Annotated in this window: 57 protein-coding genes and 1 pseudogene (1 of these 58 only partly in view); 31 read left to right on the forward strand and 27 right to left on the reverse strand. The window is 58.9% G+C overall.

Going from position 1 to position 55,968, the window contains the following annotated elements:
* The first annotated feature begins 100 nt into the window (after positions 1–100).
* The 4 genes from B5M07_RS18915 (at position 101) to B5M07_RS18930 (ending at position 4,342) form a co-directional block, all read left to right on the forward strand.
* On the forward strand, positions 101–1,504 hold the full coding sequence (locus B5M07_RS18915) for an AAA family ATPase (protein ID WP_120352624.1): 1,404 nt from the start codon (positions 101–103) through the stop codon (positions 1,502–1,504).
* Entirely contained in the window at positions 1,482–2,564 is a 1,083-nt protein-coding gene (locus tag B5M07_RS18920) for a ParB/RepB/Spo0J family partition protein (RefSeq protein ID WP_120352625.1), read from the forward strand. The genes B5M07_RS18915 and B5M07_RS18920 overlap by 23 nt, the downstream gene beginning before the upstream one ends.
* Positions 2,565–2,729: 165 nt before the next feature.
* The gene (locus tag B5M07_RS18925) at positions 2,730–2,999 is read left to right on the forward strand and encodes a spike base protein, RCAP_Rcc01079 family (protein ID WP_120352626.1); all 270 of its coding nucleotides are present in this window, start codon (positions 2,730–2,732) and stop codon (positions 2,997–2,999) included.
* 83 nt (positions 3,000–3,082) lie between these two features.
* Positions 3,083–4,342, forward strand: a complete 1,260-nt coding sequence (locus B5M07_RS18930) for a hypothetical protein (RefSeq protein WP_162931925.1) — start codon at positions 3,083–3,085, stop codon at positions 4,340–4,342.
* Here B5M07_RS18930 and B5M07_RS19540 read toward each other — a convergent pair.
* From B5M07_RS19540 to B5M07_RS18970, 7 genes are all read right to left on the reverse strand, one after another.
* Positions 4,240–5,412, reverse strand: a complete 1,173-nt coding sequence (locus B5M07_RS19540) for a glycosyltransferase family 4 protein (RefSeq protein ID WP_162931926.1) — start codon at positions 5,410–5,412, stop codon at positions 4,240–4,242. The two genes, B5M07_RS18930 and B5M07_RS19540, sit on opposite strands and share 103 nt — an antisense overlap.
* Positions 5,409–6,731, reverse strand: coding sequence for an oligosaccharide flippase family protein (locus tag B5M07_RS18945; RefSeq protein ID WP_162931927.1), 1,323 nt, complete (start codon positions 6,729–6,731; stop codon positions 5,409–5,411). The genes B5M07_RS19540 and B5M07_RS18945 overlap by 4 nt, the downstream gene beginning before the upstream one ends.
* The gene (locus B5M07_RS18950) at positions 6,728–7,741 is read right to left on the reverse strand and encodes an acyltransferase family protein (RefSeq protein WP_120352631.1); all 1,014 of its coding nucleotides are present in this window, start codon (positions 7,739–7,741) and stop codon (positions 6,728–6,730) included. The genes B5M07_RS18945 and B5M07_RS18950 overlap by 4 nt, the downstream gene beginning before the upstream one ends.
* Entirely contained in the window at positions 7,728–8,222 is a 495-nt protein-coding gene (locus B5M07_RS18955; RefSeq protein ID WP_162931928.1) for a hypothetical protein, read from the reverse strand. The genes B5M07_RS18950 and B5M07_RS18955 overlap by 14 nt, the downstream gene beginning before the upstream one ends.
* A 114-nt stretch (positions 8,223–8,336) precedes the next feature.
* Positions 8,337–9,608, reverse strand: coding sequence for an IS256 family transposase (locus B5M07_RS18960; protein ID WP_120350436.1), 1,272 nt, complete (start codon positions 9,606–9,608; stop codon positions 8,337–8,339).
* 73 nt (positions 9,609–9,681) lie between these two features.
* Positions 9,682–10,500, reverse strand: a complete 819-nt coding sequence (locus B5M07_RS18965; protein WP_120352633.1) for a hypothetical protein — start codon at positions 10,498–10,500, stop codon at positions 9,682–9,684.
* Positions 10,497–11,195 carry a sulfotransferase family 2 domain-containing protein gene (locus tag B5M07_RS18970; RefSeq protein ID WP_120352634.1) on the reverse strand — a complete coding sequence of 233 codons (699 nt, stop codon included), beginning with the start codon at positions 11,193–11,195 and terminating at the stop codon, positions 10,497–10,499. The genes B5M07_RS18965 and B5M07_RS18970 overlap by 4 nt, the downstream gene beginning before the upstream one ends.
* Positions 11,196–11,356: 161 nt before the next feature.
* Here B5M07_RS18970 and B5M07_RS18975 point away from each other — a divergent pair, with 161 nt between their 5' ends.
* The 4 genes from B5M07_RS18975 (at position 11,357) to B5M07_RS18990 (ending at position 14,442) form a co-directional block, all read left to right on the forward strand.
* Positions 11,357–11,605 (forward strand): AbrB/MazE/SpoVT family DNA-binding domain-containing protein, encoded by a 249-nt coding sequence (locus B5M07_RS18975; RefSeq protein WP_120352635.1) that lies wholly within the window; start codon positions 11,357–11,359, stop codon positions 11,603–11,605.
* On the forward strand, positions 11,602–12,015 hold the full coding sequence (locus B5M07_RS18980) for a type II toxin-antitoxin system VapC family toxin (RefSeq protein WP_120352636.1): 414 nt from the start codon (positions 11,602–11,604) through the stop codon (positions 12,013–12,015). Before B5M07_RS18975 ends, B5M07_RS18980 begins: the two co-directional genes overlap by 4 nt.
* Before the next feature lie 91 nt (positions 12,016–12,106).
* Entirely contained in the window at positions 12,107–13,288 is a 1,182-nt protein-coding gene (locus tag B5M07_RS18985; protein ID WP_120352637.1) for a glycosyltransferase, read from the forward strand.
* A complete protein-coding gene (locus B5M07_RS18990; RefSeq protein ID WP_120352638.1) occupies positions 13,285–14,442 on the forward strand; it encodes a glycosyltransferase family 4 protein in 1,158 nt (385 codons plus the stop codon). Before B5M07_RS18985 ends, B5M07_RS18990 begins: the two co-directional genes overlap by 4 nt.
* Here B5M07_RS18990 and B5M07_RS18995 read toward each other — a convergent pair.
* The 3 genes from B5M07_RS18995 to B5M07_RS19005 all read right to left on the reverse strand — a co-directional run bounded on the left by B5M07_RS18995 (position 14,434) and on the right by B5M07_RS19005 (position 18,297).
* Positions 14,434–16,407, reverse strand: coding sequence for a hypothetical protein (locus B5M07_RS18995; RefSeq protein WP_162931929.1), 1,974 nt, complete (start codon positions 16,405–16,407; stop codon positions 14,434–14,436). The two genes, B5M07_RS18990 and B5M07_RS18995, sit on opposite strands and share 9 nt — an antisense overlap.
* 14 nt (positions 16,408–16,421) lie before the next feature.
* Positions 16,422–17,498, reverse strand: coding sequence for an MBL fold metallo-hydrolase (locus B5M07_RS19000; RefSeq protein ID WP_120352640.1), 1,077 nt, complete (start codon positions 17,496–17,498; stop codon positions 16,422–16,424).
* A gap of 73 nt (positions 17,499–17,571) precedes the next feature.
* Positions 17,572–18,297, reverse strand: coding sequence for a metallophosphoesterase (locus B5M07_RS19005; protein ID WP_120352641.1), 726 nt, complete (start codon positions 18,295–18,297; stop codon positions 17,572–17,574).
* A 133-nt stretch (positions 18,298–18,430) separates the two neighbouring features.
* Here B5M07_RS19005 and B5M07_RS19010 point away from each other — a divergent pair, with 133 nt between their 5' ends.
* From B5M07_RS19010 to B5M07_RS19020, 3 genes are read left to right on the forward strand one after another with little or no spacing between them, the layout of a single operon-like run.
* Positions 18,431–20,545 carry a YjbH domain-containing protein gene (locus B5M07_RS19010; protein WP_120352642.1) on the forward strand — a complete coding sequence of 705 codons (2,115 nt, stop codon included), beginning with the start codon at positions 18,431–18,433 and terminating at the stop codon, positions 20,543–20,545.
* A 59-nt stretch (positions 20,546–20,604) separates the two neighbouring features.
* Entirely contained in the window at positions 20,605–21,171 is a 567-nt protein-coding gene (locus tag B5M07_RS19015; RefSeq protein ID WP_162931930.1) for a YjbF family lipoprotein, read from the forward strand.
* A 28-nt stretch (positions 21,172–21,199) separates the two neighbouring features.
* Complete coding sequence (locus B5M07_RS19020) at positions 21,200–22,558, forward strand: polysaccharide biosynthesis/export family protein (protein ID WP_205570940.1); 1,359 nt, start codon at positions 21,200–21,202, stop codon at positions 22,556–22,558.
* 375 nt (positions 22,559–22,933) lie between these two features.
* Here B5M07_RS19020 and B5M07_RS19025 read toward each other — a convergent pair whose 3' ends face one another.
* The gene (locus B5M07_RS19025) at positions 22,934–23,374 is read right to left on the reverse strand and encodes a MarR family winged helix-turn-helix transcriptional regulator (protein WP_162931931.1); all 441 of its coding nucleotides are present in this window, start codon (positions 23,372–23,374) and stop codon (positions 22,934–22,936) included.
* A gap of 192 nt (positions 23,375–23,566) precedes the next feature.
* Between B5M07_RS19025 and B5M07_RS19030 the strand changes: the two genes are divergently transcribed.
* From B5M07_RS19030 to B5M07_RS19050, 5 genes and pseudogenes are all read left to right on the forward strand, one after another.
* Positions 23,567–23,809: an amidohydrolase gene (locus B5M07_RS19030; RefSeq protein WP_162931932.1), complete on the forward strand. Its 243-nt coding sequence runs from the start codon at positions 23,567–23,569 to the stop codon at positions 23,807–23,809.
* A gap of 356 nt (positions 23,810–24,165) precedes the next feature.
* Positions 24,166–25,245, forward strand: coding sequence for an ABC transporter substrate-binding protein (locus B5M07_RS19035; RefSeq protein WP_120352647.1), 1,080 nt, complete (start codon positions 24,166–24,168; stop codon positions 25,243–25,245).
* A gap of 130 nt (positions 25,246–25,375) precedes the next feature.
* Positions 25,376–25,702: pseudogene (locus B5M07_RS19040) on the forward strand (ATP-binding cassette domain-containing protein); the annotation flags it as partial.
* Between the two features lie 113 nt (positions 25,703–25,815).
* Positions 25,816–26,637, forward strand: coding sequence for a pyrroline-5-carboxylate reductase (gene proC, locus B5M07_RS19045; RefSeq protein WP_120352649.1), 822 nt, complete (start codon positions 25,816–25,818; stop codon positions 26,635–26,637).
* A gap of 73 nt (positions 26,638–26,710) precedes the next feature.
* A complete protein-coding gene (locus B5M07_RS19050; RefSeq protein ID WP_120352650.1) occupies positions 26,711–27,178 on the forward strand; it encodes an Lrp/AsnC ligand binding domain-containing protein in 468 nt (155 codons plus the stop codon).
* 555 nt (positions 27,179–27,733) lie between these two features.
* Here B5M07_RS19050 and B5M07_RS19065 read toward each other — a convergent pair.
* Both B5M07_RS19065 and B5M07_RS19070 read right to left on the reverse strand, forming a co-directional pair.
* Entirely contained in the window at positions 27,734–28,591 is an 858-nt protein-coding gene (locus B5M07_RS19065) for an alpha/beta fold hydrolase (RefSeq protein ID WP_120352653.1), read from the reverse strand.
* Positions 28,588–28,968, reverse strand: coding sequence for a hypothetical protein (locus tag B5M07_RS19070; protein ID WP_120352654.1), 381 nt, complete (start codon positions 28,966–28,968; stop codon positions 28,588–28,590). The genes B5M07_RS19065 and B5M07_RS19070 overlap by 4 nt, the downstream gene beginning before the upstream one ends.
* A gap of 247 nt (positions 28,969–29,215) precedes the next feature.
* Here B5M07_RS19070 and B5M07_RS19075 point away from each other — a divergent pair, with 247 nt between their 5' ends.
* On the forward strand, positions 29,216–30,091 hold the full coding sequence (locus tag B5M07_RS19075; RefSeq protein ID WP_120352655.1) for a dioxygenase family protein: 876 nt from the start codon (positions 29,216–29,218) through the stop codon (positions 30,089–30,091).
* Between the two features lie 96 nt (positions 30,092–30,187).
* Positions 30,188–31,087 (forward strand): LysR family transcriptional regulator, encoded by a 900-nt coding sequence (locus B5M07_RS19080; RefSeq protein WP_120352656.1) that lies wholly within the window; start codon positions 30,188–30,190, stop codon positions 31,085–31,087.
* Positions 31,088–31,129: 42 nt separating this feature from the next.
* Here B5M07_RS19080 and B5M07_RS19085 read toward each other — a convergent pair whose 3' ends face one another.
* The 12 genes from B5M07_RS19085 to B5M07_RS19140 all read right to left on the reverse strand — a co-directional run bounded on the left by B5M07_RS19085 (position 31,130) and on the right by B5M07_RS19140 (position 42,254).
* Positions 31,130–31,828 (reverse strand): ABC transporter ATP-binding protein, encoded by a 699-nt coding sequence (locus B5M07_RS19085; RefSeq protein ID WP_120352657.1) that lies wholly within the window; start codon positions 31,826–31,828, stop codon positions 31,130–31,132.
* Positions 31,821–32,564 (reverse strand): ABC transporter ATP-binding protein, encoded by a 744-nt coding sequence (locus B5M07_RS19090; protein WP_120352658.1) that lies wholly within the window; start codon positions 32,562–32,564, stop codon positions 31,821–31,823. Before B5M07_RS19090 ends, B5M07_RS19085 begins: the two co-directional genes overlap by 8 nt.
* A complete protein-coding gene (locus B5M07_RS19095; RefSeq protein ID WP_120352659.1) occupies positions 32,557–33,561 on the reverse strand; it encodes a branched-chain amino acid ABC transporter permease in 1,005 nt (334 codons plus the stop codon). Before B5M07_RS19095 ends, B5M07_RS19090 begins: the two co-directional genes overlap by 8 nt.
* Before the next feature lie 4 nt (positions 33,562–33,565).
* Entirely contained in the window at positions 33,566–34,435 is an 870-nt protein-coding gene (locus tag B5M07_RS19100; protein ID WP_120352660.1) for a branched-chain amino acid ABC transporter permease, read from the reverse strand.
* Positions 34,436–34,492: 57 nt separating this feature from the next.
* Positions 34,493–35,665 (reverse strand): ABC transporter substrate-binding protein, encoded by a 1,173-nt coding sequence (locus B5M07_RS19105; protein WP_120352661.1) that lies wholly within the window; start codon positions 35,663–35,665, stop codon positions 34,493–34,495.
* A gap of 40 nt (positions 35,666–35,705) precedes the next feature.
* A complete protein-coding gene (gene benD, locus B5M07_RS19110; protein ID WP_120352662.1) occupies positions 35,706–36,485 on the reverse strand; it encodes a benzoate diol dehydrogenase BenD in 780 nt (259 codons plus the stop codon).
* Entirely contained in the window at positions 36,482–37,504 is a 1,023-nt protein-coding gene (benC, locus tag B5M07_RS19115) for a benzoate 1,2-dioxygenase electron transfer component BenC (protein ID WP_120352663.1), read from the reverse strand. Before benC ends, benD begins: the two co-directional genes overlap by 4 nt.
* A 71-nt stretch (positions 37,505–37,575) precedes the next feature.
* Positions 37,576–38,103, reverse strand: coding sequence for a benzoate 1,2-dioxygenase small subunit (benB, locus tag B5M07_RS19120; RefSeq protein ID WP_120352664.1), 528 nt, complete (start codon positions 38,101–38,103; stop codon positions 37,576–37,578).
* 12 nt (positions 38,104–38,115) lie between these two features.
* Positions 38,116–39,504 carry a benzoate 1,2-dioxygenase large subunit gene (gene benA, locus B5M07_RS19125; RefSeq protein ID WP_120352665.1) on the reverse strand — a complete coding sequence of 463 codons (1,389 nt, stop codon included), beginning with the start codon at positions 39,502–39,504 and terminating at the stop codon, positions 38,116–38,118.
* A 73-nt stretch (positions 39,505–39,577) separates the two neighbouring features.
* The gene (locus B5M07_RS19130) at positions 39,578–40,723 is read right to left on the reverse strand and encodes a muconate/chloromuconate family cycloisomerase (RefSeq protein ID WP_120352666.1); all 1,146 of its coding nucleotides are present in this window, start codon (positions 40,721–40,723) and stop codon (positions 39,578–39,580) included.
* 226 nt (positions 40,724–40,949) lie between these two features.
* Positions 40,950–41,771: a 4,5-DOPA dioxygenase extradiol gene (ygiD, locus tag B5M07_RS19135; protein WP_120352667.1), complete on the reverse strand. Its 822-nt coding sequence runs from the start codon at positions 41,769–41,771 to the stop codon at positions 40,950–40,952.
* A gap of 60 nt (positions 41,772–41,831) precedes the next feature.
* Complete coding sequence (locus tag B5M07_RS19140) at positions 41,832–42,254, reverse strand: DoxX family protein (RefSeq protein ID WP_120352668.1); 423 nt, start codon at positions 42,252–42,254, stop codon at positions 41,832–41,834.
* 133 nt (positions 42,255–42,387) lie between these two features.
* Between B5M07_RS19140 and B5M07_RS19145 the strand changes: the two genes are divergently transcribed.
* Together B5M07_RS19145 and B5M07_RS19150 are read left to right on the forward strand one after the other, a co-directional pair.
* Entirely contained in the window at positions 42,388–43,281 is an 894-nt protein-coding gene (locus B5M07_RS19145; RefSeq protein ID WP_120352669.1) for a LysR family transcriptional regulator, read from the forward strand.
* Positions 43,282–43,569: 288 nt separating this feature from the next.
* Positions 43,570–43,716, forward strand: coding sequence for a hypothetical protein (locus tag B5M07_RS19150; RefSeq protein WP_254694028.1), 147 nt, complete (start codon positions 43,570–43,572; stop codon positions 43,714–43,716).
* Positions 43,717–43,784: 68 nt separating this feature from the next.
* Here B5M07_RS19150 and B5M07_RS19155 read toward each other — a convergent pair whose 3' ends face one another.
* Entirely contained in the window at positions 43,785–44,546 is a 762-nt protein-coding gene (locus tag B5M07_RS19155; RefSeq protein WP_120352700.1) for an IclR family transcriptional regulator domain-containing protein, read from the reverse strand.
* 105 nt (positions 44,547–44,651) lie between these two features.
* Between B5M07_RS19155 and B5M07_RS19160 the strand changes: the two genes are divergently transcribed.
* The 4 genes from B5M07_RS19160 to rarD all read left to right on the forward strand — a co-directional run bounded on the left by B5M07_RS19160 (position 44,652) and on the right by rarD (position 48,384).
* On the forward strand, positions 44,652–45,371 hold the full coding sequence (locus tag B5M07_RS19160; RefSeq protein ID WP_120352671.1) for a 3-oxoacid CoA-transferase subunit A: 720 nt from the start codon (positions 44,652–44,654) through the stop codon (positions 45,369–45,371).
* Positions 45,372–45,388: 17 nt separating this feature from the next.
* Entirely contained in the window at positions 45,389–46,066 is a 678-nt protein-coding gene (locus B5M07_RS19165) for a 3-oxoacid CoA-transferase subunit B (protein ID WP_120352701.1), read from the forward strand.
* A complete protein-coding gene (gene pcaF / locus B5M07_RS19170) occupies positions 46,063–47,262 on the forward strand; it encodes a 3-oxoadipyl-CoA thiolase (protein WP_120352672.1) in 1,200 nt (399 codons plus the stop codon). The genes B5M07_RS19165 and pcaF overlap by 4 nt, the downstream gene beginning before the upstream one ends.
* A 180-nt stretch (positions 47,263–47,442) precedes the next feature.
* Entirely contained in the window at positions 47,443–48,384 is a 942-nt protein-coding gene (gene rarD / locus B5M07_RS19175; RefSeq protein WP_120352673.1) for an EamA family transporter RarD, read from the forward strand.
* A gap of 247 nt (positions 48,385–48,631) precedes the next feature.
* Here the strand turns inward: rarD and B5M07_RS19180 are convergent, their stop codons facing one another.
* On the reverse strand, positions 48,632–49,309 hold the full coding sequence (locus B5M07_RS19180) for a TetR/AcrR family transcriptional regulator (RefSeq protein ID WP_120352674.1): 678 nt from the start codon (positions 49,307–49,309) through the stop codon (positions 48,632–48,634).
* 196 nt (positions 49,310–49,505) lie between these two features.
* On the opposite strand from B5M07_RS19180, the gene B5M07_RS19185 reads away from it, so the two are divergent.
* The 7 genes from B5M07_RS19185 to pcaH all read left to right on the forward strand — a co-directional run.
* On the forward strand, positions 49,506–50,342 hold the full coding sequence (locus B5M07_RS19185; RefSeq protein WP_162931934.1) for a shikimate dehydrogenase: 837 nt from the start codon (positions 49,506–49,508) through the stop codon (positions 50,340–50,342).
* Between the two features lie 44 nt (positions 50,343–50,386).
* Positions 50,387–51,394, forward strand: coding sequence for a DctP family TRAP transporter solute-binding subunit (locus tag B5M07_RS19190; protein ID WP_120352703.1), 1,008 nt, complete (start codon positions 50,387–50,389; stop codon positions 51,392–51,394).
* 66 nt (positions 51,395–51,460) lie between these two features.
* Positions 51,461–51,988 carry a TRAP transporter small permease gene (locus B5M07_RS19195; protein ID WP_120352675.1) on the forward strand — a complete coding sequence of 176 codons (528 nt, stop codon included), beginning with the start codon at positions 51,461–51,463 and terminating at the stop codon, positions 51,986–51,988.
* A gap of 1 nt (position 51,989) precedes the next feature.
* Positions 51,990–53,270, forward strand: a complete 1,281-nt coding sequence (locus B5M07_RS19200) for a TRAP transporter large permease (protein ID WP_120352676.1) — start codon at positions 51,990–51,992, stop codon at positions 53,268–53,270.
* A 1-nt stretch (position 53,271) separates the two neighbouring features.
* Positions 53,272–55,158, forward strand: coding sequence for a bifunctional sugar phosphate isomerase/epimerase/4-hydroxyphenylpyruvate dioxygenase family protein (locus B5M07_RS19205; protein ID WP_120352677.1), 1,887 nt, complete (start codon positions 53,272–53,274; stop codon positions 55,156–55,158).
* Positions 55,155–55,538 carry a 4-carboxymuconolactone decarboxylase gene (gene pcaC, locus B5M07_RS19210; protein WP_120352678.1) on the forward strand — a complete coding sequence of 128 codons (384 nt, stop codon included), beginning with the start codon at positions 55,155–55,157 and terminating at the stop codon, positions 55,536–55,538. The genes B5M07_RS19205 and pcaC overlap by 4 nt, the downstream gene beginning before the upstream one ends.
* Positions 55,535–55,968, forward strand: the 5' portion of a protein-coding gene (gene pcaH / locus B5M07_RS19215) for a protocatechuate 3,4-dioxygenase subunit beta (protein ID WP_120352679.1). Its footprint extends 289 nt past the window's final position; the window shows 434 of its 723 coding nt (coding positions 1–434); it begins with the start codon at positions 55,535–55,537; the stop codon falls past the right edge of the window. Before pcaC ends, pcaH begins: the two co-directional genes overlap by 4 nt.

Below are 55,968 nucleotides of genomic sequence, written 5' to 3' on the forward strand. Positions count from 1 at the left end.
AAAGTGTGCTGAGCTTTATATCAATTCACTTACTTGTGCGGATGTGCGACTATTAGGGGGATAGCATCGAATATTGACGATCTGATCAAGGTATCGCGACATGGACAAAAAGGTGGGCAGCTCCCTTCCGCCCTATTTCAACCTCGACCCACAGGCAGCAGCCGGGAAGCTGAGCGCCCCTGTAGACACCGCCCGATTCGCGAAAGCCGCCGCTTTCGCAGGCCGTGGCAGGGCGGACCTTGCCAAAAGAGGTTATGCCCCAGATGGGCAAAAAAAGCTCCGAAAATTTTCCACTTGGGAAATTTGCCGTTACCTCATCCCTGTGGCCCCAGCCCATTTGCGTAGAGTGCTAAACAAACATCCAGAGCTTCCCCAAGGGGAGGGTGCGGGGAATGCAAAACGGTTCAGCCTCGAAGAAATTTTAACCCTTCGGAACCACTTCGCGGAAGAGGGGGTCAGCAGCAAGGAATACCGCCCCTACCGCCCGAAAGGACTGCCTGCGAAGGTGGTCGCGGTCGCTAACTTCAAGGGCGGCGTGGGCAAGACCTCAACAGCGGCGCATCTGGCGATGTCGGCGGCTTTGGACGGCTACAAAGTACTTGTGGTCGACCTCGATTCCCAAGGTTCGATGACATCCATCATGGGCGGGCAGGTTCAGGACGAGTGGCAGACGATTTTCCCCCTGCTCGCGCGCGATTACGCCATGCAAGTTCAGGCCGAAAACCGCGTTCGCGCTGCGGCGGCGGAGCCTGAGATTCCCATGGATGAAACCTTGACCGAGGCGCTGACGATTTCGCTTAAGGATGTCGTTCAAAAGACCCATTGGCCCAACATCGATCTGATTGGGGCGCAGCTCAATCTGTACTGGGCTGAGTTCCAGATTCCCGTTTGGCGGATGGCCTTGCGGCATTGGGCACTGTGGGATGCGCTATCCTCGGCTTTGGATGCGGGGGGGGCGTTGGATGAATATGATATTATTTTGCTCGATACGCCCCCTGCCCTTGGCTATCTGACGATCAATGCGTTGGCGGCGGCTGATATCATCATGGTGCCCTTGGGCGCGTCCTTCTTGGAGTTCGATTCCACGGGGCGATTCTTTGACATGCTGTACTCCACCTTCGCTTCGATCGAAGAGGGTGAGAATGCGGCGCGGCGGCGCGAAGGGCTGCCGGAGATGAAGTTTGAATGGGATGTGGTGCGGGCGATCATCACGCGGTTTGATGCCAGCCAGCAGACCGATCTGGCCAATGTGATTCAGGCCTATTTCGGCGATATGACCAACACCTACCGGCAGGAGTTTACCGCGATGGTCGGACAGGCCGGAGAGAGTGTGAACGGAATTTACGAGGCGGATTACCGGGATTTCAACCGCGAGACTTACACGCGCGGTCGGGAGACGTTTGACCGGACCTATGCCGAGTTCAAAGAGATTTTGCTGGGCGCTTGGTGGCGCGATGATCAAGAACGGAAGGAGGCCGAGAATGGCGAAACGCAGACAGCTTGAAGTCCCCTCGGCAGAGGCGCTTAAGGAAATCGAGGAAGGTTTCGCGCGCGAAACCTCTCGGGTTGGGACGCGAGCGCCGATCGCCGATGTGGCCGCCGATGCGGCCCGGCATAAAGACCCCCTGCCCCAGCATCTGCGCGAAGAAAATGCGCGGGACAAGGCGGATGCAAAGGCGCTGCGCTTGGCGCGGGAAAAGGGTCTCGTCCTGACGGAAGTGCCGTTGCATGAGATCACCGCAGACGCGCTGAGCCGTGACCGTTTGAAGATGGACGAAGAGGATCTGGCCGAGCTGCGGCGGTCGATTGCAGACCACGGGCTTCGGCTTCCGATTGAGGTTTTTGAGCCGTCCAATCCCGAGGCCGCTGGCAAATACGCCCTGATTTCCGGCTTCCGGCGCTTGGCTGCCATGCGCGAATTGAACGCGCTTTCGGGGGGGGAGCGGCATCAGACTATCCCGGCCTTTGTGCGCAAACCGGATACGCTGGCCGATGCGATCGTGGCGATGATCGAAGAGAATGAGGTCAGGACCGGACTTAGTCAGTATGAGCGTGGCCGTGCAGCAGCGATCACGGTGCATGACGGGGTTTTCGCAACTGTGGATGAGGCTGTGGCAACGCTGTTTTCATCGGCCAGCAAGGCGAAGCGGTCAAAGATTCGTTCCTTTGCCTTGGTGCACGAAGAGCTCGGCGACATGCTGCGTTTTGGCCCTGAACTGAGTGAGCGTCAGTGTCTGCGCATCGCGACCGGGGTGCGCGCGGGGCAAGGTGAGGCGATGCGTAGTGCCTTGGAAACCCATGCTGTCGCGACGGCAGAAGATGAATGGGCGGTCTTGGAGCCGTTAATTGAGGCCGTCGAAGGCGTGGCCGCTGACCCCAAACGAGGCGGACGGCCGCGGAAGGTCGTGGAACGGTCTAAGCCGGTGAGCTTGGCCAATGATGTCACGATGGAGCGGGTCCGGACCGAGGATGGCTATGCCATTCGGATCCGGGGCGACCATGTGAACGAAGAGATGATCGAGCTGGTGATGGACCGGATTAAATACCTTCTCGAAGAAATCTGATATAATAGGGGAGGTTTCGCGTGCGAAACCTCCCCGTTTCCCGGCGAGCCTCATAGGTTTCGCACGCGAAACCCCCTGCCCCAACCCCCTAGCGTACGCTGCTTTAGCAGATGGTTAATCCGCGCCTTCGATGCTGAATTCCTCAGTTTTTCAAAGGAGGCCGCGATGCCCATTCTCGATATCTTCGACGATCACCACAACGGATTGACCGGGCCCATCTGCGGTGGGTTTGACGTGACGCCCGATGACGCGACCGACCTTCCGCAGATGACCCGCGGCGTCATGGTCGGCTCGGTCGGGGATGTGGCGGTGGTTCTGAAGAGCGGGGATGCGATCACCCTGCCCGCTTTGTCGCCCGGCGTGATCTATCCTGTCCGTATCACGCGGGTGCTGGCGACGGGGACGACGGCGTCGGGCATCAAGGGGTTGATTTGATGCTGGGGGTCGGATTGAGCCCATTTGCGCCGTACCGTAACCGGGTACCTATCGATTTTCCGGCGGGGTTTAGTTGGGACCGTGTGCGCTTTGATTTCGACATTGAACAGATCGGCGGTGCCTATCGTGCGGCGGTAGAGCCCCGTGATCTGGTCGATCCCGGGATTTGGACCGGCGCGGCGCTGCATGTGGATGGCGCCGCCGGCGATGATGGCAACAGTGGCGTGGGCGCGCAGGACGGTGATTTCGCCAGTGCCAAGCGGACGATTCATGCGGCTTTCACGGCAGGCAACGCGACGGGCGCGGCCTATCGGGTTCTGGTTAAGGCGGGCGACTATGCGGAGGCGGCATTCACTCGCAACGGCAATGATGAACCGAACCAGCCCGTTGCCGTGATCGGCTGGGGCGGCCCACTGCGCTATCGTGCTGGGCCGTTCAATGTGGTTTGGAACGATGCGGGCGGGACATATACGGCGACTGAAAGCTCGGTACGCCGGGTGTTTCGCTGCGATCTGCTGACCGCCGAAGGGCATTATACCGAGTTGAGCGAAGCTGCGGATGTGGCCAGCTGCGCGGCGGCGCAGAATACATGGGTGCATGACGGGACATTGCTGCATGTGAATGTCGGCGGCGCGCCGGGGGCGGGAGATATTGCGGTGATCCGGTCCTTTCACGGGGCGCGGTTCATGACGCATGACAAGGATTTCTACCTTGAAAATGTGTATTGTGAGGGTGGAATCAGCGGGGCGCTGCATTTCGATGCGGTGGCGGCGCGCAACATCGTTGGGGTGAACTGTTCGTTCCGCTATTCCGCGCCATCGAGCCCGACGGCCTTGCAGGATGCCGCACGGGTGCGGCGGACGGATGGTTTGGTGGCCTTTTTCGATTGTGATGCTTCGGGCGGGGCGAAGGACGGCTGGTCTTTCCATGAGGACGGCACGGCGGGGATGCATGTGTTGTTGCAGGACTGTTCCGGCTGGCGCAATGGGTTCAGCACGGCGACGTCCTGCAATGGGTTTACCAGCCATGACGGGGTGCGGGCGATCCTGTTGGGCGGCAACTTTGGGCTGTCGCGCAATGGGACCGAGGTGCATGTGATCCAATCGACCGAGACTTGGGCGGCGGGCTGTCGCGCCGTGGCACGGGATGTGGACGGCACATCGGTCGCGTTCAAATGCTCGAACGATGCGCTGATGTGGTTGCAAGATTGCGCGGGCGACGCGGCGGGGCAGGCGGAGAACTACGCCTTGCAGGCCAATGCGGGCACGGTTTTCACGCGGGGGTTTTCGGCGCTGGCGGGGGGCGTGGATGTGACTTCGGGCGGCTCTGTAATGCTGTTTTGAGACAGGCGGTTGGCCAATTCCTTCCAATCCGGCACCGCCTCGGGGGCGCGTTTCCAGGTTTCGCAGCGGTCCAGCGCTTGTGGGCTGTTGTAGCCGACGATCGAGGGGACGCTCGGGTGGCAGAGCCGGTCTGGCCCGAGGGTTGGCAGCCCGTGATAGCGGTAGAGCAGGATGCGGTTGGAGTTGGTCGTTTGATAGGCGACGCCCGGCTCGTTGCGATAGGGGGCGAGGCCGATATCGGCGTGGGCGATATGCGCGCGGGTGGTTTCGAAGTCCTGCTCGCCGTGCCATGTGATGTTGGGCCGGGCAGGCGGTGTTTCCCGCAGGCGGCCGAGGACGTGGATCTGCCACCGGGGCCGGGCGTCCGCAAGTCGGGTGAGGGCGGCGGTATCGAGCAGGGTAGTGCCTGCGCAGACAGCGATGGGGCCGGGGCGCGGCCGAGGGTAAGGGTCAGCAGTGCTGACCTTTAGGTTTGCATGGGGGATACCGATGGGATCAAGGGTGACATTGGGGTGATCCGCGAAACGGGCGGCGATATGGGGGCTGGCGGTGCTAATGCGGGTGAAGGGACGGTGATCCCGCTCGGCCCGAAGGAGGATATCCGGGGCGTTTAGCAATCGGATGTCGTCTGATACACGGTAAATGCGGGCGGCCTGCGGGGCTTGTTCGGCCAGCAGAGGGCCGAGCAGGACCGGCGGGCCGCTTTCGCATATGACGAGGTCCGCTTGGGCCAAGGGTGTGCGCAAGCGGCGGCGCCAGTGGTTGGTAAAGAGCCGGTAGCTTGGTTCGAGCCATCGGTTGAGCGTCGCGCTTTTGGTTTTGACCGGATGGACCGGCGGCAGGCTGTAGATCGACGTGAGATTTGGGCCATGGTGGTGGGTGCCATAGTGCGGTGGCTTGTCGAGGGCGGCCAGGCGGACATCGCCAAAAACCTTGGAAAGCCAGCTATAGCCGACGGTCACATGGGTCATATGCCAGCCCGCCCCGCGCAGGTGGTGCGAGACCCAAAGCATGCTGGGGCGGCGTTTTTGAAAAGGGAAATGCCCCGTCAGGAGAACCGCGCGTTTCATGTGGCTGTCTGCCTGTTGGGGATGAGAAGAAGCGCGCCGTAGAGGGCGCTTCCTAAGACGATCTGGGCCGGGGCGGGCAGGGGGGGCAGCAGGGCGAAAAGCGCCGCCACGGCAGCCGCAGCGCAGAGGGGCGGGGCGAGGGGTGATAGGGCGGACGCTGTGAGGCCGAGACGCGGCAGGGCACGGGTGAGATGCCACAGGGCGGTTAGGAACGCCGCGAGGCTGATGGAGGCAGCGAGGGCCGTGGGGGTCAGCGCGAAGGCGGCGAAAGTGCAGCACAGGGGCAACAAGAGCGCCGCGCGTTGAAGCATCAGGCGGGTGTGACCCGCGGCGATGAGGGCTTGGTTAATTGGCATCAGCAGAGCGGACAGGAGGCCGAAACCCGCGAGGGCGATGAGGATCGGGGTGGCGGGGCCTGCGGGGGCCTGGCCGATGAGCAGGGCGAGCGCCTGCGGAGCCGCGAGGAGGGTGGCCCCCCAGACCCATAGGCCGAGCGTGGCGATAAGGCGCAAGTGTGTCGGCAGGACGGCGGCGCGTTGCGGGGCCGATAGCTGACGAAGCTGGGGGAGAGCCAGGAAGCGCAAGGGGGAAAGGGTGAGGGCTTCGATCAGGCTCAGTATCCGGGTCGCGATTTGAAAGGCACCGGCGGCGGGAAGGCCAAAGACGAGCGCGGTGGCGAGTTGCATGAGCGGGAACAGGGCGGCGCTCAGGAAATCTCGGGCCGCGATCTCGATGACCAATTCGGCTAGGCGCCTCTGGTAGCGCCATTTCGGGAGGCTTTTGGGGCGCCATTTGGCGAGATGGCAGGACAGCGCCGCGTTCGTGGCCGCATGTGTTGTGGCGAAGGTCACCAAGGCCCAAGGGCCGCTGCCAATCGATAGCATCCAGACCGCTAGGGCCGCGGCGATGGATTGGCTGAACATGCTCCGCAGCGCGAGGGCGCGGAGATGGAGGTCGCGGCGCAGGATGCCTTCGGAAACGGCGCCGAGGGCGTTGAAAAGGGGGATCACGCTGAGAGCGATGAGCAGCGGCGCATCGAGCGCGGCGCCGAGGCCGGCGAAACCGAGCGATAGGACGATGCCGCCGCCTAGCGACATAGCAAATAGCGCGTCCCGGCGGCGTTGGCGGGGGGCGAGAATGATCACGCTTTCCCCGATGCCGGCTTTGTGCAGACCTTGGGTTAGCCGGATGGGGGCGAAGGCGGTGGCGAAAGCCCCAAGTTCGGCCAAGGAGAGAAAGCGCGCGGCGATCAGGAAGAGACCCGCGTGGATCCCGACACGGCTCCATTGCAGGGCGAAAGACCAGAAACGGGGGCTCACGCGGGGGCTGCCTTGGCGGTTTGGCGGACCTTTAGAAAAGGCCGCTCTAGGAACAGATGGCTGAGGATGCCAAGGCCGAGCGCAAGAAGGCAGGTTGTGCCGACGTAGACCCAAGCGCCGAGGGGCGTTGCAGGGAGGAGTGGCAGGAGCAGGACGGTTGCCGCGCGTAGGGCGAAGCGGTGCGAGAGGTAAAGGGCATAGGAGGCATCTCCGAGCAGTTGTCCGGGGGCCATGCGGGTAGGGCAGAAAAGCGTGCCTGCTGCGACGATCAGCGCGGCGGGCACGCCGGCGGCGAGAAAGCGGGGCAGGGGGAGCGGATCGAGTGTGATGAGAAGGGCGAAGCCGAGAGCCAAGAAAGCGGTGCAGAGGATCGGATCGGGCCGGGTCCAGCCGCTTTGCCAGAGGCGGGCGAGGGCGATGCCGAAGAGAAATTCAAGGACCAGTGGGTTTGTCCAGAAGGCAAGTGGCGGGAGGTGAAAGCCTATCGTCAGCCCGAGTGTGGCTAGGGCGATCAACAGGCCCGAAACCGCCAGCAGGGGCCGGGGGAGCGCGAGGCAGAGGGCCATGAGCGCATAGAAAAAGACTTCATAATTCAGGGTCCAGCCGAGGGACAGGACCGGCGCGATGCGTCCGTCGGGGCGGGCGTAGGGAATGAACGTGTAAGAACTGATGATCTGCGCAGGGTCGAGCGGCGTATCCTTGACGGCACCGGGCATCAGTAGCAGCGCCATGACCATCAGCGTGGTGAAAAGATAGTAAAGCGGGGCAACGCGCAGCAGACGCCGCCAGAGAAAGGCCCGCGGGCGGCCGATATAGCGCTGCGCTGAGAGGGTGATGACAAAGCCGGAAATGACGAAGAAAATATCGACGCCCCTCGTCCATGGCATGGCGTCCCCGGGCAGGGGGAGGGCGAAATAGTGCTCTGCCTCGGCCAAGACATGGCCGATGAGGACCATCAGCGCGGCGAGCCCGCGAAGGGCTTGGAGGCCGGGGAGCCTAGGCGCGTTCATGGCGGGGTCGCTTTGCGTGCGGCTGGGTTCGTTGAGAGGTGAAGAGCGTTATCTGCCGGACCAGACTGTCGGGCAGCGGTGGGCACTGTGGGAGCGGCTTGCGACGGGAGCGAAACAAAAGCGGGCCTGGCTGGGGCCGTGGGGCGTGTTGCTGGGTGACAAGTTTTAGAAGGGATGAGATAAGAACGAGTGAAAACAACAGGTTCTGATGCGTCAGGTAAACGGAATGGCTGGAAAATAGAAGTGTTGCGCCGATCTGAGCATAGGCCAAGGCGAAGCCGAGTGAATGCCGCGCTTTGATGAAAAGCCCCCGGATCACGAAGCCCACAAATGCAAGAAAAAACGCCCCGAGCACCGGGCCGAAATCGACGTAGGCCGCGGTGAGGAGGGGAAATTCACCGCCGCCCAACACCTCTTGCAACGCATTGAGGCGGGGGGCGAGGATATGGGCGAAATACCCGTCGGTGACGGTGAGAAACATCACGCCCTCAAGGCTCAAGCCGCCCCATGTATGCGGAATCTCGACCGCGAGGGGGGCGAAGCTGTTCCACATGTCATTGATTGAGCTATGCTTGAATTTGGGTGACGCGCATCATCAGGCGGCGCGGTTTTCGGTGTCGTTGGTCACTTCGACACCGTCGTTGAATTTGATTCCTTCGATAACCTTTGGCAACTGATTTCTGCCCTTGAGGCGCAGCCATTTTTTCGATGCTGCCTGAATGAGGGTGAAAACCATCAGTTTTGCGGTCTTTTGTGACAGCGCCCCTTTGGTCCTCACCGTTCGGTGCCGAACAGTGGCGAACACGCTTTCAATCGGGTTCGAGGTGCGCAGATGGCCCCAATGCTCGGCTGGGAAGTCGAAGAATGCAAGCATCGCCTCTTCGTCCTTTGTCAGGCAGGCAACACCTTTTGGGTATTTGACGCCATACTTTTCGGAGAAAACTGCCAACGCAGCATCGGCTTCTGCGCGCGTTCCGGCGTGCTGGATGTCGTCCAGATCTGACTTGACCGCCGGGGCCATCTGCTTGGGAAAACAGTTCTGGACGTTCTTTACCTTATGCACCCAACACCGTTGGTGCTTTGTGCCTGGAAACGTTTTGTCCAGTGCGTTCCAGAACCCCATGGCTCCATCCCCAACCGCAATTTCCGGTGCGACGGACAGCCCGCGGCCTTTGATGTCGGTCAGCAACTCATGCCAGCTCTGCGCGCTCTCCCGCAGGCCGACCTGAAAGCCGATCAGCTCTTTCTTGCCCTCCGGTGTCGCGCCGATGATCACCAGCATGCATTCGGCATTTTCCTCCATCCGCGCCTGAAGATAAACGCCGTCCGCCCAAATGTAGACGTAGTGGCGGGCAGACAGATCCCGCCGTGCCCAGGCATCATATTGAACCTGCCATCCGGCAGTCAGACGCGAGATGACGCTTGGCGAGAGGTTGGGCGCATCCGGCCCCATGATGGCCGACAGCGCGTCCTGGAAATCGCCCGTCGATATGCCCTTCAGATAAAGAACAGGCAGCAGCGCGTCCAAGCTGATCGAGCGGCGCGCCCATTTCGGCAGAATGTTCGAGGTAAAGCGGATCTTTTCTGCCCCATCAGAGGACGCCATCCGGTCGCGCACCTTGGGCCGCTGGACATCCAGAGCACCGATCCCCGTCTGAATCTTCCGTTCAGGGCCAAATCCATGCCGCACAATCCGCTGACGCCCGTCTTCCAACTGCTCATCGGCAAAACTGGCGACAAAGGCATCAGCCTCGGCCTTCAGCGCTTCCGCCAGCATCCGACGAGCACCTTGCCGAGCAAGCTCTGTCAGCGGATCGACGATCGTTTCCGATTGGCGAAATGGCAGGATCGTTGTATCTTCCTTCATGGCGTATCGCTCCTTGTGAGGTTCTGGCCGGCTTTGACACCCGCCACGATACGCCGCACTTCAAATCACGCCATCACCCAAATTCCCGCATAGCTCCATTGATTAGATAGAAGGCCAGTTTTTGCGTGCCTATGTCGAAGGTAGAGCGATCAAACATCGGGTTGGTAATCGCTTCTCGCGCCATCCAGAGGCCAAGGAATAGCGCCATGGCCAGCAGGCTCCAGCCCCATCCGACAAGCCGCCCTCGGATCAGGCAGGCGACGAGGTAGCATGACAGAAGCAGTTGCAGGAGCAGCAACCGCTGGCTCATGACGATGGGCAGGATGAAAAGCGCCAGCGTGTTGCCGATCAGGATGGATAAGAGCAGGCCACGGATGTGGCGGGGCAGGGGGCCGAGGCACAAAAGCGCGGTGGCCAGACAGGCGGTGCCCGGCAAGGCGGCATAGAAAAGGCGCATGCCGGTGAAGAGTTTGTTTTCCAACAGCAGGTCGCGCGTGGTCAGGCTGTCGATATATGCGGCGGCGGCGAGGTGCATCAGACCGCCCGCTTGGGCGGCGGCGGTCGCGATCCAAAGGGCGGTGACCCCAAGTAAAACAAGGTTAAGAGCAAAGGTCAGATAGGCCGCACGGGTCAGATTGATTTGCACGTTGTTCCCCTGAGGGCTTCGGTAGGAGAAACGCGCAGCCAGATCCCCCACGGCATAGGCCAAGAGGGCCAAGAACAGCCAAGCCGCCCCGGTGGTGGTGAAGGCCGAGAGGCTGAGATCCTCGCGGCGCATGAAGGTTTGCACGAGGTCGAGGCGGTCGAGGTAGGCGAGGGTGAGGGCGACGCCAGCGCCGGAGAGCCCCCAGCAGATAAGCAGCAGCGAAAGGGGGGAGAGCAGCCATCTCATGCGGCGATCCGCGTGCTTTGTAGGGCGTGGTAAACTGCGATGTCGGGTGCGCAGAGCGCCTCTATCCGGGGGCGAAGTTCGGAGGGAATTTCCGTGGGAACGGGGGCCGCGTTGCGCCGCCAAAGGGGCAGGGGGGTGCCGACATGGTGCTGCAATTGGCGTGCAAAAACATCAGGTTGATCTAGCTCTCCCACAATGTCGAAACGACCAAGGGCCGCGATGGCGCGGGCGATAAGCGGGGCAGGGTCTTGGCCCCGCTGCGGGCTTTGATCGGCGAAGTAAAAGAGGTATTGCGACGCCAGTCGCACGGCATCCGGCGTGTCGAGGAAGGCCGCCAGCGTGGCCGGGCGCGACGGGCTGGGGTGGCACCGTTGCAGGTAATTGTAATGCGACACGAAGCGCGCAACGGGGTCGCGCAGCAGGGTGACGAAGGCATAGTCTTTTGCCGCCCCGGCGTGGAGCGCGGGATCATATTGCACATGGCCAGAGATCATCCGGGTGCTCCGGGCGACCAGCCGGTGCAGCTGTGCCCGGCGGCGCGCGTAATCCGCCAGCATTCGGGGCGCGGCAGGCTGATCGGTATCGCCGGGTTCAAGGCTAATCACCGCCTGAGACAGGAAATACCGCAACCGAAGCGCCGCGCCGAAGCTGGAACCGCCGCATTTCGGGACGTGAATATATATGATCCGGCGCATGGGCGCTCCATCGGTTTTGATTCAAGACCTCTCGGAGGATTGCCGCGATTTGGTTAACGCGCGCTTAACGAAAGCCTGCGCCACCCTGCGCTGCGGCATCTTGAAAACCGGAGAGAGAGGTAATACCTTTGACTTATCATTCCTTACCAAGGGCGATTCCGATGCCGACCACCGTGACATCCAAGGGCCAAGTGACCATTCCCAAGGCCGTGCGCGACCTGTTGGGCCTCCATGCCGGGAGCAAAGTGAGTTTCCGCCGCACGCGCGACGGACGGGTGGAGCTTGTGCCGCAGGAAGAGGTGCGGGCCAAAAGCAGTTTTGCGCAGTACCGCGGCCATGCGGGGACGGGGATGGACACCGACGCGATCATGGCGCTGACCCGAGATTTGCCAACGGAGCCTGATGCTTGACCCTCGTCGATACCAATGTACTGCTGGATTTGGTGACAGATGACCCGCAGTTCGCGGATTGGTCGATTGCGCAGCTTGAAGCGGCTTCGCTGGCTGGGCCGCTGCTGATTAACGATGTGATCTATGCCGAGCTTTCGGTGCGTTATGACAGCAAGGAAGCGCTTGATGCTTTCGTCAGCGGCATCGGGTTAAAGCGCGATCCCATTCCCGATGCGGCGCTGTTTCTCGCGGCGAAAGTCTTTCGCAAGTACCGCAAGGCGGGCGGTACGCGCAGCGGTGTTTTGCCGGACTTCTTCATCGGGGCCCATGCCGCGGTGCGGGGGTGGCCTCTGCTCACCCGCGATCTGGGGCGTTATCGGAACTACTACCCAACCGTCGACGTCATCTCGCCGGTTAAAGACAGTTTCTAAGAAAATCGTTCTTGTTAAGCCTTTGGTAAGACCTGTGGCCCGAAATTGGCAGTGATCGAGAAGGGTGGGAGCCGATTTTCGAGGGACGCCAATGCATATCGTTCACCTGCTTACCCGGCTACTGCGGGCCGGTTCCGAGGAGAATACGCTTGAGACCTGTCGCTGGCAGATTGCGCAGGGCCATAGGGTGTCTCTTATCCATGGGGCCGCGCCAGATCCCTTTTGGGAGGATCACCTGCCACGGGGTCTGACCCGGATTTTTCTGCCTGAAATGGTGCATCCGATCCATCCGGTGCAGGACATGCGCGCTCTGATACGCCTGCGCCAAATCTACCGTCAGCTAAATCCGGATGTGATCCATACCCATCAAAGCAAGGCCGGCATTCTTGGCCGCCTCGCCGCGCGGGCGGTGCCGGATGCGGTGGTGGCCCATGGGATTCACATCGTTCCCTTCGAGGGCGTTGCCCCTGCAAAACGCGCGCTCTACCTCGCGGCAGAACGGTTGGCGGCGCGGCAGACAGACGTGTTTATTGGGGTGTCCGAAGCGGTGGGGCGGGCTTATGTCACCGCAGGGATCGCGCGGCGCGGGCGGGTGCATTGCGTGCGGTCTGGTATGGACATCGCGCGTTTCCGCAACCCGGCACTGCCTGCCGATTGGCGTAGCCTCTTGGGGGTGGCGCGCGGCAATGCGCGGCCCCGCGTGGTACTGATGATGGCCGCTTTCGAGCGGCGCAAACGGCATGTACCGTTCCTGCGTGCCTTCGCGCGGGTGGCAGATACGCTGCCGGATCTGAAACTGCTCCTTGCGGGGGCGGGGCCGGAAGAAGCGCGCATTCGCGCCGCGGTGGAGGGGCTGGGTCTGCAGGATAAAGTCGTGTTCTGCGGCCATCGTCCGGACCCGGAAGCTCTGTTTGCTCTTGCTGATCTGTCGGTGCTGACTTCAACCCGGGAGGGTCTGCCGCGGGTGGCAGTCCAGTCCATGGCGGCGGGCTGCCCGATGGTGGTGCGGGAACTGCCGGGGATTGATGAGATTATCGACCATGGACGCAACGGGTTGATCGCCGACGCTCACGACCTGGGCGAGACGCTGCGGCTGATGACAGAACTTCTGCAGGACGAACGACGCCTAAATCGTATGCGGGAGGGAGCGCTGGCTACAGATGTCAGTGCTTGGGCGCGCGTTGCCCTTGGTCGACGGACGACCTCGCTTTACGGTCTACCGACGCGCCGCCCCCGTCCCTTGGTTGTCGATCATGAAATGGGGCTGGCGTGACGATTTACGTCAATGGCCGTTTTCTGACGCAGCCGACCTCGGGCGTGCAGCGGTTTGCGCGTGAGATACTGACAGCACTGGACAGGGAGCTATGCCAATCACCTGCCCTGCGGGACCGGCTTGGCCCCATAGAAGTACTGGTGCCACAAAAGGTCGAAGCGCCCGGTTGGCGGAGGTTCGGCCTGCGGCATGTGCCGGGCGGGCGCGGACATCTGTGGGAGCAGGGGGCGCTATGGCGGGCGAGCCGCGACGGCGTTCTGGTCAGTCTTGGCAACAGCGGGCCTTTGCTGCACCGCGCTCATGTGCTGTGCCTGCATGACGCCAATCTTTGGGAGATTCCCCAAGCCTATTCAGCGCGTTACCGGCTATGGCACCGCGCCCTGCGCCCCCGTCTTGCGCGCCGCGCCGCGGCCTTGCTGACCGTGAGCCGTCATTCGGCGACGGCGCTGGCGGCACAATTGCACTTGGCCGAAGACCGCTTTCGTATCGTGGCCAATAGCGCGGGTCACATGTTGCGCCTGCCATCCGCGCCCGGTGTTCCGGCACGCTATGGGCTGACGCCGGGGGGGTACTTTCTGAGCGTCGGCAACCGCAGCCCCAACAAGAACCTGCGCGCATTGATCGCCGCCCATGCGGCGTGCGGGTCTAAGGTGCCGCCGCTGGTCCTCGTCGGCGGCGAGGTGCCGGGGATTGCGACGCAAGCGACGGCCGGAGGTGGCCGGATCAAAATGCTCGGTCGGGTGCCGGACGGCGACCTGCGCGGGCTCTATGAGGGGGCGTCGGCATTTGTTTTCGCGGCCTTGCATGAGGGCTTCGGCATTCCGCCGCTTGAGGCGATGCAGTTGGGCGTGCCGGTGATTTGCGCATGCAGTGGGGCGATGCCAGAGGTTTTGGGGGATGCGCCGCTTTGGTTCGATCCGAATGATAAAGGGGATATTGCGCGGGCGATGAGGGCGTTTGCGCACCTTGAAAGCGGAAAGCGCAGCGCAATGGTTCATTCAGGGCAAAAGCAGGCGCAGCGATATTGCTGGCGCGAGAGCGCGCGCGTGTTGGCGCAGGCTGTGGCGGGCGTGCCGTACCAGCTGCCTGCCGGAAAGCAGGCCGCTAGGGGCGTGTTTGGTTCAGAATCGCGCCCTGTTGAAAATCTATTTTAACCTCAAGCCATTTTTGCCAAATGCATCTTTGATCTGTTTGACGGTATCGGCTTCTTGTAATTTCCAAGCTGTCAGATTGCTCAGCGCGAAGAGGCGGGGGGCATCGGTGTCGATGATATGCATCCGCTGGTCAAAGAACGTCCCGAGATGGGGGAAGCCGCCGGACCGGAAACCTTTCAACCAGCGCCGGTTGACCGTGGAGGCCCCGGCCGACGTCATTTCCAAGGCGTTCATGATCGCCGGTCGATGTTCAGCAGGCGCATTGGCCAAAAGTGGTTTCGACCATGCCGTTTCGAGACCCAGAAACACCACACAGATAGTCGGGGTATAGGCGATACCGGGGGATACGCTTGCGGCCGGGTCATAGTGGTATTTTTCGCAGCTGACGTTCCTTTGGCGCACAAGATCTTCTGCCAGAGTTATCAAATCCTCATACCTGCGCCGAAGGCCAGTCAGCCCGCTGTCGTCGTTTTTGACCATGGTAAGGCCAATATTGTGAATCTGGCCTTTTGTTTGGACGAAAAATGATGGCAAGTCATCGCCGACCATGGCTTCTTCACAGATTTTACGGACGCTTTCTTTCAACCGCGCGCCCTGGGGCGCTTTGTCGAATTCGGTAAAGACATTCCGACATGTCTCGACCCGCTCTGGGTCCAGCGGAGCATATGCATTTGCGAAAACAATAATGTTTTCGACCTGTCGTGCGAGCAGGGGCGCAAGACCAAGGTTGTCTTCATGCCCGCCGTCGCCATGAGCCCATTCTTTTTGATAAACGCTGTCCTTCTTGGCGAGAAGTTTGATCTTGTCACCCACTTCTTGATCTGTCGGCGAATAATGTTCGGGGAAGCCGAGGTTTGACAGCAGGCCCTGCAGCACTGGCAAGTTTACGAAGGTCTCGACAGGGGCTGCACCGGAAACGGCGGCCACGTTCGAAAGAGAGAAATTCAGCCGCGATTCATCTATGCGCCCACCATATTGCGGAAGCTTTAAAGAAAGCTCGGTCTTGTCAGCGAAATCTTTGGCACGGTGGGTGGCCTGATCATACCCATGCGATTCCACAAAACCGCCACCGACACTTACCTTGTCACCATAGGGGAAACGCCGCATCGGCATACCCGTATATAGCGGCGTCATTTCCATGCGAAATTTTTTATGGGGATCGATAATGATCCTCTGGGTCAACAGGGTGCCACCAACGATCAAATAGGGTCGATCACGTTCGACGTAGTGGACCTGAGCAGGGCGACGGTTTTCCCGAGACCTCCGGACGCGGTCTCTATCGGTGAGCCGCCACGTAAAGAGACTGTCAGGGTCGGATTTGTTCGCGCGGCCGAGACCGAAAGGTTTGAGATAGATCTCGCCTAAAGTCTCGGAATAGGATTCGTCAAATCGGCCCGTCTTCCAAGCGTTGAACATTTTCTTAGTGACATTTGCGCGCCCGATCGCGCCGAGCATGCTTCCGCGGGCAAAGCCCGGAATATCATTGACGCTTGCCCCTGCGGCCCGGGCTGAGGTGATGACTTGCGGCAATATTTCCCCCAAAGCTGCGGGGGAATAATAAGTCCCCAGGAAACGATCTTCATCGCAATATGCACCGCTGTCTGTCGCACAATCCTTTTTCAGATAGGTATAGGGTATCGCGGTCCAGCTGCCACCAGAGATGGCAGTGATATAGCGTATCTGCTTTATCCACCCCAAATCATGTAATGCGCGAAGCTGGCCAAGTGCTGCAGGGGCGGCGCGGTTTCCGCCACCTTGAAACGCGACGCCGAACGACGCACGCCTACGGCGAAAGTCATCGTCCTGCATTTCCGGATAATCGACGCCGCGATCCGGTGTTTTCCAAAACTGTGCGGTGAAACAGGTGTCACAGGCTTCTTCTGCGAAGACAAACGAATTTACCGCTGCATTTGAGAACATGAACGCGCCGCTCAGCGCTAGAACTTTCAAAGAATAACTTTTCATGAATAAGTTTTCCATCAATTTGGTTTTGCTGTGGTGGGGTCGAGAAACGGATCGAAAGGATTTAATGTCGGTATGGATAGGATGGAAATATCGGGATTGTCTTTGGAGAGCTCTGCCAATGCTTGCAAAGCCCGGTTCAGGTTTTCGTAAGCGGGGATGGGAAGGCTCGGGGCGGAAGGATCAATGGCGGGGGCATGAGCATCCCAATGGATTGGGATTACTTTGGTCGCGCGGCTGGCGACTACGCTGTTCAGAATGTAGCGTTTGATCTTTTTACTGGATTGCCAGCCCAACCCGCCCACACCAAGGAAGATTGTATTGGCTTCCAGATTCAGGTTCCTCAGACGCGGGCCGATGTTACCTGCGGTCGGAAGGATTAAGATCGCTCCGTCAGGGGTTTCTATATGAGCGGCAAGGCTGATGCCTGATTTGAAGTCTCGAATTGACGTAGGAAATTCCCATGCATCGTCGGCCGGCAGGCGTTCCAACAACGTTGAAGCAGGATTGGTGGAATGGGGAGTTTCAAACAGTGTTAGCTTAATGTCTCCAAGTGAAATGCGAATAGGTCCACTGCCAGTGATCTCTATGAAATCAGTGATGGCGCAAAGGTCCGGAAACAACCTTGCCATGCGGGAGGATGCGGACAAGACTTCACGATTGGCAATGAAGGTCGCACCCGTCAAGGCAGCAATTAGGGGGGTGTCGAGTGCATGATCATAATGCCCGTGCATGGCGACGACTGCGTCTATGCTCTTTCCATTGCCCTCGCTGTTTTCACAAGACCGCGCCACGGGCACACCTGCGGTAGCTAAAAGCGATGTGACCGTGGAGAGTTCAGGCTGGACCTTCCTAGTCAGCGCGTTTGGTGGGCGGGATAGAAACCCGTCGATCATGAGCGAAGAGTTTCCACTGCGGATAAGGAAACTTGAAACTCCAAAGAAGCGTACCTGTGTTGTGGATGTCAGTGAATGCGCGACGGGTAACCGGTGGGCCTTATCGTTCCAGAAGGCCGCGAACCCATGGCTGCATGCGCTTACGGCAAGAAACATGGCTAATGCGTAAAGCCAATGGCGTTTTCCGAAGGTGAACATCGGATAACTATTACACGTAATGATTGCTTTGGCTATTTCGTAGAAGGTCAGGCGAAGACTTGGCTGGGTATATTCAGACCGTTTTGAAAGTCACGTTATGCGCTGAGACCCACGCGGCCGTTAACCGCCCTGTGGCATAGGCGCCAGTGTCGATAGACACGCGTCCACAATCGGCAAACGGGGCATCGACGATTGTGTGACCATGGAGCACCCAAATATCGTCTTGCCGCTGGGTGGTTTCGAAATCGGCATGCCCCCAATGCAGGGTTTCAGCGGTCTGCAAATTGATTGGACTGGCCGGGTCTGCCGCCGCATGGACAACCGCGACGTTTCCTGACTGCCAAAAAATTGGGCGGTTGCGGAGCCACAGGACGAGCTCTGCACCCATCGCATTCTGGAGCTGTTCAGCGATAGCATCTAGCGCGGCCCCGGTTGTTGCTTCGCTCGCGCCTGCAACGCCAAAGCTTGCCAATGTCTGAAGACCTCCATAGCGCAGCCAGCGGGGTCCATGTTTTTGCGGATGATCCAGAAAATTAAGCATCATCTCTTCGTGGTTGCCCGAAAGGCAGACCACATCGGGCCGGGCGTGCAGCAGACGCAATACCTCGGCGCTTTCATCTCCGCGATCAACGTAGTCACCGACGCAAACAATCTGGGTATCTTTGATACTGTCGAGGGCGCGTGCAAGCAGATCCGCCCGACCGTGTATGTCGCCGAGTGCAACAAAAGGTGCGTCTGGTGCGAGGGGCGGAAATGGTCTTTTTGGTGCGAATAGCCCCTTGATCCAATTGCTAAGCATGTGTGGGATATCGTCCTTCGGAGTGTTGCAGCAGGACCGCAGTGTAGCGTTAATTATTAAGTGGTTTGCCAGCCGTTGTGAAGTCGTGGCATGAGGCTGCTATAGGTTCCTTCGAGTTCAGGTTTTTGTCTTAATGCGTGCAAGCAAGTTATTATGTATTGTTGCTCTGGTCGCCTTGGGGGCAGATGGCGTCGCTCGGGCACAGACTTTGTCGACATATGGCACCCCCGGCCTTGTTGATATGCCAACGGCAGAGGTTCTGTCGGATGGTCATGTCGGGCTGACCGCGAGCACTTTTGGCAATACCACACGCAACACTGCGACTTTCCAGGTTTTGCCTAGGGTTTACGGCACTTTTCGCTATGCGATCATTGACGACTTTGATCCGGGCGGACCTCAAGACGGTACGCGCTATGACCGGAGCTTTGACCTTCATTACCAGATCACGGATGAAACGCTGCGCTTTCCTGCCCTTGCCGTCGGTTTAAGAGATTTCGGCGGCACCGGCATTCATTCAGGCGAATATTTCGTCGGGACCAAGAGCTTCGGCTCGAAACTGAAAGTAACCGGGGGCATGGGCTGGGGGCGCTTGGCGCAGCGTGGCTCTTTCTCGAACCCTCTGGGCGTGGTGGCCGACCGTTTTGATACGCGACCGAATGTCGGTGCCGGTGGTATTAACACGACAGGCCAACTTGATTTCGGCGCTTGGTTTCGCGGCCCTGCTGCCCTGTTCGCCGGGGTAGAATATCAGGCAACGGATCGTTTGTCTTTTCAGCTGGAGTATTCCTCGGACGCTTACGAGCGCGAACAAAGTGTCGGTGCGATCGACATCAAAAGCCCGATCAATGTGGGGCTTAACTACAGCTATCCAAGCGGCTCCAACCTGCGCGCTTTTGTGATCGGTGGCTCAGAAGTTGGTTTGCAATATAGCCTCATTCTAAACCCGGCAAAACGCCGCGCGCCGGGAGGGCTCGACGCGGCCCCGATGCCGCTGGTGCCGCGCAATCAAGCGGTGCTTGCAAATCACGATCTTCGACAGCCGGTGCAGAAGGCCAAAGCAGACCGTACGTTGAAGGCCTTGCTGGCGCAGGAGGGGATGGAGCTTCAGGGGCTGACCGTGAATGGCCGCCGCGCGCAGGTGCGGTTGGAAAACAACCTGTGGGATATCGAAGCACAGGCCGCGGGCCGCGCCGCGCGGGTGATGGCCGTGACGCTGCCCGCAGAGGTCGAGGTTTTTGACATCACCTTCCAAGCCAACGGGATGGCGATCAGCACTGTCACCGTGGCGCGCGCTGATTTGGAAGACCTCAAGAACGACTATGATGGGGCTTGGCGCACGCTTGCCCGCGCAAAGATCAAAGACGCCGAGGCGAACAGCCGTGAGGGCGAATTGCCCGAAGCTTTCCCGACGTTTACCTATGGGCTTGGCCCCTACTTGGCCCTGTCACTCTTTGATCCAGACAGCCCGCTGCGGTATGATGTGGGCGCCCAGTTCACCGCCGACTATCGGCCGAGCCCCGGTTTGACCTTTTCGGGTCGGTTCCGTTATCCGCTCGTCGGCAATATGGATAAGGTGACGCGTCGGTCCAATTCGGTGATTCAGCGGGTGCGTTCAGATGCGGTGCTTTATGCTATCGAATCCGATTTCGAAGTCAATAAGCTTACGGCAGAATACATGTTTCGCCCGGGCCAAGATCTCTTTGGTCGCGTCACGGGTGGGTATCTGGAAAATATGTACGGCGGGCTGTCGGGGGAGCTTTTGTGGTACCCTGTCGCCAGCCGGCTCGCGCTCGGGGTTGAAGTCAACTATGCCAAGCAGCGTGATTTTGACATGTTGTTCGGTTTTCAGGACTACGATGTCGTGACAGGCCATGCCTCGGCCTATTATGATTTGGGCAACGGATTCACCACGCAGGTGGATGTGGGCCGCTATCTGGCAAAGGACTGGGGGGCGACCTTCGGGCTGGACCGCGAGTTTAACAACGGCTTCAAGATCGGCGGGTATTTCACTCTGACCGATGTCAGCTTTGATGACTTCGGCGAAGGGTCTTTCGACAAGGGGCTCCGCTTTAGCGTGCCGCTCTCATGGCTCACGGGTGAGCCTTCGCGTGACACAGTGAGCCGCGTGATACAGCCGGTGACACGCGATGGCGGGGCGCGGTTGAATGTGGAAAATCGTCTTTACAATGTGGTGCGCGATTACCGTGCAGACAAACTGAGCGATGGCTGGGGGCGCTTTTACCGATGAAGCTTTGGCCGCTGATCCTAATCCTTAGTAGTTTTTTGCTGGGCTGTGGTACCGTGGACATGAGGGACACTTTGCTCGGCCCTCTCGTCATACCTGAGAAAGCCGAATACGCGCCTCGTTTCGCAGCATTGGCCCGAGCCGAAGCGCCTGCTTTGCAAGTTGGCTTCGTCGAGCGCCAAGAGGGTGGCACCCTCCTGCTGGAAAGGCGCGACGGGGCATTCGACTATTGGCTTACACCTGAGGGGGCGCAGATTATTTTGCAAAACGGGATGCTGCACGGCACACGTGGCTTTGGAGAAGGGCTGCTGGCGTCTGAGTTGAGTGCACCCTTGGCTCATATCCGTGGTTTGAAAAATGGCTATTCGGATCGGTTCCACACCTATCTCGACGGCAATGACCGCGCGGTTGCGCGCACCTACCGTTGTCTTTTTACCCGGGGCGAAACGAGCGATATTGCGCTACGCTCTGGGCCTGTTCAAACCGTGCAGATGCGCGAGAATTGCCGTAGCCTAGATCAAGAATTTACCAATATTTACTGGGTCACCCCCGGCGCGCGCCGTATTGTGCAATCGCGCCAATGGGCGGGTCCTTATATCGGGGCGCTTTCGACGCGGGTCGTTGAATAGAACTCCCGAAACAATAGGAGACTGAACGTTGAAAAAAGTCATTTTACTGGTCGCGCTTACGGCCCTAGCAGGTTGCGGTTCGGTCTATCGGTCCTCCTCTGTGAGCCCCGGTGTCAGTGATGGAACCAATGTCCGCGTGGTCGCTCTTTCCGCAGAAACCGTGGTGCAAGCCAACCGGTCCAGTTATCAGCCAAAGACCTTACCGGCCGTCTTCTCGATGACCGCCGGGGGCGGCACTTTGGGCCGGGGGGCGGGGGCTTTGCCTCAGCCAACATTCGATCTTGAGACCCGTCCCGGAACCTTGGCCCTGCGCGTACCACCTGCTGCCAATCCGGGTGCCTATCAAATCGGCATCGGTGATGTCGTTTTGCTATCCACGCCGAACACCGGGTCAACGGTCGAGGAGCTCTCTGGCCTACTCGCGGCCCAAAACGCGCGGCAAGGCTATACAGTGCAGGATGACGGGTCCATCAACATCCCGAATGTCGGCCGTGTGCGGATTGCCGGACTTACCATTGAAGACGCCGAAGCGGCGCTGTTTCAAAAGCTCGTAGAGAACCAATTCGACCCGACATTCAGCCTCGAAATTGCTGAATTCAATTCCCGTAAAGTTTCCATCGGCGGTGCGGTGGGCACTCCGGGCGTTGTACCGGTTTCGCTGACCCCGCTTTACCTTGGGGATGCCTTGGCTGCGGCCGGGGGCGTTTCGGTTGAAGACCAAGATTTCGCATCCGTTCGGATCTACCGCGATGGCACGCTCTACCAAATTCCGCTGACGACGCTTTATGAACGCGGGGACCTGCTTCGCACACGGCTCGTCGATGGGGACGCGGTTTTTGTCGATACTGAATACGAGTTAGGGCAGGCGCAAAGCTATTTTGAACAGCAAATCACCTTGGTGTCCGCCCGCCAAGCGGCACGACAGGCGGCGCTGAATGAACTACAGCTCGAAGTGAATTTGCGCCGGGGCCAGCTTGAGGAGGCCCGCCAGAATTATCAAACCCGCATCGACCTTGGTGCGGATAATCGGGATTATGTGTACTTGACTGGGGAGGTTGGCAAGCAATCGCGCTTCCCGCTGCCCTATGACCGCAAAGCAAAACTGGCAGATGCCATGTTTGCGCAAGCCGATGGTCTTACGGTTGAGACTGGTGACGTTTCACAAATTTACGTGCTGCGGGCGTCCTCCGATCCGCGTGAGTTTGGAGCCGTGACCGCTTGGCACCTCGATACACGAAATGCAGCGAATTATGCGCTCACCACTAAGTTCGAACTCCGTCCGAATGATATCGTTTTCGTGGCCCAGCAGCCAATCACGCGATGGAACCGCGCTGTAGCACAGATCATGCCCTCCCTGATCAGCGTAACAAACGCAGCCACAAATTAATCCCTTATACGCGCGGCGCTGAACCATCGGCGCCGCGCGAGCGCTACCTGCTTCCCATTCTCGCCCGAAGGGGATGGATAGCTGCCGACCTCGGCGAAGATCGCAGCAGCATCCGTTTGGGCAGAGAATGACCTCCCGGGGAAAGCGATGGCGCTTCCACGGCCATCGTTGACACAGACACTTATGACCCTCGCCCACTCCAAAGCTATTTCCTCACGTTCTGCGAAGCGAAGGCTGCGGTTTTTCAATAAGAGCGCCGATGACGCATGATCTGTGGGAGGCATTCCGCCAACACTCGACAAAGTTTGCGACGGAACCCGCGATCGACCCGACCAACCGCGCCCGCCTTGCGGATGTTCCGCCCGCTGAGCTGGGCTAGACTCTTTCAGTCAACGCCGCTTGGAAATCACCAGAGGTCACCCACCGCCCCAGCCGAGCTAGGATATCATCCAACTGCCGCAGATCTTCGGCTGAAAGCGGGTCTGTCAGGACCGTATCAAGGTTGTCAGAAACCCGCCGCGCGGTGAGGCGTACTTCCTTGCCCCGGGTGGTGGTGGAGAGAAAGAAGACGCGGGCGTCTTCTTCGGAATTCTCGCGCTGGATCAGGCCCTTGCTGATCAGATTGCGGATGATGCGCGACGTAAGGCTCTTGTCGTACCCCATGATCTTGGAAATCTCGGCAAAAGTTGTTCCCGGCGCATCATCTATCAGGCGCAGAACACGAATATCTCTGATCCGGCAGCCGGTTTCGCGCACAGCAATATCGTCCGCGGCTGCGATGGCTTCCTGCGCGATGATGTCTAGTCTGTAGGTCAAACGCTTGTTCTTGAATGGTTTACTGCTTTGCATCGGGACCGCTCTCTTTTTTCAATCAACCTACGCACGGGCACGTGTTTCTCGCAAGAGATAGTTTCATACAGAGAGTATATCGAAGTTCGGTTTCCCATGTGATATTCTCACAATGATACCAAATGGAGATCTTGGACTATGCTTGATGCATGGTGCGACATGGAGCGCCCAAAACTCGCATCCCTGCCACGCGATCTGCCACGCCATCCAGAGATCGGTCTTGAAGAGGTGCGGAGTGCGGAACTCGGCGCTGAACGGCTCGGAGGGTTCGAAGCGTCGGGTGGCATGGGGGCGGCGGAGGGGGAGTTGTGGACAGGTTGCGCAGCGCGGATGCGTCCGAACGGGCAGGACGGTGCCTTGGCTTTCGCGCCGAACCCGACGCGCTTCGGATGCAAAAACTGACGGATGCTGACAACGCCCCAAAGCAACCACAGCGCGGCTGTGGGCAAGACGAACATATGGTCGCGATGCCCTCCCTCTGGCCCGAAAGCACTGCGGCTCAATTGGGTGCCAATGCCCGCAATCGTGGGGGGATTCTCGGCTCGAACTGAAGCCCGACCATCTCAAAAACGGAAAAATTGGAAGTTTACGCGCCGTCCCGTAGGAAATTCAGAGATGCGCCCAAACTCTGCAGAATCTTAGGCGATTTATCGAAATGATACGATGTTTCTAGGAAGTCGGCCTGCGTACCCTAACCCTGTCACTACGACAACAGAGAGGAATAAATAAATTAAAATCAAAAACTTATTGGCACTTTGATGGCCGCGACAGCGCTGGTCAGCACTGTGCCCGTCTGGGCCGAGGTTACCTTGGGCGCTGTTATCCCGCTTTCGGGATCGAACGCAACACCGGGCGAAGACCAGCGCCGTGCCATCGAAATCGCGGTCAAAACAGTCAACGACGCTGGCGGGGTTTTGGGAGAGCCGCTGGAAGTGATCATCGAAGACAGCGCCGGCAAACCGCAAACCGCGATCGACGCCGCCAAGAAGCTGGTCTCGGTCAATGACGTGGCCCTTGTTATCGGTTCTTATTCGTCGGGCATTACCCTGCCGATGGGTGACTATCTGGGACAAGAAGGCGTGCCGCACCTCAATCCGGCCGCGACGTCTGGTTTGGTGCGCGGGATCGGTGACACCTCCTTCTCGATGGTGGGTCTCGACAACGTCTCGACCGAGTTCGCGGCCACCGAAGTCACCGCCAATGGCTGGGAGAATGTGGCTGTTCTGGCGGTCAATAACGCCTTTGGCCAAGGGGTGGCTCAGGAAATCGAAAAGCACCTGACCAGCATGGGTGGCAAGGTTACTACCACTGTGATGTTCAACGGCGGCCAGCCGTCTTATCGTCGCGAATTGCAGCAATTGGAAGCGACCAACCCGGACGCCTATGTCTTTACCGCCTATGGCACCGATGCCGCGCTCATCATGCAAGAAAGCTTTGAGCTTGGCCTGCAAGAAGATGCGCCGTGGTACTCGATCCTGATCACCATGATGAACACCGACACCCCCGAAGACTTCAAAAAGGGTCTGACCGGCATGGATGTGGGCTATCTCGGTGACGGCGGCGAGGGCTACAAGCACGCCTATGAAAGCGCACATGGCGAGAGCTTCCTCTCGGCCTATGGCGGCTATGCACATGACGCGGTGCTGTTCGCGGCAGAGGCGATCAACCGCGCCGGGTCGACCGACCGCGAGGCCGTTCTCACCGCGATCCGTGAATTGGGCGACGAAGGTTTCAACGGAGCCACCGGCGAGATCAAGTTCGATGCCGAGGGCCAGCGCGTAAGGCGGCCGTACCTGAAGCTGAAAGTCGAAGGTAACGATCTGGTCACGATGGACTGATCACCGACGATGAATGGACGGGCAGGTCTGATAGGATCTGCCCTTCTTCCTTGCCCACCTAGGGGATCGGGCAACTAACCGGGGTAACCATGCTACAATTTATTCTCGATACGCTGATCAGATCGCTGGATCTTCGGCGCTGTCGGGCGGGGAGCGGCAGATCCTGTCGCTCGCACGGGCTTTGATGGCGGGTCCGCGGTTCCTATTGCTGGATGAACCTTCGGCCGGTCTCTCTCCGTCGATGATGCATGACGTCTTTGATGAAATCGCGCAGATCCGCGACGAGCAGGACATGTGCATTCTGATGGTCGAGCAGAACGCCTATGAGGCGCTGACCGTGGCCGACCGGGCATATGTGCTAACGGTTGGCAAGGTCGCCATGTCGGCCAAGGCCGTCGACCTGCTGAATGATCCCGCGATGGAAAAACTCTATCTCGGCGGTGATCCAGACGAGTGAACCGCCGCTTAGGCTTACAGCATCCCCCCCCGAAGGGAGCATGGCGTTCGGGTCATGCTCCCGCTGCGGGACGGCCTCGACCAAGAAGGCACCCATTCAATGAAAGCTTTGAAATGAACAGCACCAAGACAATCCTGTTTGTCGGCTGTGGCAATATGGGCGCGGCAACCCTTACCCGAGCGCTTCAGGCCCTGCCGGACCACCACTACATTGCGCTCGACCCTCAAACAGAGCGCGCCAAATCCCTGCTGCCGCAAGACGCAAAGGTCACCTTTGCGGCAGCGGCGGAAGAGCTCGACGGCATTGAGCCCGACCTCACGATCATCAGCGTGAAGCCACAACAATTCGGCAGCCTTCCCGCGCCGGTGTTGGTGCATATTGCGCGGGGCGTGGCCGTTTCGATCATGCCCGGCACATCCGTCGCTGCGATCTCAGATATACTGGGCACGCAGCGCATCGCGCGCGTGATGCCCAACCTCGCCGCCACAGTGGGCCAGTCGATGAGCGTAGGCTTTGTGCGCCGTGACACGCTCTCAGACACCGATACCGGTTTGATCAGCGCGCTGTTTGATTGCGTGGGGCAGTTCGCACGGATTGAAAACGAAGATGACATTGATCTGGCCACGGCCGTGGCTGGAAGTGGGCCGGGATATCTTTTTGCCTTTGCGCAATATCTGGTCGACGCCGCTGTGGCCCAAGGCATGCCCCCGGAACTGGCCGAAAAGATGGTGCGCCAAACCCTGCTCGGGGCGGCGGTGCTGCTTTCTGAAGACAGTCGAACGTCGAAACAGTTGAAAGAGGCCATGCGCAGCCCCGGCGGCACGACAGAGGCCGGGTTGAACCACCTCGAAGCGCCCTCAGCCTTTCCGCGGACCCTGCAAGATGCAGTGAAAGCTGCGCATGCGCGTGCCCGAGAGATGGCCGGAGAGAGTTGAAAATGCAGTCAACGAGGATACCGCTGAAACACCCCGCACCCGGCCCGCGCGCAACTGTCGTTGGCATGAGACGATGATCAAGTTCGACAACGTCGCAAAGCAGATACTGCGCATCATCCAATTGGACGGTCGCGTGACCAATGCTGAACTGGCCGAACGGGTCGGCATTGCGCCAGCCTCCATGAGTGACCGCCTCTGCAAGTTGCAGCGTGACGGGGTCATCAAGGGGTTCGGTGCAAGGCTAAACCCGCAAAAGCTCGGTCTGAAAATCCTCGTCTTTGTGGAGGTGCGTCTCGATAAAACAACGCCGCAGGTATTCGAGAAATTTGCCCGCGCGGTACGCAATTCTCCCGAAGTAATAGAGTGCCATATGGTCGCCGGGGGGCTCGACTATCTCATCAAATCGCGGTTTGCCGACATGGATGCCTATCGAAGTTTTTTGGGCGATGTTCTGTTGACATGGCCGGGGGTCGAAGAGACGCGCACCTACGTCGCAATGGAAGAGATCAAGAACGATGGGCCGCTACAGGTGAATGTTTGAATGGGGTGTCGCTAGATATGGGCAAGCTACCTCGAATGCTAGACGCTCACCGATTCCCCTCACCGTCGACTATGCCCCGGGGGGAGAACTGAGGCCAAGACCGAACAATATCCCGGCTATCACCCAATTCGTCACCGCGGCAGCCAGAGAGCTTGCCAGCCGCTCTAAACAGCCCTGTTGTCCCGATCAAAAGCAGCGTAACAGCGACGACCAGATAGCGCCCAACACCTTCATTGATTGGCCAAGGCCGAGCAAAAGCACGGTGCCCGGAGCCGACCCTGCCACTGCTAGGGGCATTCGGTACCAAAGGCTCAATCCAATGCTCGAAACGTCTGCGGCAATCTAAATTGCATAGACCCACGAGGAGCTGTCCCTTGAGACACCCATCGCTTCAGCCGCGCTGAAGTAAATGAGCAAGGGCCCTGCATAGGAGACCAAAGCAGCCAAGGCCCCGCCCCTATGGCGGAGCCGGACAGGTTACCTAAGCTGGCCCTCGGGTTGTGCGCCACGTCAGACATATTGCCCCCTTTCGACCAGCCCAGTCACTCCAATGGCTTAGGCCACCGCAGCCTCTAAACTGGCAACCTTATCTAAGGCCTCAGCAAAGAAAGGACGGAACCCTTCCGGGTGCTCGCTCATCGGGAAATGCCCAAGTTCATCCATGACGGACAGAGTCGCGCCCGGGATCGCCTTTGCAGTTCGCGCGGCATCCTCTGGGGTGCAGGTCAGGTCATAGGCTCCGACGATTATATGTACCGGCGTGCGGTTTGTATCTATCAGGGGCAACCGCTCAATAAGACTGTCGTCCTTGGTGTAAAAACTCAGATCGCCCCGAAACACGCCGGGACCACTTTGCATGAACATCCAAAGCGTATTCGCCCGCTCCGCCGGTGGCGCATAGGGGGAGATATTGGCCGAGACTAATGCGGCGCCCATCTCTCCGCCATGGGCGTCGGGACGGTGGAACCAGTCAATGTCGTACCACGCAGGCTGGAAATCTGAGGCTTCGATGGCGATGAAACCGCTGAACTTTTCCTGATGCAAAGCCGCAAGCTGCAGCGCGATACGTCCCCCCATCGAACAGCCCGCGAGGACAGGACGGTCCAGCCCCAGCCCATCGATCAATGCCAAGATCGTTTCGATATATGCTTCAGTGGTGAGTAGATACTCCTCGGTCTCGAACCCTTCCGGCGGCAAAGATTTACCATGCCAAGGCATATCGAAGGCGATCAATCGGTTTGCAGCGGTAAGCTCTGCATCGTTGAGCAAATGACGCCATTGCCGCGTATCGGCACCGGCGGTGTGCAGGCAGAGAACTGGGCGGCCCTGCCCGGCCTCTTCGAAATAGATGCGTCGGGCGGCACCTTCGACCTCGACGGTGATGTAACGGCCAGTGATCGGTTCGATGCTCATGCGGATACGCCCTCCTGCGCGCGTGCGATGCCTAGAACTTCCTTAAAGAACCGAAGATTTTTCACGAGGCAGAGAATGTCCCCGTCAATCCGCCCCCGACCGATCTTCACTAGGCCGAAGATGTCATGAAACCCAGGTTCGGGGCGCGGCTGCCAAAACTTGCTCAATGCCTCGGCGTCTGTGCGAAGTGCGAAACGCCAAGGTGTTTTCCGGCTCGGGCCCTGCTCGATCTGGGTGATATGCCCCTTTTCAAAGGACAGATAATATTCGTCGCCATCGACTTCGATAAGGACCGTCTCAGAAAAGAGGCGCCCGAGCCGCAAAAGATGCGGCGACTTCGCGAGTGTGGCCTGAATACGCTTAAAATTCTCGATCACCTGAGCCTCCCATACATTCGCAGGATATCAGGTTGGTGCCACGATCCCCCCTCCGCGCGCCATGCCACCGGGGGTATGGGGTGATACTCTGAAACAGGCACCCAGGCTCAGCGTCCCTCCCCTCGCGGTGCGGTATCACTCAATACCAAGACAGGCATTGGGCAAAACACCTTGATAACTGATGCTCGGTCCCACGGGGGCGCAGTGCAAACGCGGCTCGCTTCCAGACTGCCAGGAGGAGGAAACCATGGGCATCGTTAACCAAGACAATATCACCGCCGTCGTGACAGAGAGCCTCGGTAAACACGGGGATATCACCAGTCGCGAGCGCGAGATCGCGACATCAATGATCAAGCATCTGCATGGCTTCATCAAAGATGTAAAACTCCAACACCATGAGTTCCTCGCCGCCTGCGACTACTTCGCACGCGCCGGCAAGCTGTGCGATGACAACCGGCAAGAGTTCATTCTGTTGGGTGATATCCTGGGTCTCGAAGTCCTTGTCGACATGATGACGAACCCGGTCGAAGGCAAAGAGAGTGAATCCACCGTGCTGGGGCCGTTTTATCGGGAAAATCCGCCAGTGCTGCCCAAGGGCGCCTCGATCATTCAAAAACATTTCGAAAATGAAGAGACTGTCTTTTTCGAAGGTCACATCACAGACGAGAATGGCAATGGCATTGCCGGCGTGACGCTCGACGTGTGGGAAGACGCCCCCAATGGTATCTATGAAAACCTCGATCCTGATCAACCGGAATACAACCTGCGGGGCCGCTTCGAGACGGATGAAAACGGCCATTACGCATTCATCGCCGTACGTCCGGTCCCCTACCCCATTCCCGATGATGAAACCGCTGGCGAGTTGCTGCGCTTCATGGGGCATCACCCGAACCGCCCTGGTCATATGCATTTCATGATTTCCAAGGATGGCTATCGTCCCCTGATCAGCCAGATCTATGATGCAGACAGCGCGTGGCTAGACGATGATAGTGTTTTCGCCGTGAAGGAAAGCCTGATCGGCAAGTTCAACCGGGCCAGCCAAGACCTCGGTACGGACCTGCATTTCGAGTTCGATTTCGTCCTCAAAGAAGGCGCGATTTCTCAGGCTGTGGCCGCCGAGTAATTTCTCACACCTCCCTGTGAGCTGGCCCCCGTCCTGCGGGGGCCTTTTTTTGTGAGTGGGGATCACATAACATCAGACTTCGGGGGGAGCATCACAATGAACTTTAAGCAGCTCAGCTATTTTATCGCCGTGGCGGAAGAGCTTCATTTTGGCCGAGCCGCAGAGCGTCTGGACATGGCACAGCCGCCTCTGAGCCGCCAGATCAAGCAATTGGAAGAAGACCTCGGCGCGGTGCTGTTCAACCGGGGTCGAAGCTCTATCAGCCTGACACAGGCGGGTGAACGGCTGCTTCATCGCGGGAAGTCGATCATCGCTCAGTTGGATGATACCCGTTTGGAGTTGCGCCGCCTCGGCCAAGGGGCGGAAGGCAGATTACGGATTGGTTTCGTCGGGTCGGCGACCTATGGAATTCTGCCCAACATCATTCGGTCCTATCGTGCCAACTACCCCGACGTTAACCTAAGCCTTATTCCGATGAACAATGCGGACCTTCATCGTGCTTTGGTGTCGCGCGAGTTGGACGCGGTGTTTGCCCGCCCCACCCTGAAGGACCCTGAGTTTCTCTCGAAGCATCTTGCCGAAGAAAAACTGATCCTCGCGCTTCCTGATATCGTTGATACCGGCGGACGCACGGTCGCACGGCTGGAAAGGTTAATGACCCACAACCTCATTTTGTACCCGGAGCGTCCACGCCCTAGCTATGCCGATATGGTTCTCAACGCGGTCAAGGACGCAGGGTTTGAAGCGCCCTTGAGGATATGGTGCATGGACCTGCAAACTGCCCTAAGCCTCGTGGCGGTGGGCGAAGGGGTCTGCATCGTGCCGGAGTCAGTCGCGAGCGCGCCGCGCAAAGGGATGAAATTTCTCAAGATCGAACCCGAAATTGCGCGCACCGAGTTATCGGTGAGCTATCGCCTTGATGATCAGGGGGTCCACGTCAGAAACTTCGTGAACGTCGCCCAGAAAGTCTCCCGAAGTAGCCCGCTAAAGCGGTAGACTGAAGACTGCCCCTCCGTAAGCCTCGGCCTGCCGCGTGCATTACACACCAAGCCAAGTATGCTGGATCTCTTCGTTTGCCCTGATCTCCGCTGCGGTCCCAGACCAGACCACCTGCCCCTTGCCGACGACCACGACATCATCCGCGAGTGAGGTCGCAAAGCCGAAGTTCTGCTCGACGATGACCATCGAAAGGCCGTCGTCCCGCAACTGCTGCAGCTTGTCATGCAGCAGCTTGACGATGATGGGCGCCAAGCCCTCCGTCGGCTCATCAAGTATCAAAAGTTTCGGATTCATCAGCAGACCGCGGGCGATGGCCAGCATCTGTTGCTCGCCCCCCGACAACTGGGCGCCGCCGTTGTCCATGCGTTCTGCAAGCCGGGGAAAGACGTCCAGAACACGTTCCAATGTCCATTTGGCTTGCGGCCCGCCGAACCGTTTGGCAGCAAGCTCAAGGTTCTCCCGTACGGTCAGGGACGGAAAGATATCGCGCGTTTCGGGAACATAGGCGATCCCGGCCTTGGCAATATCAAAGGGCTGCGCGGCGATCGGCGCGCCGTCGAAAGCGATGTCTCCGGACTTCAACGGCAGCAACCCCATGATCGTTTTGAGGGTCGTGGATTTCCCCGCCCCATTGCGTCCCAGCACGGCCAGTACCCTGCCCTTTTGCGCTTTCAGCGAAAGACCATAGAGAACTTGGGTCTCACCATAGCCGGATTCGATGGCATTGAGTTCAAGCATCTTCCCAACTCCCCAGATAGATTTCTTTCAACATAGGCGATCCCCGCGCCGCCTCTGGTAATCCGTCAAAGACAACTTCGCCGTAGTTCAGCACGGTGATCGTATCAGCGACGTCAAACGCCAGATCCATGTCATGCTCGATGATCAGCATGGTCAGATCACGAGGCAGATTGTTCAGCAGGTCGTGAAATCCCTTGGCCATCTCTGGCCCGACGCCACTGGTAGGTTCATCCATTAGCAGCACAAGTGGCCGCGTGGCGAGCGCCACGCCGACCTCCAACTGCCTTCGCACCCCATAGCTGATTTCCGAGACTTTTGCGTCGAGATAGGGCAGCAGCATTACCTGCTCGGCAACTTCTGCAACGATCTCGCGGACCTCGCGTTTAGATAGGCTGTCTGACCACAGGCGGGTCGCGTGGCCTGTATGAACCGCTGCGGCTAACCCGAGATTTTCTTTCACGGTCAGCCCATCGAAGAGCGTATTCTTTTGGTAGCTGCGTGACAGACCGCGACGGACCCGCTTGGCAACCGGCAGGGTCGTTACATCCTCGCCCGCCAGATGAATGCTTCCGCTGCTCGGGGTCAGTTCACCGACCAGTTGATTGAATAGGGTCGTTTTGCCCGCGCCGTTGGGCCCAAGGATGACCCGCCGTTCGCCGCGCTCCAGCTTTAGGGAAACATCTCGGGTCACATGGACCGCGCCGAAACTCTTGTCCAGATTACGTGTTTCAAGCATCGCTCACAGCCTCCCGTGCCGCGTGGCTGGCGGTCTGGTTGGTGCCTCGGCCCTTTTGCCAGACGATCCAACGGCCCTCAATAAAGCCATAAATTCCGTTTGCCCGGCTCATCACCACGGCGATCAGGACAACGCCCACCACAAGGTGCCAATAGGTCGTCACAGCGCTCAGCTCATGTTTGAGCAGGACGAAGGCGACGGCGCCAACAAGCGGGCCTACCAGGGTGCCCAATCCGCCAAGGATGACCACCACAAGCGCCTCGCCCGAAACGGTCCAGCCCAGCAGGCCGGGAGAGATATACATGATATGCTGAGCCGTCAGCGCCCCAGCAAGGCCCGCGATCATGCCGGAAAGTCCAAAGACATCCGCCTTTACCCGCCAGACCGTCAGCCCAAGCGCCCGCATCCGTTGCTCGTTGTGCATGACGCCCGTCAGCGAACGGCCAAGGCCCGACCGCAGGATCAAGACCGACATCAGGTAGACCCCTGCGAGCAATGCAAGACAGAACAAAGCAAAGCTGCGGCTGTCATCAAGGTCCACGCCGATCAGGCTGAGGTCGAGGCGTGAGATGCCCCCCAGCCCGTCATCGCCTCCGAAGAGTGGTGCTTCGAAGATATAGGAGTAAGCCATCTGCCCGAAAGCCAGCGTGGCCATGATGAAGTAAATCCCATGGCTGCGCGAACAGACCGCACCAATCACCCAAGCCGCCACGCCGGTAATGGCAATCGCGGCACCCATTGCCATCAAGGGCGTGGCGCCGAACTGGGTGGAGAAAAGCGCGAAGGCATAGGCCCCCACTCCCATCAGCGCGCCGTGGCAGAGTGAGACCATTCCGCCAAAGCCCGCGACAATATCGAGCGCCAGAACCAGCATGGCGAGGATCAGGATCTCGGTCAGGATCTCAAGACCAAAATACTCTGCCGCAAAGGCCTGAAAGAGTGCGCCGCCCGAGAGCATGAGCAAGACGAGGTAGCGAAGCGTATTGTGGCTGAACATCAGCTTATCCTTTCGCTGGGAAAAGGCCCACTGGCTTGATCACGAGGACCGCAGCCAAGAGCGCGTAGATGAGAACGGAGGCCAACTGCGGAGCAAGCACAGCGCCAAATGTCTGGACACAGCCATAGATCAGCGATCCGGCAATGGCGCCTTTGAGCGATCCAAGCCCACCGATCACAATTACGATCAGCGTGGGGATCAGGATTTGCAGACCCATATCAGGTGTCACGCTCAGCAAGGGGGCGGCCACCGCACCGGCCAGACCTGCAAGCGCACAGCCAACGCAGAAAACGATGAAGAACAGCCGCTCGACGTTGATCCCGAGACAGGCGGCCATCACATCATTGTCGACGCCCGCTCGGATCATTGCACCGATTTGCGTGCGCCGAAGGACAAACTCCAAAGTAGCGAGCACGGCCATACCAAGGGCGATGATGAACAAGCGATACGTCGGGTATTCTACTCCAAGAAACGCCGTGCGCCCTTGAAAGACATCCGGCACCGCGATGCCAAGCGCCAGATCGCCCCAAAAAATGCGGGTGAGATCGAGCAGCGCAAAGATCAATCCGAAGGTGACCAGAACCTGCGCCATCGGACCGGATTTCCGCATGCGCTTGATCAGGCCGGAATAGAGCAACATGCCAACACCGGCGACAGCGACCGGTGCCAGAAAGAAACCCAGCCAATAACCGCCAACCGCCGCGAAGGAGGCCGCGAAATAGGCGCCAAGCGCGTAGAGCGACCCATGCGCGAGGTTCACGAAATGCATCAACCCAAAGATCACGGTCAGGCCGATAGAAAGAAGAAACAATAGCATGGAAAGCTGCAGCGCGTTCAGCGCCTGAAGTATCCAGAAGCCAAGGTCATGTGACATGGAAGGCCCTCCTTGTTGGAAAGACCCGGCCGCAACGGCGCGGCCGGGCGACTGGCGTTAGTTTGAAACTGGAGCCATCTCACAGCCGTTGGCGGGATCCGCTTCTGCGGGAAGCTTTGCCAAGACTTTCTGTGTCTGCCCGCCATCGCCTGCGACCGTCTCGTAGACGTAGATCGGCTGGACGATATTGTTGGTCGCAGGATCAATCGAAAGCGTTCCGCGCGGGCCATCGAACTTGACCTTGCGCAGGGCGTTGGCGAGGGTTTCACGATCCGTCGCACCGGCTTTCGTCGCCTCAATCAGCGCGCGGGCCGCGTCATAGCCATGTACGGCAAACTCGGACGGTGCGCGGCCAGTCTTCTCTTTGAAGGCCGATACGAAAGCCGCATTTTCGGGGTTATCGATCGTCGGGGCGTAATGGAGGGCGGTGATTACCCCTTCGGCGGCGGGACCTTCAGCATTCACGTAAAGCGGAGACGTCAGAAAGCCGGAACCATAGAGCGGCAGATCGGCCTTCAGGCCAAAGCTGTCGTACTGCTTCACGAAAGAGATCGCCTCTCCGCCCGCATAGAAGACGAACACAGCATCAGCGCCACTGGATTTGGCTTGGGCCAGATAGGGACCGAAATCCTGCGTTTTCTGGAACGGCGTGTATTCCTGCCCGACGATCTCTCCGCCCGCTGCGGTGAATGTTTCGGTAAATCCGCCGATCATTTGCCGACCGGCGGCATAATCAGGCGCGAGGGTATAGACCTTGCGGATCCCCTGCTCATACATCCATTTGCCCATCGGACGGTTCACCTGCCCGTTGGAGAACGACATGCGCGTGATATAGGGCGAACAATTGATCCCGGTGGCCTCGTCGTTGCCGGCATTGGCGACGATCAGTGGAACGCCGGCACCATGTACCATATCACGCACAGCACCCAACACGCCGGAGCTGACGATGCCCATCATGACATCGACCTTATCCTGAAGGATCAGTTTCTTCGCCTTGCCCAAGGCGACCGGAGGTTTCACCTCGGTATCCTCGCTGACGATCTCAAAAGTCGCATCGGTTTCCGAGCCAAATTTTTCGATCCCAAGGTTGAAACCTGTCTCAATCTCATTGCCAAGCGAGGCGTAGACCCCCGAGAAAGGCAGTAGCATACCGACTTTGAAGTCTTGCGCAGCGGCAGGCACAGCCAGACCGGTGGCGAGCCCAAGGGCCGCCAGAATAGTACGTTTCATTTTGTTCTCCTCCAGTTGAACTAAGACCCCCCCTCAGGGTCTAACCAAGATCGCCCCCACCCACCGGCACCGTGACGCCGGTGATGTAGGACGCGTCATCCGACGCCAGAAACAGGATCGGACCTGCCTGTTCGTCGAGTGTTCCGTATCGTTTCATGAAGGAGGACTGGATCGTCTGGTCGACGATGGTCTGATACCAGTCCTCGCGTTGTTCTTCTTCGGCATTCGGATTGCGCGGCACCACGCGCGCGGGCGCTTCGGTGCCACCGGGCGCTGTCGCCACCACGCGAATGCCCCGCTCGGCCATCTCCCAGGCAAGGTTCGCGGTGATCGCGTTCACCCCCCCTTTGGCCGCGCCGTAAGGCACGCGGTTGAGCCCCCGTGTGGCGATGGAAGATACGTTGACGATCACGCCACTTTCGCGTTGCAACATGTGGTCGATCGCAGCGCGACAGCAAAACAGTGTCGGGAAAAGCGAGCGACGTACCTCTGCCTCAATCTGCGTTGGCTCGTAATGCTCATAGGGTTTGGCCCAGATGGTGCCGCCCACGTTGTTGATCAGGATGTCGATCTGGCCCCATAGATCGACGGCCTTTTGCATGGCCTTTGCGCAGCCGGTCCATGTCTCGAGGTTGACGCTAATCGCTTCGGCCTCCCCCCCGGCACTGCGGATCGCTTTGACCACCTCGTTGCGGGCGGGAGAACGGTCGACGATCAGAACCCGTGCGCCCTCTTTCGCCGCGCGCTCTGCCACCGATCGACCGATGCCCTGCGCCGCACCCGTGACCACCATAACCTTGCCTTCGAAACGCGCACTCATGCGGCTTCTGCCGAGGTTTCTGTCGGGTTGAACTTTTCATAATGAAAGCTCACCGGTGCCACGCCCAATATGTCGAAGTGCGACCGCACCGCATCCACCATGGGCGGCGGGCCGCAGAGGTAGACATCGCAATCCCCGCCGCAAAGGTCTTCTGCCGAAAGGTGATCGGTCACAAACCCCTTGCGGTCATGCGCCTCGTCCTCTGCTGCGAGGACGGTCACGACGGTGACATTGCCAATCTTCTCGGCCAGCGCGTTGACCCGGTCCAATTCGACCAGATCCGCAGCACGGGTCACCGCGTAATAGAGTTTGATGGGCTGATCGGCCCCCAGCTCGGCCAATTGCTCCAGCATCGAGAGGAAAGGCGCGAGGCCGGTGCCGCCTGCCAGCCAAAGCTGGTTACGTTCGATGGGGCGCAGGTAAAACGCCCCCATCGGACCAGTGAGCGTCACCTGATCGCCCGGTTTGGCCTGCGCGCCCAGATAGCTGCTCATCACCCCACCGGGCAGATTGCGGATCAGGAAGGTCGCCTCATCATCGCCCGGCGCGGAAGAGAAGGAATAGGAGCGGTGCTGTCCGGTTCCCGGGACGGTCACGTTGACATATTGCCCGGGCAGGAAACCCAGGGGTTTGGCCAGTTTCAGCTTCAAGCTGAAGGATGTCTCAGAAAGGGTTTCGACGGCCAGCACCTCGCCTTCGACGGCCTCCGGCGCGGTTTTGCAGGCTGCGGATGATGTCGGCACGCGCAACACGCAGTCGCTTTCGGGTATCATCTGACAGGTCAGGACAAAGCCCGCTTCGGCTTCCTCGTCGCTCATGGACTCGTCCATGTAGAACTCAAGCTCGTAGGTGCCTTTTTCGGCAAAACATTTGCAGGTGCCGCAAACACCATCGCGACAATCCATCGGCAGGTTGATTTTCTGCCGGAAGGCCGCATCCGTTACCTTCTCATCGTCTTCGCATTGGATGACGCGGGTGACACCATCCTCAAAGTTCAGGGCGACATTGTAGCTTGTCATGGCATGCTCCTCCCTTGGCCACGCAGCCTGCCGGGCTGCGCGGGGGTGTAGTGGCTCCCGACGGAACGGGATCAGGTGTGGTAGACGTCGATCACGTGGTGGATGTGGTCGTTCTTCAGGACTACTTTTTTGTCAGTGATCAGCGGCTTGGGGCCGGTGATGTCGACCGTGTAAAAAGACGTGCCCCAGTGCTGGTCGGTCGCACCGTAACGGTAGCTCAGCGTTTGCCAGTTGAAGCGCAGCTTGATCTCGCTGCCCTTGCGAGCCAGCACTTCGATACCAGAAAGGTAATGGTTGGTCCGCGGCTCAGGCAGTGACGTGGCCGATGACCGGTCGGTTTTGATCCGAAAGACGCGATCCTCGATGCCCTGTTTGTTGGGATAGTACATCAGTGAAATCTCGTTCGCCGGGTCTTCGGTCAGCGTGTCATAATCGTCCCATGCAGGCATCCAGAAGGGGCAATCCTTGTGGTAGAAGGCCAACCAAGTGTCCCAGTCCCGGTCATCAAGGGCGCGGGCCTCTGCGAAGAGAAACGCTTGGATCTCTTCATAGCTCATGGCCGAGGCAGCTTCTGTGCGCTCAAGTGTTGCAGTGCTCATCTCAGACCCCCCTTATTCTGCTGCCAAAGTCGCATCAGGCGCGGTTTCGCGTTCCTTTGCGATGGCATGGTTCATACGCTCTTGCCAGTTGCTGTGCTGGATCACGAAGAGTCCTTCGTCCTCCGTCCGCGCGCCAGATAGGATCGGGTTGATCCCCAGCTTCTTGGCATCCTCATCCGGCCCCTTGATCCACTGTGTGGCCCCGCGGGTCAGGTCGTTCCATTTGGCATGTGCAGCACCGGCATAGCCGCGCTGTGTGGCCCGAAATTCTTCGGTATCATCCGGTGTGGCCATCCCTGAGGCATTGAAGAAGTCCTCGTACTGCCGAATGCGGCGGGTCCGTGCTTCTTGGCTCTCCCCTTTAGGAGCGATGCAATAGATGGTCACTTCGGTCTCATTGACGCTGATCGGGCGGAAGACCCGGATCTGGGAACTGAACTGATCCATCAGGAAGACGTTTGGGTAGAGGCAAAGGTTGCGCAACACACCTACCATCCAATCGGCTTTGGTTTCGCCGTGCTTTTCGGTCCATTCCTCAAGGCGCGAATATCCCGGACGGTTGGTCGGATCGGCCCATTCGGTCCAGAGTAGGATGTGACCGTTCTCATAGGCGTGAAAGCCGCCCCGCTGCTTGGCCCATTTGCTGGCATCCGTTGCCTTGATGTCGTCTTCCTTACCATCGTCGGTGCGGTGGGCCGTGGTCGCCACATAGTTCCAATGAACCGCCGAGACGTGATAGCCATCGGCCCCATTCTCGGCCTGTAGTTTCCAATTGCCGTCATAGGTGTAGGTCGACGCGCCGCGCAGGACCTCAAGCCCCTCGTCGGCCTGATCCACGATCATGTCGATCATCTTGCACGCATCGCCCAGGTAGTCTGTCAGCGGTTGAACGTCCTCGCTGAGCGAGCCGAATAGGAACCCGCGATAGTTCTCGAACTTCGCCACTTTGGTAAGGTCGTGGCTGCCGTCCTTGTTGAACTGCTCAGGGTAACCTGCGCCTTTGGGGTCTTTGACCTTCAAAAGCTTGCCGGTGTTCGAAAAGGTCCAACCGTGGAAAGGGCAGGTAAATGTCTTTTGATTGCGACGTTTGAACCGGCAAAGCTGCGCCCCACGGTGCGAACAAGCGTTCACCAGCGCGTGCAGTTCGCCTTCCTTGTCGCGGGTGATGACAACCGGCGTGCGCCCCATCGTCAGGGTAAAGTAGTCGCCCGAGTTCGGGATCTGGCTTTCATGCGCCATGTAGATCCAGTTGCCTTCGAAGATATGTTTGATCTCCAGTTCGAACATCTCTTCATCGGTGAAGATGTCCCGGCGACAACGGAATACACCGTTTTCAGGATCATCTTGGATCGCGCCATCAAGGCGCGTCTGGAACTCATCAAGATTGGATTGTGTGAACATTTGGTCCTCCTCCTAAGCGCCTTCACGCTTCTCCAGCGTGTCGGCTGATTTTTTCATTTCCCCCCGCTGGCAATCAGCCAGCGACGGCTTTCATGCTGCGTTGCGCACAACGTCGGAATGCGGTGATCTTGTCGGGGTCGAGCGTGACACCGATGCCCGGGCCGGACGGGACTTCGACACAGAAGTCGCGGTAAATAAGCGGCTCCGCGAGGATCCCGTCCGTCAGCAACAAGGGTCCGAAAAATTCGGTGCCCCAGTGCAGGGTCTCGATCGTCGCAAAGAGTTGCAGCGCTGCTGCCGTGCCCAATCCGGTCTCAAGCATGGTGCCGCCGTAAAGGCCAAGGCCAGCGGCCTGACCGATCGCGATAACCTCAGAGGCGCGTTTAAGCCCGCCTGACTGGGAAACTTTCACGGCGAAAACGTCGGCGCAATTCTCACGGACGGCGGCCAACGCGTCCTCCGGGCCATTCAGAGCTTCATCCGCCATGACGGCGATCTCATAGCCCTTGGTCAGTTCGGCCATCGCCCGGCGATAGCGCGCGGCGACAGGCTGTTCGACCAGCTCACAGCCAGCATCCTGCAACCCCTTCAAACCCCAGCGTGCTTCCTGAAGGGACCACGCCGTATTGACATCCACCCTTACACTTGCCGCATCGCCTACGGCCTGTTTGATACGCGCAACATGCGTGACATCCTCCCGCACGGACCGTTTGCCGATTTTCAGCTTAAAGATATTGTGACGCCGGGTTTCGATCATTTCCTGCGCTTCGGCGATGTCCGTATCGGAATTCCCCGAGGCCAAGGTCCAAGCGACGGGCAATTTCTGATGCACCGCTCCGCCGAACAGCTGCGAGACCGGCACACCGAGCCGTTTGCCCAACCCGTCCCACAGCGCGATTTCCACTGCGGTTTTGGCAATGCGGTTTCCCTTCACCAGCTTGTCGATCAGTTGGATCGCGCCGTTCACATTATCAGCTTCACGGCCCAGCAAGAGCGGAGTGATATAGGTATCAATTGCAGATTGGATGCCCTCAGGGCTTTCGGCGCCGTAGCTCAGACCGCCGATGGTCGTGCCCTCACCGATCCCTTCCGACCCATCAGAGTATTTGATCCGAACCAAGACAGCGGTCTGCGTACGCATCGTCGCCATCGAAAGCACGTGTCCTCGAATGGTCGGGATGTCGAGGATCATCGTCTCGATTTGGTCGATCTTCGTCATGGGCTTCACCGCATCTGCAAGTTTTCATCTGCAGCACAGAATGCCCGCCGAATTCGGTTTCTGTCGATGATGGGTGGGGTCTTAGGTGATACCCTGCGATTTCACGCAGCGCGTCGGGTGTAATGAACGGCTATCTTATGGTCACCCAAAGGTGCCGCCAAAAATCGAAGGCACCCGCGCCGGTTCTTCCGGGCGGGCGCTTGAAACACGCTCGAAGGGCCGTGGCCTACCTCGGATGAAAGATAAAGGACCGCATGGAGATCGACCCAAGGTCGATACTGTCGGTCATGAACAGCAGGTCATCGCGCTGATCCGATGCGCCCGCGATTGTGAGCGCGGGCAAGTAATGGTCCACGCTGGGGTGCGCTTCGATAAGTAGAGAGCCCAACTTTTCGCGATTTGACAGCGTATCGAAGTCACGGTCGATCAAACGACCGCTAAACAGATCATCGAACTCAAGCGCAAAGGATTCGGGTCTTCCGTTAAAGCTCAGCCGCCGCAGGTTATGAACGATATTGCCAGACCCGAGCATGAGCACGCCCCGATCTCGCAGGTCGGACAGTGCTTGGCCGATCTCGAGTTGATGTGCCAACCCTTGCCCCATGTCGATGGAGACCTGAAACACAGGAACATCCGCTTCCGGGTATAGATATTTCAGAACCGCCCAGGCGCCGTGGTCCAACCCCCAGGTGTCGTCTTCCTCGGCCCGGTGGCTCGAGAGAAGAGAGACAACTTCGCGCGCGAGCTCCGGTTGCCCCTGTGCCGGGTATTGCTCAGCATAGAGCGCGTCCGGAAAGCCATTGAAGTCGTGGATCGTGCGCGGCAAGGCGGAGACATCAACCAGCGTTGTGCCGCGTGTCATCCAATGGGCCGATACCACGAGGACCGCGTTTGGCCGTGGAAGGCCCTCCCCCAAAGTGGTCCAAGCTTGGCTGAACGGCCCCTCCGTGATGGCATGCATAGGGCTGCCGTGGCCGAGAAAGACAACCGGCATTCTTTGAGTTGGTGCGAAGCGATCGCGCAGGCTGTGCAAGGTATGGGTCTGCATCGTAATGTCTCCGGTTGACCGGATCACCCTTGATTGGGTGATCCGGGAGGTTTCAGCAGATCAGGCGAATTTACCCAAGGCACGGTCAATCACCGGCAGGCGCAGCGCATAGGTGCCCGCTCCCAGCAGGGCGATCACGCCTTGGACTACCGCCCAGAACAGCGGGAATTCCCATCCACCACCTTGGTTTGAGAAGGTCCAGCCGAACCCGGCATGAGCCCAGACCGACCCAAGGAGGATGGCAACCAGCGGCAAGGACACAAGACGGACCGCAACGCCAGCGATCAACAAAAGACCACCACCAAGCTCAGCGAGGATTGTCAGGTAAGCAAAGAAGCCCGGTAGGCCTAGGCTTTCAAAAAACGCGACGGTGCCGGGAATGGTGAAAAGGCTCACCTTCATCCACCCGTGGGCGATAAAGAGAACACCGCTGGAGAGACGGAGCGTTAGGGCTGCGAGATCGGTATTGAATTGCGTTACCATTCGTTTGGTTCCTTCTGGGGAGAGACCGCATGCAAGCGGCCCTGTTGTTGGTATGTCCCCTACATACGCCTTGCACCCCTCGCTCAAAATGGCGAATATATGGAATGACTATCCATAAAATGTACTGAATAAGATGGACCTGCTCGATCAATTGCGCGCCTTCGTGGCAACGGCCCGAAGCGGATCGTTCACCGCGGCGGCCGAAGAAATAGGCACCTCCAACCGCCTGACGTCAAAGTACGTGGCCGAGCTTGAGCAGAGGCTTGGGGTTCGCCTGCTGCAAAGAACGACACGGCAGGTTGGGCTGTCCCCGGCTGGGGAAACCTTGCTGGCCGGTGTCCCCGCGCTCCTTGATGGGATCGACGACCTCCTAGAGGAAGTTTCGCAAGGGTCCGAAGGTCTGTCCGGTCCGCTCCGGATCACGGCCCCCGTCACTTTTGGCGAGATTTACGTGGCCGGCATGCTGGCACGCTTCGGCGCCATTTACCCTGATCTAACAATCGATCTGCGATTGAGCGATACCTATGCGGACCTTGCATCAGATGGGATCGACCTGGCCCTGCGCATTGGCCATTTCGATCTGTCGTCCATGAAGGTCCGCCGCCTGACCCGTTTCGAAAGCATTCTTGTCGCCAGCCCCGCCTTTCTGGCCCAGAGTCCCAAGATCACAAGGCCTGAAGACCTGTCCGAGGTAAGCTGTATCGTCGATACGAACCGGCGCCTTGCGCGTCGCTGGAACTTCACTCGGGCGTCTGAGGAACGGGTCGTCCAAGTCAAAGGACGGTTTCAGGTGAACTCCGCTCACGCGGCGGCAGAACTCGCGCGCCAAGGGCTTGGAGTGGCCTATATCCCGAGCTTCGCGGTGAGTGACGCCATCGAACGCGGTGCGCTGGTGCCGCTTTTGCCCGAGTGGACCGGGGAGAAAGGCGATGTGGCGGCGGTCTACCTCGAAGGCCGCGCCCTTCCGCGCAAGGTACGGACGCTTATCGATTTTATCGTGGACGACATAGGCGAAACCTCATTCTAAGGCGTCCAACGCTAAAGGTGGATCGCCTTGCACGGTCAGGCCTCTGGCGGTAACCCTTAACCGCCGAAAAGATTCTGAGGCCGGTTGGTTATTCCGGCCCTCTGACTTCCAGAGATCCAGTCGCAGTATCCTGCGAACCCTCGGCATCGACCACTCATTGGTCGGTGCCGGGGGAGTTGTGTTCCCCCCTCCGACCGCAACATGGAAACGACCGAAATGAACCGAAAAACTCTTATCCTCGCTCAAATCCTCATCACCTTCATGATGGCGGTTTTAATATCAGGCACAATGCCGCTATTGATCGTGGGGCTTACCATGGAATGGCTTTTGGCTTGGCCTTGGCAAGCGCTCACCGCCTGGCCTATCGCCTTTGTCTTCACCCAATTCACGACGCCATTAGCATTCGCAATCGCCAATCGGACCATCGCAAAATAATCCGTATTTGGCGTGAACCAATTTATGCAGTTGGGGATAATCCGCTGCATGACCGCCCCCTGCGCGCCCTATCCAAGAATGCGGGAAATTCCGGCCTGCACCTTCAGCAGCGCGGGCAGGTAACTTTCGACCAACTCTTCCGGATCCGGCTGCGTGGCCGCCATTCCGGTGTTCAGAGCAGCAACCACGGTACCTTTGCTGTTGAGCACTGGCACCGCGAGCGAGCGCAGACTGATCTCAACTTCTTGATCGACCACCGCATAGCCGCGCGTCCGCGCTGCCTGCACGTGCATCATGATCTCATCCGGATCCGTCAAGCTGAACCGGGTGCGCGGGGAGAGGTCGGACGCCTCAATAATCCGGCGCGCTTCTGCCTCCGGCATCGCGCCTAACAACACGCGCCCCATGGACGTGCTATGCGCCGGAAGGCGCGATCCGGGCATCAGGCCAATCGACATGACACGCCGCTGCGATGCCCGAGCGAGATAGACAATTTCGATCTCGTCAAGAATGGCGACCGAGCAGCTTTGACCGATCTGTTCGGTCAGCTGATCCAGCCAAGGCTGCACGACCTGCGGCAGTTGCAGAGCGCCGATGGCCCCCGTGCCGAGGCGCAAACAGCGGTGTGTGAGAGCGAAGTATTTCCCATCATAGGCAGCATAGCCTTCGGCATGGAGCGTCAACAGGCACCGGCGCGAAGTAGCACGGTCAAGCCCGGTCAGCGCGGCGACCTCGCTAATCGACAGCTTGGGGCGCTGCGCATCGAAACATTCGATCACCCGAAGTCCCTTGGCGAGAGATGAGATTGTACTGCTGGATTTGTTCGTCATGCGCACAACAAATTGCGCAAAACGAACAAATGTCAATATACGCACAAATTTCTGGTTCTGCATACGCCCGACCGCTAGACCCTCGGTAACCTGAGGAGACCAGCAATGGACAAAGCACTTCCTACCGTGGCCGAGGCTGTGGCCGATATCCCGGATGGCGCGATGGTGATGATCGGAGGGTTCGGCGGCTCTGGCGCGCCAATCGAACTGATCCACGCCCTTATCGACCGCTTTCGCGCCACCGGCAGCCCGGCGGCCATTACTGTCATCAACAACAACGCGGGCAACGGCTATTGCGGCATCGCGGCGATGATCAAAGCAGGCATGGTCCGCAAGATGATCTGCTCTTTCCCGCGCAGCTCCAACGCCGAAGCCTTCAATGAAAAGTACCTCGCAGGCGAGATCGAGTTGGACCTCGTCCCCCAAGGCACATTGGCCGAGCGCATCCGCGCTGCCGGTGCCGGCATCCCCGCCTTCTACACGCCGACCTCCTTCGGCACGGAACTTGCCGAAGGCAAACCGACCGAAGAATTCGATGGCAAGATGTATGTCCGCGAAAGATGGCTGAAGGCGGATTTTGCGCTGATCAAGGGGCAGGACGGGGACCGTACCGGCAACCTGACCTACCGCATGGCGGGGCGCAACTTTAACCCGCTTATGGCCATGGCGGCAGCAAAAACCATCGCGCAGGTCAGCGTGCTGGGCGCGCCCGGCAGCATCGACCCGCAAGAGGTCATCACCCCGGGCATTTTTGTCGACGCAATCGTGGAAGTGGCAGAACCTCAACAAGAAGAAGTGCTTGTGCGCACAGGAGTGGTTTACTGATGGCGGAGTTCAACATCATGCAAGACAAGCTCTCGAACGCGCAGATCGCATGGCGCGCGGCGCAGGACATCGAAGACGGATCTTACGTTAACCTCGGCATCGGCTTCCCCGAGATGATCGCCAAATTCCAGCCCGAAGGCCGCGATGTGACCTATCACACCGAAAACGGGGTACTGGGTTTCGGTCAGGCTCCGAAAGAGGGTAAAGAGGATTGGGATCTGATCAATGCCGGCAAAAAGCCCATCACGCTCAAGCCCGGTGCCGCGTTTTTCCACCATGCCGACAGTTTCGCGATGGTGCGCGGCGGGCATCTCGATCTCGCCGTACTGGGGGCCTATCAGGTTGCTCAGAATGGCGACCTAGCGAATTGGCGCGTCGGCACCAAGGGTGTGCCTGCCGTGGGCGGCGCGATGGACCTTGTGCATGGCGCTAAACGGGTGGCCGTGGTCACCGATCATGTCACCAAGGATGGCGGCCCGAAACTGGTCGAACGCTGCACCTTCCCGCTCACTGGCTTGGGATGTGTCACCCAAGTCTATACCTCGCTCGCGGTGATCGACATCAAGGGCGGCAGGTTCATCCTGCGGGAGAAAGTGCCGGGGCTCAGCATGGACGCTCTACAGGCCGTCACCGGGGCCACGTTGCACATTGAAGGCGATGTTGCCGATCTTATCGTACCGGAGGAACTGGCATGATCGACGTCTATATCTGTGATTACATCCGCACCCCCATTGGCCGATATGGCGGGGCGCTGTCCTCTGTCCGGGCCGATGATCTGGGCGCTGTACCCCTCAGGGCGCTGGTCGAACGCAACCCCTCTTTGGACCCTGCGGTAATCGATGAAGTCATCTTTGGCTGCGCCAATCAGGCAGGCGAGGACAACCGTAACGTCGCGCGCATGTCACTGTTGTTGGCGGGCTACCCTGAGACCGTCCCCGGCACCACGATGAACCGGCTCTGCGGATCTGGTATGGATGCGGTGATCACCGCGGCGCGGGCGATCAAGGCCGGAGAGGCCGAAGTGATCGTTGCAGGCGGGGTTGAGAGCATGTCGCGCGCACCTTTCGTAATGCCTAAGGCTGAAACCGCCTTTTCACGGAACAACGAGGTTTTTGACACCACCATCGGCTGGCGTTTCGTCAACAAGATGATGAAGGCGCAATACGGCGTCGATTCAATGCCCGAAACCGCGGAGAACGTGGCGGAGGATTTTGACGTTACCCGTGCAGATCAAGATGCCTTCGCCCTCCGGTCCCAGCAAAAAGCAGGCGCTGCCATAGCAAGCGGGCGTCTGGCGCAAGAGATCGTGCCTGTCTCTATCCCACAGCGCCGGGGTGATCCTATCCTTGTGTCAGAAGATGAACATCCCCGCCCTTCGACCACCTTGGAAGCGCTACAAAAGCTTAAATCCTTTGTCAAAGCGGATGGTACGGTGACGGCAGGCAATGCCTCCGGCGTCAATGATGGTGCGGCGGCATTGATCCTCGCCACGAAAGAAGCCGCAGAGAAACATGGGCTGACCCCTATTGCCAAAGTCCTCGGCGGCGCGACGGCCGGAGTCGCACCGCGTATCATGGGCTTTGGTCCTGCGCCTGCGTCCAAAAAGCTGATGGCGCGGCTCGGGCTGAAGCAAGAGGATTTCAGTGTCATCGAACTGAACGAGGCTTTCGCGTCTCAGGGCCTTGCCACCTTACGTGATTTGGGCATCGCAGACGACGATCCACGGGTGAACCCCAACGGCGGCGCAATCAGTCTTGGACATCCGCTTGGCATGTCAGGGGCCAGGATCACCGGCACAGCCATGCTGGAGTTGAAACCTGGAGAGAAGTCCCTTTCTACAATGTGTATCGGCGTTGGCCAAGGGATCGCCATCGCATTGGAGGCCGTCTGAACCGCTGGCCGTAGCGCTGGAATGGCGATCCCATTGGTGCCGGTAGATACCTGAACTGAGGGAAAGCCGAACTAGCGCCATCCGAAGCCCTGCCTGCAAGTTTAGCCATTCAGACGACAGGATAGTTTGACGCTGGCAGGCGTTCATAGAAGAGGTTAGGACGAATGCGGAGGACCACCCATGCGCAACCCCGACAGCCTCACGACCAGACCCAACGAAGACACACCCCAAGGTCTGGCCTTTGCCATTACAGCCTATGTGTTCTGGGGGTTCCTGCCGCTCTATATGAAGGCGCTGTCGCATATCCCGGCGGCCGAAGTTGTTGCGCACCGGGTGGTCTGGTCTGTGCCGATTGCCGCGTTTGTACTCGTGGCGATGCGGCGGACGCGGGATTTGAAAGCGGCGTTGCTTTCCCCTCGAACGCTGCTCATGGGTGCGGTAACGGCGACGCTGATCTCGGTCAACTGGGGTATTTATGTTTGGGCGATTGCCTCCGGACACGCGCTTGATGCGGCACTGGGATATTACATCAACCCACTGTTCAGCATTCTCTTGGGCGCGCTCCTTTTGGGCGAACGCATGTCCAAACGGCAGTTAATTGCCGTTGGCCTCGCCGTAGGAGCCGTGCTCGTGTTGGCACTGGATACCGGTTCGATCCCATGGGTTGCTTTGGGGCTGACATTAAGCTGGGGTTTTTACGCCTTGGCGAAAAAGAGCCTGCCGATCGGGCCGAACCAAGGCTTCCTGCTCGAAGTGCTGCTTCTTCTCGTCCCGGCCCTCGCCTATATCGCCTACCTCACAACGTCCGGTCAGGGGAATTTTCTCACTGGGGCGCCTGTCGATACTTGGCTTTTGCTGGGCTGTGGCGCGGTTACAGCCGTGCCTTTGCTAATTTACGCCAACGGCGCCAAGCTCTTGCGTCTCTCGACCATCGGAATTCTGCAGTACATCGCGCCCACGATGATCTTCATCGTGGCGGTCTTTGTTTTCGGCGAAGAATTTGGCCGCGCGCGGATGATCGCCTTTCCGATGATATGGGCGGCGCTGATCCTCTACTCGTCTTCGATGCTTCAGCAGATGCGTCGGAGCCGCCCTGCCAAGGGGTCCTTAGGGCAGGGCTAGAGCTTTAAAATTCTGCCGCACACTCCCCAGAATGGTCAATTAGACTGCCTGATTTGCAAGTGAAACGAATGGCTTCCTTCAAAGGCGCACATTATCTTGGTGCCTGGACGAAATATTCGCAAAGGCAGCTGTTTCTATTCGTATCGAAACTGCAGACCGCGTTGGCCACACCTTTGACTTCATGCTGGCTGAACACCCAGACACGACGGCAGCGCAAAGCTATTTAATCAAGGCTTAACGCCGCCTATCAGGAACCGGAAACCGGGACTGCCAAGACCGAGTTCAAAATCGTGCTGACAATCTCTTCTTTAAGCTTTCTTTGCCCCTCTTGGGAGACGATCTCATCCCCAAAAACCCGGGTGAAGGTAGGTTCGTTGGACACGTTAAAAAAGCACAGGGCGCTTATTTTCCAATGTAGCCGAAGGGGATCGATGTCCGAGCGAAACACTTTCATCTCGCGTCCACGCTCGAGGATTTCTTTTAACTGATCAACCGCCGGCGTGTTGCCTGATCGAATGGTTTCCGAGGCGGTCAGATGTATGCCTCGATGAATGTTCTCAATCATCACCAAGCGGATAAAATCTTCGTTGTCGCGGTGGTGTGAAAAGGTAAATTTGACCAGCTTAGAGAGAGCTTCAACAGGGTCGAGGTTCTCCAGCTCAAGGGCCCTCTCGCCTTCTCGCACATCGTTGTAGGCCTGTTCGAGTACTTCGCGATAGAGGCTCTCTTTGTCCTTGAAGTAGTAAAAAATCATCCGCTTGGACGTTTTTGTCTTCTCCGCGATGTCCTGCACCCGCGCGCCTGACAAGCCGTGGGCGGCGAACTCCGCTCGTGCCACGCGAAGGATATCCGCTTTAACGGCTTCGGGGTCCTGCTTCCATGAAGTGCGCTGACGACTCGTTGATGTTTTGGCGGATGTGGTCATGCGTAACTCCCTAACGGTCCGACCAGCATAGCACAATTAACTGCTTGGTACATATCTGTTGACACACAATTAACCATATGGTTCATTACGGCCATTCCAGCGTGCCGGGAGGATTCGCTGGATGCATCGGAGGTAACGAGTGTCGTCACAGATCAAGAAGCAGGCCAAGCACGCGCAAGACGACGGATCTGCCGATTTGTTGATCGGACTGGTGGGCCGAGGCATTCAACAGTCCCGCACCCCAAGGATGCACATGGCCGAGGGAGCTGCCCAAGGGCATCGCATTCTTTACCAAATTCTTGATGCCGATGCTTTTCCGCGAGGGGAGGCCCCGCTGGAAAAAATCGTCGACGCCGCCGAGCTTTGCGGTTTTGCCGGGTTGAACGTGACCTTTCCCTATAAAATTGACGTCATGGCCTTCTTGGACGAGTTATCTCCGAACGCCCGCGCCATTGGGGCCGTCAACACCGTGGTCTTTCGCAACGGGCGTCGCATCGGTCACAACACTGACAAATGGGGGTTCGAAGAAGGCTTCCGTCGGAACTTGCCGGACGCGAAAATGGGCCATGTTCTGCAAATTGGCGCGGGCGGCGCAGGGGTTGCTGTCGCTCATGCGCTCCTGTCCCTTGGTGCCGATCGCTTGACGATCACTGACACGAACACGGCGCGCGCCGCAGCTCTGGTGACGCAGCTTTCCCAAAATGCTGGTGCCGCGCAGGTCGATGCCATCGGTCTCGACCAACTACCGGAGATCGCTCCTACAGGTGTCGTAAACGCGACCCCCATGGGGATGGCGAAGCTGCCGGGCTCGGCCTACCCGGTCGAATTGCTGCATCCCGATTTATGGGTCGCCGATATTGTCTATTTCCCGCTTGAAACCGAGCTGCTTGCCGCCGCGCGCGCGGCAGGATGCCGGGTTTTGCTGGGCTCTGGAATGGCCGTCTATCAGGCCGTGCGGGCCTATGAACTCTTTACCGGGCGCAAGCCCGACCCGATGCGGATGAAAGCCACATTCGACGCTTTCATCTCATGAGACTTGCCGCGCAGGCGGCGACCGAACGCAAAATGGAGGATAGCATGCGTTTCAATTTTACCACCCTCACCACGGCCACGGCGCTCGCCCTTGGCCTTGCCGCCGCCGGCGCACAGGCTCAGACCCTGCGCATTGCCCATGTTGATCCCGATGAGTGGACCGGCTCCAAGAAAGGCGCGGCGGCCCAGATTTTCCGCAACATTGTCGAAGGCGAGACTGATCTGGAAGTTGAAATCTTCCCGGCGGGTGCTTTGGGTAACGAAGACGAACTGGTCGGGCAAGTTCAGGAAGGCCTTCTGCAAATGGCCATCGTATCGGGGGCCATGTCCAAAGCCTGCCCCGCGGCCTCGGTTCTCGACATCCCCTACACGTTCTCTTCTGCAACCGTCGCTTGGGAGGTGCTTGACGGTGAATTCGGTGAAGCACTGTCTGAGCACTGTCTTGAGCAGACCGGCATGCGGACCTTGGCCTATGGTGAAACCGGCTTTCGCAATTTTACCAACAACGTGCGCGAAATTCGTACCCCAGCCGATATGGAAGGCTTGAAATTTCGGGTGCAGCCGATCCCACTCTATCTTGAGATGGTCAGCGGCTTAGGCGGCGAACCGACCCCGATCGCATGGACGGAACTGCCGAATGCGTTGTCCACCGGTGTGGTTGACGGGCAAGAGAACCCGGTCGGCGTCATCTACAATAACGGTCTGCATCAACTCCAAAAATACATGATCCTTGATGGTCACGTTTACGCGGCAGACTTTATCGTCGTCAGCGATGAATTCTTCCAGACCCTCACCGCCCCCCAGCAAGAGGTCGTGACCCGCGCCGCCATCGTGGCCGGCAATATGGGCCGCTCAATCCAGCAGTGGACAACGGCGCAGGGCGTGCTTTCGGTTCAAGAAGAAGGCATGCAGGTCTATTCGCCCACCGCAGAAGAACTCGCCATGTTTGCCGAGAAAGCGCAGCCAGCAGTGGTTGAGTTCCTGCGCGGCGAATTGGGCGAGAACGCCACTTGGATCGATGAGCTCCAATCGGCAGTGGCAGCAACGCAATAAGCTGCTCCTACAGCCAGGCCGTCTTCGGCCTGGCTACACCATACCAACCGCGGAGGAGCCTGGGTCATGGACAGACTGAATAGAATAGTTGCTCAAGTCTTCGGCTGGGGAGCCGGGCTTTCGATGATGCTGGTGTTTGCGATCATCTTCATCAATTCCCTACGGCGCTACACCGTGGGCCAGTCGGTCCAATGGGGCGAGGAACTGCCGGTCTATCTGGCTGCCTATGGCGTGATGTTCGGCATCTCAATGGCCTATATGCAAGACCGCCATATCCGCTTCACGATCCTGATCGATTTTCTGAGCGACCAGCGCAAGACACTGATGTTCGCGCTCAGCGACCTTGTGATGATGGTAACCGGAGTGCTGCTGGTCCTTTCTGGCCTCGCCTTTCTCGAACGTCGCGGCAACACAATGTCCTCCGGCATGTTCGGTCTGGCACGCTGGCTGGAAAAGAGCACAGGGATCGAGGCCTTTGCTGCGCTCGGCACCCTTGGCGTCTACCAGTTTTCGCTGATCCTTGGCGGCGCAATGATCACCTTTGCGGCGGTTCTGAAATTCGTCGAGCGCCTGATCGCGCTCCGGGGGAACTGAAATGGTCTATATCATCCTTATCGCAGGGCTTCTCATCGGTGTGCCGATTGCCTTCGCGATCCTCGCCTCTTTGAGCTATTTCATGGCGGTGGGTGAAGCCCCCTACGCGCTGCGCATCGTCGCGACCGAACTGTTCAACGGGCTGAACTCCTACCCGTTGCTGGCCATTCCGCTTTTTGTGCTGGCTGGCGAATTGATGAACGAGAGCGGTATTACCGGACGGATCATCGCTTTTGCCAACGTCCTTGTAGGTCGGATGCGCGCCGGGCTTGCGATGGTCAACATCTGGGCCTCGGTCATCTTCGCGGGTCTGTCTGGCTCCGCTGTCGCCGACACCTCTGCCATCGGCCGGGTATTTATCCCCGAAATGGAAAAACATGGCTATGACCGTGCCTATGCGGCGGCCCTGACAGCGGCCTCATCGGTTATCGGACCGATTATTCCCCCTTCGATACCGGTCATCATCTATGCGTTAATCGTCACCGGGGTCTCGGTCCCTGCCCTGTTCATGGCCGGCGTGATCCCCGGCTTGTTACTGGCCGTCTTTCTCTCCGGCTACGTCATGCTAACGGTTGATATGACCAAGATCCGGCAGGCGGCCGACGACATGCCCGACGCGCAACCGGCCCGAGAGGCGCTGCTTGGGGGCATCTTGCCACTGCTGATGCCGGTTTTTGTTGTGGGATCGATCCTGCTTGGCGTGGTGACACCCACAGAGGCCGCCAGCTTTGCGGTCGCCTATGCGTTGGTTGTAGGCCTTTTTGTCTATCGCAAGATTGCATTTAGACGCCTTCCTATCATCTTTACCGAAGCGATGCGCGATAGCGCCGTGATCCTAATCATCATCGCGGCGGTTTCGGCAGCCAACTGGCTGTTGGCCTACAACCGTGTTCCCAACATGCTGACCGATTGGGTGTTGGGCAATGTTGACAGCAAGACCACGTTCTTGATCGCCGTCATCCTTCTGTTTCTCTTTGTCGGTCTCTTCCTCGAAGGCATCGCCGCGATGCTGGTGCTGGTGCCGATCCTCCACCCTATCGCCGTAAGTCTGGGCATTGATCCGGTTCACTTCGGCATTCTGGTGATTTTCAACCTGATGATCGGCCTGATTACCCCGCCTCTGGGCCTCTGTCTGTTTGTGGCAGAGGGCATTGCGGGCGTCGGCATGGCGCGCATGGTCAAGGCAATCCTGCCATTCTTTCTGGTCGAGGTACTGGTCCTGCTGGTTCTTACATTTGTGCCGCAGACAGTGACTTGGCTGCCGCAAGTCCTGGGGTATTGAGATGAAAACATCCATCGCAACAGTGTCCATATCCGGCAATTTCCCGGAGAAACTCGAAGCCATTGCCGCTGCCGGTTTTGATGGTATCGAAATCTTCGAACAGGACTTTATCGCCCATGACGGGGACCCCAAAGAAGTGGGCGACATGATCCGCGCCATGGGTCTCGAGATCACCCTCTTTCAGCCATTCCGCGATTTCGAAGGTTTGCCAGAACCGCACCGGGCAAAGGTTTTTGATCGGGTGGAACGCAAGTTTGACCTGATGCAAGATCTTGGCACAGACCTTGTTCTTATCTGTTCGAGCTGCCACCCGGAGGCTCTAGGCGGCATCGACCGGTCTGCGGCGGACTTCAACGCGCTCGGCGACAGGGCGGCCAAGCGCGGCCTGCGGGTCGGCTATGAAGCGCTGGCGTGGGGGCGGCACGTCAATGACCACCGCGACGCATGGGAAATCGTGCGCCGCGCCGATCACGGCTCGGTTGGCCTGATCCTCGACAGCTTTCACACGCTGGCACGCAGGATTGATCCCGAAACCATTCGCCGCATTCCCGGCGACAAGATCTTCTTTGTGCAACTCGCCGATGCCCCTGCAATTGACATGGACCTGCTCTATTGGTCGCGCCACTTTCGCAATATGCCGGGGGAAGGTGATCTGGATGTAACAGGCTTCATGAAGGCAGTCATGGCCACCGGGTATACGGGGCCAATTTCACTGGAGATCTTCAACGATCAGTTCCGCGGGGGCCATCCCAAGACCATCGCAAAGGACGGCTATCGATCTTTAGTCGCCTTGATGGACGACGTGCGGCGTGAAGAACCGGCGACGACGCCGACATCCCCCGCTCTGCCAAAACGCTCGAAGGTCGAAGGGGTGTCCTTCGTCGAGTTCGCCACCCGGGGCACAGAAGCCGATGCGCTGGAGCGATTGCTCGAAACGCTCGGCTTCACTCTCTCCGGCACCCATATCGCCAAAAAGCTGTCCCTATGGACCCAAGGCGATATACGGACCGTGGTGAACCGGGAGACCACCGGCTATGCCAGCAGCGCCTATACGACCCACGGCACAACCGTCTGCGACATCGGCATTTCCGTCGATGCGGCGACTGAGACCGTAAGCCGTGCCAAAGCGCTTGGGGCCGCGCCCTTTCATCAGCCGATTGGCCCCGGAGAGTTGGATATACCGGCCATTCGCGGGCTAAGCGGCAGTGTCCTGCATTTCATCGATCAAGGCAGCGGGCTGAATGATGTCTGGTCGGTCGAGTTCAACCAGACCGACGCCGAGCAGACCCATGCGGGCCTGACAAGCATCGATCACATTGCCCAGACCATGAGCTATGACGAAATGCTCAGTTGGTCCTTGTTTTATACCACGCTGTTCGACATGGGAAAATCTCCGATGGTCGATGTGGTAGACCCCGACGGGCTGGTGCGCAGCCAAGCTTTGGAAACCCGAGACGGCGCGTTTCGCATCACGCTTAATGGCGCAGAAACTCATCGCACCATGGCAGGCAACTTCCTTGCCGATAGCTTTGGCGCCTCCGTGCAGCACATCGCACTGGCGAGCGAAGACATCTTTGCCACCAGCAGCGCGATGCGGGCCAAAGGGTTCGAGCCACTGCCAATATCGGACAACTATTACGCCGACCTCGTCGCGCGGTTCGATCTAGATGCCGACATGCTTACCGCCCTGAAGGTCGGAAACATACTCTATGATGAGGATGCAAAAGGGGCGTTCTTCCAGTTCTACTCGCGTCCTTACGCGGGGGGCATGTTCTTTGAAATCGTCGAGCGTCGTGGCGGATACGCGGGCTACGGCGCCCCCAATGCCCCCTTTAGAATTGCCGCTCAGAAACGACTGATGCGCCCGAAAGGAATGCCAAAGAAATGACCGATAGATATGACGCTGGAATGAAGGTGCGCCGCGCCGTGCTCGGAGATGCCCATGTAGACCGTGCGACCGCAAGCGAGACCGAGTTCGACAGCGCGTTCCAGACACTGATCACCGAAGCGGCTTGGGGAACTGTTTGGGCTTCTGATGCAATCTCGCGGCGAGAGCGGTCCATGATCACACTCGCGCTCTTGGCCGCGACCAAGAACTTCGCCGAAATCCCGATGCATATCCGCGCGACCGCCAATACCGGCGCCACCCGACAGGACGTGATCGAAGTATTCCAGCATGTCGCCATCTACGCCGGGGTGCCCGCCGCGAACCACGCGATCGCGCTGGCCAAACAGACCTATGCAGAAATGGAGGAGGAACAATCATGAGCAATGGCGACCTCATCCAACGTGACCGCACATGGCATCCGCCTGCCCTTACGCCCGATTACAAAACCAGTGTCGCGCGCTCGCCGCGCCATGCGCTTTTGTCGCTGCAAAACTCGGACAGCGAACTGACCGGACCGACCTTTGGGCAAGGCGACATTGCAGAGATCGACAATGATCTGATCCTGAACTACGCCAAAACAGGAGACCCTATTGGGGAGCGCATTATCGTGCATGGTCGTGTCTTGGACGAAAACGCGCGGCCGGTTCCGAACACCCTTGTCGAGATCTGGCAGGCGAACGCAGGGGGCCGCTATCGGCACAAGAAAGATAGTTACCTCGCGCCGATCGATCCGGACTTTGGCGGCTGCGGTCGCACGCTGACCGATGACAATGGGTACTACGTCTTCCGCACTGTCAAACCCGGCGCCTA

The organism is Sulfitobacter sp. D7 (assembly GCF_003611275.1).
GTDB classification, from domain to species: Bacteria; Pseudomonadota; Alphaproteobacteria; order Rhodobacterales; family Rhodobacteraceae; genus Sulfitobacter; species Sulfitobacter profundi.

Excerpts from the sequence above, each read along its gene's own strand:
- B5M07_RS19195 (WP_120352675.1), top strand. The coding sequence starts at position 51,461 with ATGGACAGACTGAATAGAATAGTTGCTCAAGTCTTCGGCTGGGGAGCC.
- B5M07_RS18955 (WP_162931928.1), bottom strand. The coding sequence starts at position 8,222 with ATGTTTCTCACCGTCACCGACGGGTATTTCGCCCATATCCTCGCCCCC.
- B5M07_RS19100 (WP_120352660.1), bottom strand. The coding sequence starts at position 34,435 with ATGTCACATGACCTTGGCTTCTGGATACTTCAGGCGCTGAACGCGCTG.
- B5M07_RS19190 (WP_120352703.1), top strand. The coding sequence starts at position 50,387 with ATGCGTTTCAATTTTACCACCCTCACCACGGCCACGGCGCTCGCCCTT.
- pcaF (WP_120352672.1), top strand. The coding sequence starts at position 46,063 with ATGATCGACGTCTATATCTGTGATTACATCCGCACCCCCATTGGCCGA.
- B5M07_RS19075 (WP_120352655.1), top strand. The coding sequence starts at position 29,216 with ATGGGCATCGTTAACCAAGACAATATCACCGCCGTCGTGACAGAGAGC.
- B5M07_RS18985 (WP_120352637.1), top strand. The coding sequence starts at position 12,107 with ATGCATATCGTTCACCTGCTTACCCGGCTACTGCGGGCCGGTTCCGAG.
- B5M07_RS19000 (WP_120352640.1), bottom strand. The coding sequence starts at position 17,498 with ATGTTCACCTTCGGAAAACGCCATTGGCTTTACGCATTAGCCATGTTT.
- B5M07_RS18975 (WP_120352635.1), top strand. The coding sequence starts at position 11,357 with ATGCCGACCACCGTGACATCCAAGGGCCAAGTGACCATTCCCAAGGCC.
- B5M07_RS19030 (WP_162931932.1), top strand. The coding sequence starts at position 23,567 with ATGGAGCGCCCAAAACTCGCATCCCTGCCACGCGATCTGCCACGCCAT.
- B5M07_RS19085 (WP_120352657.1), bottom strand. The coding sequence starts at position 31,828 with ATGCTTGAACTCAATGCCATCGAATCCGGCTATGGTGAGACCCAAGTT.
- proC (WP_120352649.1), top strand. The coding sequence starts at position 25,816 with ATGAACAGCACCAAGACAATCCTGTTTGTCGGCTGTGGCAATATGGGC.
- B5M07_RS19160 (WP_120352671.1), top strand. The coding sequence starts at position 44,652 with ATGGACAAAGCACTTCCTACCGTGGCCGAGGCTGTGGCCGATATCCCG.
- pcaC (WP_120352678.1), top strand. The coding sequence starts at position 55,155 with ATGACCGATAGATATGACGCTGGAATGAAGGTGCGCCGCGCCGTGCTC.
- B5M07_RS19095 (WP_120352659.1), bottom strand. The coding sequence starts at position 33,561 with ATGTTCAGCCACAATACGCTTCGCTACCTCGTCTTGCTCATGCTCTCG.
- B5M07_RS19145 (WP_120352669.1), top strand. The coding sequence starts at position 42,388 with ATGGACCTGCTCGATCAATTGCGCGCCTTCGTGGCAACGGCCCGAAGC.
- benD (WP_120352662.1), bottom strand. The coding sequence starts at position 36,485 with ATGAGTGCGCGTTTCGAAGGCAAGGTTATGGTGGTCACGGGTGCGGCG.
- B5M07_RS18995 (WP_162931929.1), bottom strand. The coding sequence starts at position 16,407 with ATGAAAAGTTATTCTTTGAAAGTTCTAGCGCTGAGCGGCGCGTTCATG.
- B5M07_RS19150 (WP_254694028.1), top strand. The coding sequence starts at position 43,570 with ATGCCGCTATTGATCGTGGGGCTTACCATGGAATGGCTTTTGGCTTGG.
- benB (WP_120352664.1), bottom strand. The coding sequence starts at position 38,103 with ATGAGCACTGCAACACTTGAGCGCACAGAAGCTGCCTCGGCCATGAGC.
- B5M07_RS19205 (WP_120352677.1), top strand. The coding sequence starts at position 53,272 with ATGAAAACATCCATCGCAACAGTGTCCATATCCGGCAATTTCCCGGAG.
- benA (WP_120352665.1), bottom strand. The coding sequence starts at position 39,504 with ATGTTCACACAATCCAATCTTGATGAGTTCCAGACGCGCCTTGATGGC.
- B5M07_RS18950 (WP_120352631.1), bottom strand. The coding sequence starts at position 7,741 with ATGAACGCGCCTAGGCTCCCCGGCCTCCAAGCCCTTCGCGGGCTCGCC.
- B5M07_RS19155 (WP_120352700.1), bottom strand. The coding sequence starts at position 44,546 with ATGACGAACAAATCCAGCAGTACAATCTCATCTCTCGCCAAGGGACTT.
- B5M07_RS19540 (WP_162931926.1), bottom strand. The coding sequence starts at position 5,412 with ATGAAACGCGCGGTTCTCCTGACGGGGCATTTCCCTTTTCAAAAACGC.
- B5M07_RS19200 (WP_120352676.1), top strand. The coding sequence starts at position 51,990 with ATGGTCTATATCATCCTTATCGCAGGGCTTCTCATCGGTGTGCCGATT.
- B5M07_RS18920 (WP_120352625.1), top strand. The coding sequence starts at position 1,482 with ATGGCGAAACGCAGACAGCTTGAAGTCCCCTCGGCAGAGGCGCTTAAG.
- B5M07_RS19090 (WP_120352658.1), bottom strand. The coding sequence starts at position 32,564 with ATGCTTGAAACACGTAATCTGGACAAGAGTTTCGGCGCGGTCCATGTG.
- B5M07_RS18915 (WP_120352624.1), top strand. The coding sequence starts at position 101 with ATGGACAAAAAGGTGGGCAGCTCCCTTCCGCCCTATTTCAACCTCGAC.
- rarD (WP_120352673.1), top strand. The coding sequence starts at position 47,443 with ATGCGCAACCCCGACAGCCTCACGACCAGACCCAACGAAGACACACCC.
- B5M07_RS18925 (WP_120352626.1), top strand. The coding sequence starts at position 2,730 with ATGCCCATTCTCGATATCTTCGACGATCACCACAACGGATTGACCGGG.
- B5M07_RS19015 (WP_162931930.1), top strand. The coding sequence starts at position 20,605 with ATGAGGGACACTTTGCTCGGCCCTCTCGTCATACCTGAGAAAGCCGAA.
- B5M07_RS19005 (WP_120352641.1), bottom strand. The coding sequence starts at position 18,297 with ATGCTTAGCAATTGGATCAAGGGGCTATTCGCACCAAAAAGACCATTT.
- B5M07_RS19180 (WP_120352674.1), bottom strand. The coding sequence starts at position 49,309 with ATGACCACATCCGCCAAAACATCAACGAGTCGTCAGCGCACTTCATGG.
- B5M07_RS19140 (WP_120352668.1), bottom strand. The coding sequence starts at position 42,254 with ATGGTAACGCAATTCAATACCGATCTCGCAGCCCTAACGCTCCGTCTC.
- B5M07_RS19010 (WP_120352642.1), top strand. The coding sequence starts at position 18,431 with ATGCGTGCAAGCAAGTTATTATGTATTGTTGCTCTGGTCGCCTTGGGG.
- B5M07_RS18965 (WP_120352633.1), bottom strand. The coding sequence starts at position 10,500 with ATGAGATGGCTGCTCTCCCCCCTTTCGCTGCTGCTTATCTGCTGGGGG.
- B5M07_RS19080 (WP_120352656.1), top strand. The coding sequence starts at position 30,188 with ATGAACTTTAAGCAGCTCAGCTATTTTATCGCCGTGGCGGAAGAGCTT.
- benC (WP_120352663.1), bottom strand. The coding sequence starts at position 37,504 with ATGACAAGCTACAATGTCGCCCTGAACTTTGAGGATGGTGTCACCCGC.
- B5M07_RS19065 (WP_120352653.1), bottom strand. The coding sequence starts at position 28,591 with ATGAGCATCGAACCGATCACTGGCCGTTACATCACCGTCGAGGTCGAA.
- B5M07_RS19050 (WP_120352650.1), top strand. The coding sequence starts at position 26,711 with ATGATCAAGTTCGACAACGTCGCAAAGCAGATACTGCGCATCATCCAA.
- B5M07_RS18960 (WP_120350436.1), bottom strand. The coding sequence starts at position 9,608 with ATGAAGGAAGATACAACGATCCTGCCATTTCGCCAATCGGAAACGATC.
- B5M07_RS19105 (WP_120352661.1), bottom strand. The coding sequence starts at position 35,665 with ATGAAACGTACTATTCTGGCGGCCCTTGGGCTCGCCACCGGTCTGGCT.
- B5M07_RS19130 (WP_120352666.1), bottom strand. The coding sequence starts at position 40,723 with ATGACGAAGATCGACCAAATCGAGACGATGATCCTCGACATCCCGACC.
- B5M07_RS18970 (WP_120352634.1), bottom strand. The coding sequence starts at position 11,195 with ATGCGCCGGATCATATATATTCACGTCCCGAAATGCGGCGGTTCCAGC.
- ygiD (WP_120352667.1), bottom strand. The coding sequence starts at position 41,771 with ATGCAGACCCATACCTTGCACAGCCTGCGCGATCGCTTCGCACCAACT.
- B5M07_RS19035 (WP_120352647.1), top strand. The coding sequence starts at position 24,166 with ATGGCCGCGACAGCGCTGGTCAGCACTGTGCCCGTCTGGGCCGAGGTT.
- B5M07_RS19165 (WP_120352701.1), top strand. The coding sequence starts at position 45,389 with ATGCAAGACAAGCTCTCGAACGCGCAGATCGCATGGCGCGCGGCGCAG.